The 57,671-nt window shown below is 46.4% G+C and carries 58 protein-coding genes, 2 pseudogenes and 1 other annotated feature (1 of these 61 cut by a window edge); of the genes and pseudogenes, 14 read left to right on the forward strand and 46 right to left on the reverse strand.

Annotated features, from left to right (window positions below):
* Positions 1 to 253: 253 nt before the first annotated feature.
* From MHH48_RS28150 to leuB, 3 genes are all read right to left on the reverse strand, one after another.
* Positions 254 to 661 (reverse strand): hypothetical protein, encoded by a 408-nt coding sequence (locus MHH48_RS28150; RefSeq protein ID WP_015737147.1) that lies wholly within the window; start codon positions 659 to 661, stop codon positions 254 to 256.
* A gap of 282 nt (positions 662 to 943) precedes the next feature.
* Positions 944 to 1,483 carry a peroxiredoxin gene (locus MHH48_RS28155; protein ID WP_009593058.1) on the reverse strand — a complete coding sequence of 180 codons (540 nt, stop codon included), beginning with the start codon at positions 1,481 to 1,483 and terminating at the stop codon, positions 944 to 946.
* Positions 1,484 to 1,657: 174 nt separating this feature from the next.
* Positions 1,658 to 2,734: a 3-isopropylmalate dehydrogenase gene (gene leuB / locus MHH48_RS28160; protein WP_076324535.1), complete on the reverse strand. Its 1,077-nt coding sequence runs from the start codon at positions 2,732 to 2,734 to the stop codon at positions 1,658 to 1,660.
* Between the two features lie 251 nt (positions 2,735 to 2,985).
* Here leuB and MHH48_RS28165 point away from each other — a divergent pair, with 251 nt between their 5' ends.
* Positions 2,986 to 3,183: a hypothetical protein gene (locus tag MHH48_RS28165; RefSeq protein ID WP_144023495.1), complete on the forward strand. Its 198-nt coding sequence runs from the start codon at positions 2,986 to 2,988 to the stop codon at positions 3,181 to 3,183.
* Between the two features lie 599 nt (positions 3,184 to 3,782).
* Here MHH48_RS28165 and MHH48_RS28170 read toward each other — a convergent pair.
* Positions 3,783 to 4,553 (reverse strand): hypothetical protein, encoded by a 771-nt coding sequence (locus MHH48_RS28170; RefSeq protein ID WP_076324536.1) that lies wholly within the window; start codon positions 4,551 to 4,553, stop codon positions 3,783 to 3,785.
* A 135-nt stretch (positions 4,554 to 4,688) separates the two neighbouring features.
* Here MHH48_RS28170 and MHH48_RS28175 point away from each other — a divergent pair, with 135 nt between their 5' ends.
* Positions 4,689 to 5,669 (forward strand): aldo/keto reductase, encoded by a 981-nt coding sequence (locus tag MHH48_RS28175; RefSeq protein ID WP_076324537.1) that lies wholly within the window; start codon positions 4,689 to 4,691, stop codon positions 5,667 to 5,669.
* 253 nt (positions 5,670 to 5,922) lie between these two features.
* Here the strand turns inward: MHH48_RS28175 and MHH48_RS28180 are convergent, their stop codons facing one another.
* From MHH48_RS28180 to ilvB, 4 genes are all read right to left on the reverse strand, one after another.
* On the reverse strand, positions 5,923 to 7,461 hold the full coding sequence (locus MHH48_RS28180; RefSeq protein ID WP_076324538.1) for a 2-isopropylmalate synthase: 1,539 nt from the start codon (positions 7,459 to 7,461) through the stop codon (positions 5,923 to 5,925).
* 167 nt (positions 7,462 to 7,628) lie between these two features.
* Positions 7,629 to 8,621, reverse strand: a complete 993-nt coding sequence (ilvC, locus tag MHH48_RS28185) for a ketol-acid reductoisomerase (RefSeq protein ID WP_009589347.1) — start codon at positions 8,619 to 8,621, stop codon at positions 7,629 to 7,631.
* A gap of 165 nt (positions 8,622 to 8,786) precedes the next feature.
* Entirely contained in the window at positions 8,787 to 9,272 is a 486-nt protein-coding gene (gene ilvN, locus MHH48_RS28190) for an acetolactate synthase small subunit (protein WP_071222673.1), read from the reverse strand.
* Position 9,273: 1 nt separating this feature from the next.
* Positions 9,274 to 11,016: a biosynthetic-type acetolactate synthase large subunit gene (gene ilvB, locus MHH48_RS28195; protein WP_076324539.1), complete on the reverse strand. Its 1,743-nt coding sequence runs from the start codon at positions 11,014 to 11,016 to the stop codon at positions 9,274 to 9,276.
* A 598-nt stretch (positions 11,017 to 11,614) separates the two neighbouring features.
* Between ilvB and MHH48_RS28200 the strand changes: the two genes are divergently transcribed.
* The gene (locus MHH48_RS28200; protein WP_076324540.1) at positions 11,615 to 12,064 is read left to right on the forward strand and encodes a GNAT family N-acetyltransferase; all 450 of its coding nucleotides are present in this window, start codon (positions 11,615 to 11,617) and stop codon (positions 12,062 to 12,064) included.
* Here MHH48_RS28200 and MHH48_RS28205 read toward each other — a convergent pair whose 3' ends face one another.
* The 6 genes from MHH48_RS28205 to MHH48_RS28230 form a co-directional block, all read right to left on the reverse strand.
* Positions 12,065 to 12,385 (reverse strand): hypothetical protein, encoded by a 321-nt coding sequence (locus MHH48_RS28205; RefSeq protein WP_076324541.1) that lies wholly within the window; start codon positions 12,383 to 12,385, stop codon positions 12,065 to 12,067.
* A gap of 203 nt (positions 12,386 to 12,588) precedes the next feature.
* Positions 12,589 to 12,948: a 50S ribosomal protein L20 gene (rplT, locus tag MHH48_RS28210; protein ID WP_006212255.1), complete on the reverse strand. Its 360-nt coding sequence runs from the start codon at positions 12,946 to 12,948 to the stop codon at positions 12,589 to 12,591.
* A gap of 30 nt (positions 12,949 to 12,978) precedes the next feature.
* On the reverse strand, positions 12,979 to 13,179 hold the full coding sequence (gene rpmI, locus MHH48_RS28215) for a 50S ribosomal protein L35 (protein WP_007127239.1): 201 nt from the start codon (positions 13,177 to 13,179) through the stop codon (positions 12,979 to 12,981).
* 26 nt (positions 13,180 to 13,205) lie between these two features.
* Positions 13,206 to 13,700 carry a translation initiation factor IF-3 gene (gene infC / locus MHH48_RS28220; RefSeq protein ID WP_114149316.1) on the reverse strand — a complete coding sequence of 165 codons (495 nt, stop codon included), beginning with the start codon at positions 13,698 to 13,700 and terminating at the stop codon, positions 13,206 to 13,208.
* 53 nt (positions 13,701 to 13,753) lie between these two features.
* Positions 13,754 to 13,900 (reverse strand) — a sequence feature (ribosomal protein L20 leader region).
* A 78-nt stretch (positions 13,901 to 13,978) separates the two neighbouring features.
* Complete coding sequence (locus MHH48_RS28225) at positions 13,979 to 15,217, reverse strand: glycosyltransferase family 2 protein (RefSeq protein ID WP_076324543.1); 1,239 nt, start codon at positions 15,215 to 15,217, stop codon at positions 13,979 to 13,981.
* 272 nt (positions 15,218 to 15,489) lie between these two features.
* The gene (locus tag MHH48_RS28230; RefSeq protein WP_179090685.1) at positions 15,490 to 15,654 is read right to left on the reverse strand and encodes a hypothetical protein; all 165 of its coding nucleotides are present in this window, start codon (positions 15,652 to 15,654) and stop codon (positions 15,490 to 15,492) included.
* Between the two features lie 230 nt (positions 15,655 to 15,884).
* Here MHH48_RS28230 and MHH48_RS28235 point away from each other — a divergent pair, with 230 nt between their 5' ends.
* Complete coding sequence (locus tag MHH48_RS28235; RefSeq protein ID WP_076324544.1) at positions 15,885 to 17,012, forward strand: glycosyltransferase; 1,128 nt, start codon at positions 15,885 to 15,887, stop codon at positions 17,010 to 17,012.
* A gap of 117 nt (positions 17,013 to 17,129) precedes the next feature.
* On the opposite strand, the gene trmB is transcribed toward MHH48_RS28235, so the two are convergent.
* Both trmB and MHH48_RS28245 read right to left on the reverse strand, forming a co-directional pair.
* A complete protein-coding gene (gene trmB / locus MHH48_RS28240) occupies positions 17,130 to 17,843 on the reverse strand; it encodes a tRNA (guanosine(46)-N7)-methyltransferase TrmB (protein ID WP_076324545.1) in 714 nt (237 codons plus the stop codon).
* A gap of 190 nt (positions 17,844 to 18,033) precedes the next feature.
* Entirely contained in the window at positions 18,034 to 18,216 is a 183-nt protein-coding gene (locus MHH48_RS28245) for a hypothetical protein (RefSeq protein ID WP_076324546.1), read from the reverse strand.
* Positions 18,217 to 18,523: 307 nt separating this feature from the next.
* On the opposite strand from MHH48_RS28245, the gene MHH48_RS28250 reads away from it, so the two are divergent.
* The 4 genes from MHH48_RS28250 (at position 18,524) to MHH48_RS28265 (ending at position 22,135) form a co-directional block, all read left to right on the forward strand.
* Positions 18,524 to 19,477: a TIGR01212 family radical SAM protein gene (locus MHH48_RS28250; RefSeq protein ID WP_076324547.1), complete on the forward strand. Its 954-nt coding sequence runs from the start codon at positions 18,524 to 18,526 to the stop codon at positions 19,475 to 19,477.
* On the forward strand, positions 19,477 to 20,067 hold the full coding sequence (locus MHH48_RS28255; RefSeq protein ID WP_076324548.1) for a class I SAM-dependent methyltransferase: 591 nt from the start codon (positions 19,477 to 19,479) through the stop codon (positions 20,065 to 20,067). The genes MHH48_RS28250 and MHH48_RS28255 overlap by 1 nt, the downstream gene beginning before the upstream one ends.
* A 73-nt stretch (positions 20,068 to 20,140) precedes the next feature.
* A complete protein-coding gene (locus MHH48_RS28260; RefSeq protein WP_076324549.1) occupies positions 20,141 to 21,109 on the forward strand; it encodes a type I phosphomannose isomerase catalytic subunit in 969 nt (322 codons plus the stop codon).
* A gap of 57 nt (positions 21,110 to 21,166) precedes the next feature.
* Positions 21,167 to 22,135 (forward strand): alpha/beta fold hydrolase, encoded by a 969-nt coding sequence (locus MHH48_RS28265; RefSeq protein WP_179090694.1) that lies wholly within the window; start codon positions 21,167 to 21,169, stop codon positions 22,133 to 22,135.
* A 187-nt stretch (positions 22,136 to 22,322) separates the two neighbouring features.
* On the opposite strand, the gene MHH48_RS28270 is transcribed toward MHH48_RS28265, so the two are convergent.
* From MHH48_RS28270 to recQ, 3 genes are all read right to left on the reverse strand, one after another.
* Entirely contained in the window at positions 22,323 to 22,499 is a 177-nt protein-coding gene (locus tag MHH48_RS28270; RefSeq protein ID WP_179090686.1) for a hypothetical protein, read from the reverse strand.
* Positions 22,500 to 22,724: 225 nt separating this feature from the next.
* Entirely contained in the window at positions 22,725 to 24,497 is a 1,773-nt protein-coding gene (locus MHH48_RS28275) for a B12-binding domain-containing radical SAM protein (protein ID WP_076324551.1), read from the reverse strand.
* A gap of 110 nt (positions 24,498 to 24,607) precedes the next feature.
* A complete protein-coding gene (gene recQ / locus MHH48_RS28280; RefSeq protein WP_076324552.1) occupies positions 24,608 to 26,488 on the reverse strand; it encodes a DNA helicase RecQ in 1,881 nt (626 codons plus the stop codon).
* Between the two features lie 187 nt (positions 26,489 to 26,675).
* Here recQ and MHH48_RS28285 point away from each other — a divergent pair, with 187 nt between their 5' ends.
* The 4 genes from MHH48_RS28285 to speD all read left to right on the forward strand — a co-directional run bounded on the left by MHH48_RS28285 (position 26,676) and on the right by speD (position 29,541).
* Positions 26,676 to 27,461 carry an AraC family transcriptional regulator gene (locus tag MHH48_RS28285; protein WP_076324892.1) on the forward strand — a complete coding sequence of 262 codons (786 nt, stop codon included), beginning with the start codon at positions 26,676 to 26,678 and terminating at the stop codon, positions 27,459 to 27,461.
* A gap of 90 nt (positions 27,462 to 27,551) precedes the next feature.
* Positions 27,552 to 28,013 (forward strand): SRPBCC domain-containing protein, encoded by a 462-nt coding sequence (locus MHH48_RS28290; RefSeq protein ID WP_076324553.1) that lies wholly within the window; start codon positions 27,552 to 27,554, stop codon positions 28,011 to 28,013.
* 32 nt (positions 28,014 to 28,045) lie between these two features.
* Positions 28,046 to 28,408: a VOC family protein gene (locus tag MHH48_RS28295; protein WP_076324554.1), complete on the forward strand. Its 363-nt coding sequence runs from the start codon at positions 28,046 to 28,048 to the stop codon at positions 28,406 to 28,408.
* Between the two features lie 317 nt (positions 28,409 to 28,725).
* A complete protein-coding gene (speD, locus tag MHH48_RS28300) occupies positions 28,726 to 29,541 on the forward strand; it encodes an adenosylmethionine decarboxylase (RefSeq protein WP_076324555.1) in 816 nt (271 codons plus the stop codon).
* Positions 29,542 to 29,687: 146 nt separating this feature from the next.
* On the opposite strand, the gene MHH48_RS28305 is transcribed toward speD, so the two are convergent.
* The 3 genes from MHH48_RS28305 to MHH48_RS28315 all read right to left on the reverse strand — a co-directional run bounded on the left by MHH48_RS28305 (position 29,688) and on the right by MHH48_RS28315 (position 32,061).
* Positions 29,688 to 30,368, reverse strand: coding sequence for a hypothetical protein (locus MHH48_RS28305; RefSeq protein ID WP_076324556.1), 681 nt, complete (start codon positions 30,366 to 30,368; stop codon positions 29,688 to 29,690).
* 256 nt (positions 30,369 to 30,624) lie between these two features.
* On the reverse strand, positions 30,625 to 31,431 hold the full coding sequence (locus MHH48_RS28310; protein ID WP_076324557.1) for an MBL fold metallo-hydrolase: 807 nt from the start codon (positions 31,429 to 31,431) through the stop codon (positions 30,625 to 30,627).
* A 24-nt stretch (positions 31,432 to 31,455) separates the two neighbouring features.
* On the reverse strand, positions 31,456 to 32,061 hold the full coding sequence (locus tag MHH48_RS28315) for a winged helix-turn-helix domain-containing protein (RefSeq protein ID WP_076324558.1): 606 nt from the start codon (positions 32,059 to 32,061) through the stop codon (positions 31,456 to 31,458).
* Positions 32,062 to 32,370: 309 nt separating this feature from the next.
* Here MHH48_RS28315 and MHH48_RS28320 point away from each other — a divergent pair, with 309 nt between their 5' ends.
* A complete protein-coding gene (locus MHH48_RS28320) occupies positions 32,371 to 32,886 on the forward strand; it encodes a hypothetical protein (RefSeq protein ID WP_076324559.1) in 516 nt (171 codons plus the stop codon).
* Between the two features lie 81 nt (positions 32,887 to 32,967).
* Here the strand turns inward: MHH48_RS28320 and MHH48_RS28325 are convergent, their stop codons facing one another.
* Complete coding sequence (locus MHH48_RS28325) at positions 32,968 to 33,825, reverse strand: VOC family protein (RefSeq protein ID WP_076324560.1); 858 nt, start codon at positions 33,823 to 33,825, stop codon at positions 32,968 to 32,970.
* Positions 33,826 to 34,050: 225 nt separating this feature from the next.
* Complete coding sequence (locus MHH48_RS28330) at positions 34,051 to 34,494, reverse strand: Rrf2 family transcriptional regulator (protein WP_076324561.1); 444 nt, start codon at positions 34,492 to 34,494, stop codon at positions 34,051 to 34,053.
* A 441-nt stretch (positions 34,495 to 34,935) separates the two neighbouring features.
* Between MHH48_RS28330 and MHH48_RS28335 the strand changes: the two genes are divergently transcribed.
* Positions 34,936 to 35,817 carry an LCP family protein gene (locus MHH48_RS28335; RefSeq protein WP_256720717.1) on the forward strand — a complete coding sequence of 294 codons (882 nt, stop codon included), beginning with the start codon at positions 34,936 to 34,938 and terminating at the stop codon, positions 35,815 to 35,817.
* Positions 35,818 to 35,953: 136 nt separating this feature from the next.
* Here the strand turns inward: MHH48_RS28335 and MHH48_RS28340 are convergent, their stop codons facing one another.
* The 22 genes and pseudogenes from MHH48_RS28340 to MHH48_RS28445 all read right to left on the reverse strand — a co-directional run.
* A complete protein-coding gene (locus MHH48_RS28340; protein ID WP_164817510.1) occupies positions 35,954 to 36,118 on the reverse strand; it encodes a hypothetical protein in 165 nt (54 codons plus the stop codon).
* 115 nt (positions 36,119 to 36,233) lie between these two features.
* Positions 36,234 to 37,154 carry an AEC family transporter gene (locus MHH48_RS28345; protein WP_076324562.1) on the reverse strand — a complete coding sequence of 307 codons (921 nt, stop codon included), beginning with the start codon at positions 37,152 to 37,154 and terminating at the stop codon, positions 36,234 to 36,236.
* Between the two features lie 110 nt (positions 37,155 to 37,264).
* Entirely contained in the window at positions 37,265 to 40,420 is a 3,156-nt protein-coding gene (locus MHH48_RS28350) for an ATP-binding protein (protein ID WP_083659768.1), read from the reverse strand.
* Positions 40,421 to 40,554: 134 nt separating this feature from the next.
* Complete coding sequence (locus MHH48_RS28355) at positions 40,555 to 41,046, reverse strand: hypothetical protein (RefSeq protein WP_076324563.1); 492 nt, start codon at positions 41,044 to 41,046, stop codon at positions 40,555 to 40,557.
* Between the two features lie 169 nt (positions 41,047 to 41,215).
* Complete coding sequence (locus MHH48_RS28360; RefSeq protein ID WP_076324564.1) at positions 41,216 to 42,373, reverse strand: response regulator; 1,158 nt, start codon at positions 42,371 to 42,373, stop codon at positions 41,216 to 41,218.
* Between the two features lie 631 nt (positions 42,374 to 43,004).
* Complete coding sequence (locus MHH48_RS28365; protein ID WP_076324565.1) at positions 43,005 to 43,490, reverse strand: hypothetical protein; 486 nt, start codon at positions 43,488 to 43,490, stop codon at positions 43,005 to 43,007.
* Positions 43,490 to 43,612 carry a hypothetical protein gene (locus tag MHH48_RS28370; protein WP_256720718.1) on the reverse strand — a complete coding sequence of 41 codons (123 nt, stop codon included), beginning with the start codon at positions 43,610 to 43,612 and terminating at the stop codon, positions 43,490 to 43,492. The genes MHH48_RS28365 and MHH48_RS28370 overlap by 1 nt, the downstream gene beginning before the upstream one ends.
* A gap of 50 nt (positions 43,613 to 43,662) precedes the next feature.
* Positions 43,663 to 44,496, reverse strand: a complete 834-nt coding sequence (locus MHH48_RS28375; RefSeq protein WP_076324566.1) for a hypothetical protein — start codon at positions 44,494 to 44,496, stop codon at positions 43,663 to 43,665.
* Positions 44,487 to 44,987 carry a hypothetical protein gene (locus MHH48_RS28380; RefSeq protein WP_076324567.1) on the reverse strand — a complete coding sequence of 167 codons (501 nt, stop codon included), beginning with the start codon at positions 44,985 to 44,987 and terminating at the stop codon, positions 44,487 to 44,489. Before MHH48_RS28380 ends, MHH48_RS28375 begins: the two co-directional genes overlap by 10 nt.
* A gap of 556 nt (positions 44,988 to 45,543) precedes the next feature.
* The gene (locus MHH48_RS28385; protein ID WP_076324569.1) at positions 45,544 to 46,149 is read right to left on the reverse strand and encodes a pentapeptide repeat-containing protein; all 606 of its coding nucleotides are present in this window, start codon (positions 46,147 to 46,149) and stop codon (positions 45,544 to 45,546) included.
* 189 nt (positions 46,150 to 46,338) lie between these two features.
* Positions 46,339 to 46,656 carry a hypothetical protein gene (locus tag MHH48_RS28390; protein ID WP_076324570.1) on the reverse strand — a complete coding sequence of 106 codons (318 nt, stop codon included), beginning with the start codon at positions 46,654 to 46,656 and terminating at the stop codon, positions 46,339 to 46,341.
* A 922-nt stretch (positions 46,657 to 47,578) separates the two neighbouring features.
* Positions 47,579 to 48,106, reverse strand: coding sequence for a hypothetical protein (locus MHH48_RS28395; protein WP_076324571.1), 528 nt, complete (start codon positions 48,104 to 48,106; stop codon positions 47,579 to 47,581).
* A 36-nt stretch (positions 48,107 to 48,142) separates the two neighbouring features.
* Positions 48,143 to 48,556 (reverse strand): hypothetical protein, encoded by a 414-nt coding sequence (locus MHH48_RS28400; RefSeq protein ID WP_076324572.1) that lies wholly within the window; start codon positions 48,554 to 48,556, stop codon positions 48,143 to 48,145.
* A gap of 552 nt (positions 48,557 to 49,108) precedes the next feature.
* A complete protein-coding gene (locus tag MHH48_RS28405; RefSeq protein WP_076324573.1) occupies positions 49,109 to 49,597 on the reverse strand; it encodes a hypothetical protein in 489 nt (162 codons plus the stop codon).
* Positions 49,598 to 49,610: 13 nt separating this feature from the next.
* Positions 49,611 to 51,134: an IS110 family transposase gene (locus MHH48_RS28410; RefSeq protein ID WP_076324574.1), complete on the reverse strand. Its 1,524-nt coding sequence runs from the start codon at positions 51,132 to 51,134 to the stop codon at positions 49,611 to 49,613.
* Positions 51,135 to 51,263: 129 nt separating this feature from the next.
* Positions 51,264 to 51,702, reverse strand: a pseudogene (locus tag MHH48_RS28415) (recombinase family protein); the annotation flags it as partial.
* A gap of 66 nt (positions 51,703 to 51,768) precedes the next feature.
* A pseudogene (locus MHH48_RS28420) lies at positions 51,769 to 52,008 on the reverse strand (EndoU domain-containing protein); the annotation flags it as partial.
* A gap of 281 nt (positions 52,009 to 52,289) precedes the next feature.
* Positions 52,290 to 52,652, reverse strand: a complete 363-nt coding sequence (locus MHH48_RS28425; protein ID WP_076324576.1) for an Imm3 family immunity protein — start codon at positions 52,650 to 52,652, stop codon at positions 52,290 to 52,292.
* Between the two features lie 15 nt (positions 52,653 to 52,667).
* A complete protein-coding gene (locus MHH48_RS28430; protein ID WP_076324577.1) occupies positions 52,668 to 55,799 on the reverse strand; it encodes a deaminase domain-containing protein in 3,132 nt (1,043 codons plus the stop codon).
* Positions 55,800 to 55,825: 26 nt separating this feature from the next.
* On the reverse strand, positions 55,826 to 56,548 hold the full coding sequence (locus MHH48_RS28435) for a DUF4280 domain-containing protein (protein ID WP_076324578.1): 723 nt from the start codon (positions 56,546 to 56,548) through the stop codon (positions 55,826 to 55,828).
* 7 nt (positions 56,549 to 56,555) lie between these two features.
* On the reverse strand, positions 56,556 to 57,074 hold the full coding sequence (locus MHH48_RS28440) for a hypothetical protein (RefSeq protein ID WP_076324579.1): 519 nt from the start codon (positions 57,072 to 57,074) through the stop codon (positions 56,556 to 56,558).
* A gap of 5 nt (positions 57,075 to 57,079) precedes the next feature.
* Positions 57,080 to 57,671, reverse strand: the 3' portion of a protein-coding gene (locus tag MHH48_RS28445; protein WP_076324580.1) for a pentapeptide repeat-containing protein. It continues 545 nt past the right edge of the window; 592 of the gene's 1,137 nt are visible here — the last part of the coding sequence; its start codon lies beyond the right edge, outside the window — the gene reads right to left on this strand; its stop codon occupies positions 57,080 to 57,082.

Consider the following 57,671-nt stretch of genomic DNA (forward strand, 5'->3'; position numbering starts at 1 on the left):
TCCGCCTTTGAATCAGAAGCAGCCCGAATCTGCTTCCTTCCATGATAGTCATCGAGACAAAGAAACGTCAATCAGAAATCCTGTCGAAAAATGGGAAATTGCATAAAAATACCATCCTTAGTTCTTATGTATTTCTGTTTATGTATTGTATCTAACCCCTATTCCCAAACAACTAAAATAAATATTACCCCCTTTGATTCCATTTGAAACATTAAAAAAGCCCCGAATATTCACGAGGCTTTATTAATTCCTGTTAAGGTTGCTTCTGGAGCCGGAGCCTGCGCTGACTCATCACGGCAAGTCGTCTTTTCAGTTCGCCCTGCCACTTCTCATCCTCCATCCATTTGGCAACCACCAGGAGATCTAACGACATATCAATCTGACTCTGAACCACCGTTAGCGGATCCTCCGACTCCCGGTTGACAACATTCTCAAAAATCGCGTCCTCATCTTCCATCACATAATCCTGAAAATCCACCTGGGATGCTCCGTCACCATGGGCATATTCGGCTAATATTTCATACTCATTCTCAACCCGATGGTGTACTTCGACGCGATGGCAGACCGGACAAGACAGCAGGGGAACATTATGTACTTGAGTGCGATAATGCTTCAGTGTACCCTTTGTACCCATCATACTAGCCCCACAGCAAAAACTCATATCGTTCACCCTCCTTTTGTGGATTCTCAACCGTTTCAAAATATTGTATTCGCTTTCACTCCCGCTAATTCCTTCATGAAAAAAACCTCGATTAAAAATTTAGGCACGATTCCCTATGCTTAAGTCTGTAAGCCTATATATTTATTATATATCAACGCAAGAGCGGTTCTCTAAACAAGAGTCTTCCCCGATTTCATCCAATAAAAACAGAGGTGAAAAAACCCCCATTACCTGCACATAATGTCAGATAATGAGGGTTGCCTTAACTTTAACGAAATGGAATTACAGGTTGCTGTCGCCTGGTTTCCAGTTCATCGCGCACAATCCGCCGGATTGAAGTGCTTGGAGAACGCGAAGCGTTTCTTCTACACTGCGGCCTACGTCGTTATGGTTAACAACTTGATATTTCAATTCGCCTTCTGGATCGATGATGTACAAGCCGCGCAGAGCAACGCCTTCTTCTTCGATCAGAACACCATAGTCTCTTGCTACATTTTTGGTGATGTCGGAAGCCAGTGGGAAGTTCAATGCTCCCAGACCATTAGCTTCTTTAGCTGTGTTGATCCAAGCTTTGTGGCTGTGGATAGAGTCAACACTTACACCCAGAATTTCAGTATCCAATGCTTTGAACTGATCGTAAGCATCGCTGAGAGCCGTGATTTCAGTTGGACATACAAAAGTGAAATCAAGCGGATAGAAGAAGAATACGAGCCATTTGCCGCGGTAGTCGGACAGGCTTACTTTACCAAAATCTTTACCGTCTCCTGATACAGTTTCCATTGTAAAATCAGGAGCCGCTTTACCAACCAAACGTTCTGCCATGATTGAATTCCTCCTTAACATATGTAAGAAAATACGAGTATTTTCTACATGCTATGTTCCTATGAACATTTAATAGAAATGTTATCATTGAGGCTAATCAAAGTCAAGATTGTAAAGGTTACTTTATTATAATTATTATAAATAAGGAGTTTCTTTGAACGAATGCTTCTTCTATTAACGGATAGCCGCGGCGATCAAATCGCCCATTTCTGTCGTGCTGAGCGCCTTGCTCTTATCCACGGCAATGTCAGCTGTCCGATGTCCGGCATCAAGCACCTCGGCAACAGCACGTTCAATTGCGTCTGCCGCATCCTCGTAGCCGAACGTGAGGCGGTACATCAGCGCGACGGAAAGAATCGTTGCAATTGGGTTTGCCAAGCCTTGACCGGCAATGTCCGGTGCCGAACCGTGTACCGGCTCGTACAGACCGAAAGCTCCTTCACCCATGGATGCGGATGCCAGCATACCGATGGAACCTGTCAGCATCGCTGCTTCATCGCTTAGAATATCGCCGAACATGTTCTCGGTTACGATCACGTCAAAGCTGGACGGACGACGCAGCAACTGCATCGCGCAATTGTCTACCAGCACATGCTCCAGCTCCACATCCGGATATTCAGGAGCGATGCGGTTTACGGTTTCACGCCACAAGCGGGACGTTTCCAGCACGTTCGCTTTATCAACAGAAGCCAGCTTCTTCCGGCGCTTCTGTGCAATCTCGAAGGCTTGATGAACGATGCGCTCTACCTCCGCCGTGTTGTATACACAGGTATCTACCGCTTCTTCCCCACCAGCACCTTCGCGTCTGAACTTCTCGCCGAAGTATATGCCTCCTGTCAGCTCACGAACGACCATCAAGTCGGTACCTTCGAGAACTTCAGGCTTCAATGTGGACGCATCTTTCAAGCAGTCGAAAATGACAGCCGGACGCAGGTTGGAGAACAAGCCAAGCTCTTTACGGATGCCAAGCAATCCGGTTTCCGGACGAAGCTCCTTCGAATTGTTGTCCCATTTCGGTCCGCCCACCGCACCCAGCAATACAGCATCAGCACTTTTACATACATTCAGCGTTTCTTCTGGCAGCGGCGTCCCTTTCTCATCAATGGCAATACCGCCAAACAGCGCGTGTTCCGTCGTAAATGAATATCCGAACACCTCTTCGGTACGTTTAATGATCTTCTCCGCTTCCGCCACTACTTCAGGGCCGATGCCGTCTCCGGCAATTACCGCGATTTTTTTCGTTTCTGCCATTCTTCGTCACTCCTTATTTATATATACACTGGTCGTATTTAATCATCTAGTTACTGTTGTAACATACTTTCCCCTCGATTGACCAAGATATAGAAACTATGAACTTAATTCGTTTTGCCTATAAGTAGGGGGAATGTGATCAGAGAGATGCGCTTTGGTGGTGGAGCGCTTTTGAGCTGGAGCTGCTTTCGGGGAGTTCCTCGGGGGAAGTCCTGAGAGAAGGCTATGAGAGAAGGTCATGAGCGAAAGTCGTGAGCGAAAGTCATGAGGAGAGGTTTCTGATGGCCGTTGCTTCGTGGTCAGGCCTGGTGTGGGGGCTCCGAGTACGTATCGTTCCTCCAATCGCTGTTGTCGCCGAATTTCTGGATTGTATTTTAGGGGTTGAAATTCGGCTCCAAAGGCGACCGCTTCGCTTTTCCGGAATCGATTCGTCCTCTCCGCTGCTTTGAAGTTAATGGATTGGCGTGCCTCCGGAGAAGAGCACATCTCCCTGACCACAAGGGTGGTGGGAGGTAGAAGAGCCGCCCTATGCATAAAGCATGGGGCGCATCTTGGAGGGACTTGGTTACTCCTAGGCTTTCCTTTTGCTGCGTGTTTCTTGTTCCTACCACTTGCCTTTACTCATGCTTCTTGCTTCTTTAAAATTCACGTTCCCCCACGCCATTAGGTGCTTTATGCGAGAGCGGTTTTTGCAAGACTTAGAAGACTTAATCTGGGAGGCTCCGAGTACGTATCGTTCCTCCAATCGCTGTTGTCGTCGAATTTCTGGATTGTATTTTAGGGGTTGAAATTCGGCTCCAAAGGCGACCGCTTCGCTTTTCCGGAATCGATTCGTCCTCTCCGCTGTTTCGAAGCTAACGGATTAGCAGGCCACTGGAGATGAGCATATCTCCCTGACCACAAGGGTGGTGGGAGGTCGTAAGAGCCGCCCTATGCATAAAGCATGGGGCGGCTCTTGAAATTACCACGTTCTCCTGCTACTACTTTTCATCCTCCACCCATCTCCCGCTTCTGCCTTTGGGCGAACTCCAGGAAGAGAGAAGGAATATTACAAGTCGGCTTGTTGGAACAACTCGTGAAGATCAGGTACCTGAATGGGGTGCTTCTTCTGGTAATCGTTGAACAGTCTTTCCTGAAGCTCGTAATAACTGTCCATGCCCTTCATACTCTCGTCCGACAAGATGCTCTGGATGAATTTGCTGTTGTAGAGCGAGGTTTCATAGGCTTCATATAGCTCATCACTGTTCCAAAAATCTTCTTCCGTTTTACCCGAAATGCGGATACGGTTCTCCATGATATAACGAATCAACTGGTCATGCTCGTTATTCGGGTCAGCTTCATCCAGCGCTGTTTTCTGAAAATCGATGGCTTTTCTGACTTCTTCAGAAGATACGATAACACCCGACTGTTTGGCATAGTTAACCATTAGCTGTGTAGTAACCATATCCTGCAGCAATGCGGCATCGGAGGGCAACTCTTTAGGTTGATTCAGGACATAAATTAATTCTCTATTTTTCTTGGCAAATACATATTCGCCCAGCGATATTTTCACGTCTTCATTCTCTAAAACCCAAGTAGAACCTGAATAATTCTGGAGTTTGTCTTGAAGTTCTTTCACGGAGTCAAAGGTTTCCCGAATGATCTGTTTGTTATTTTCCGATAACGATATGGACTGAAGGTCCGGCGGCTTTGTGATGGGCCCGGCGGAATCAACAAAACTTGTGTTTTGGAGTTGTGCCGGAGTACAAGCGCTAATCAACAGTGTTAAGGTCAATAAAGCATACAATAAAAATTTTCTAAAAAAAATGGTTCGATCCATCTTAGCTCCCCTCTTGAAACAGTCATCATTATAATTAACGTTACCCCACGCCGTTAGTTACATTTTTCTGCCAATACGCTACAATAGGGGTGAATTTGTCTTATACCCTAAACGACCAAGGAGTGATCATTGATTATGCAGTACACTGCTCTAGGTAAATCCGGTATGAAAGTAAGTCGTTTATGTCTGGGGACGATGAATTTCGGTCCTGCCACGGATGAAAAGGAAGCCTTCCGCATCATGGATGCAGCGCTTGACGCCGGCGTCAACTTCTTCGACACGGCCAATGTCTACGGCTGGGGCGAGAACTCCGGGCTGACTGAAACCATTATCGGACGCTGGTTTAATCAAGGCGGGGGCCGCCGCGAGAAAGTCGTTCTGGCTACCAAATTCTACGGCTCCATGAGTGATCCTCTCGATGGCCCCAACAACGAAGCCGGACTATCAAGCTATAAACTGCGCCGTCATCTGGAAGCATCGCTAAAGCGTCTGCAAACAGATCATATCGAGCTGTACCAAATGCATCACGTGGATCCCTCTGTCACATGGGACGAGCTATGGGGAGCTTTTGAGGTTGCGGTTCATCAAGGAAAAATCGGATATGTCGGATCCAGCAACTTTGCGGGCTGGCAGATTGCGGTTGCACAAGCCGCAGCTCAGAGCCGGCACTTCCTTGGCTTGGTTTCCGAGCAGCATAAATACAGTCTAACTTGTCGATTGCCGGAACTCGAAGTGCTTCCCGCTTCACAAAAGCTCGGACTCGGCGTCATTCCATGGAGCCCGCTGGACGGTGGACTGCTGGGACGCAATGCGCTTAAGAAAATAGAAGGCACACGCAGCGGAGGCAATGCGGAACGCGTGGAGAAGCATCGCTCGCAGCTGGAACAGTTCGCGGCACTCTGCCAGGAGCTGGGCGAACCGCAGGACAATGTCGCCCTTGCCTGGGTACTTAAGAACCCGTCGGTTACGGGGCCGATTATCGGACCGCGCACGCTGGAGCAATTCGAAAGCTCCCTGCGCTCGCTTGAGATTGAACTCGATGAAGCCGTGATGAAACGTCTGGATGAAATCTTCCCGGGTCCGGGCGGCGCGGCTCCGCAGGCCTACGCCTGGTAAGATTGGGCTTTTCGCTTCGATGCCCGAAACGCTGTCTTATCTCGTTGATCAGCTGCATCAAGCCGGTATCGGCGCACTGCAATGAGGCGTTAAGAGCTCGGTGCAAGTGTTTTGATACCAGCATTACACGTCTGGCCAACAGTTTAATAAAACAATTAAAAGAGGAGCCGCTTTAACAGCGGCCCCTCTTTTTCATGGTATGCTCCTTCAGCGCTCACACTGCGATCAGAGCTCCCATCACGCCAAGTATGGATTACAGCGTAGCGCGCTCGCGCTGGCTGAACGTTTTGCGTTTCTCGATCAGGACGTTAACCGCATCCACGTAAGCTCGTGCACTCGCCTCCAAAATGTCCGTGCTCAAGCCGCGGCCTTGTGCTGCCACGTCGTTCTGCGACAGCACCACATGCACCTCGCCTTGAGCATCCTTGCCATGCGTAACCGACTTGATGGAATAATCCGCAAGCGTAACCTCTTCTCCGGTCACCTTGTCGATCGCGTTATAGATCGCGTCCACGGAACCGTTGCCTTCGGCCTCTCCCTCAATCGTCTGCTCCGCAGTCGCAATACGAACCCGCGCCGTCGGCGTAGATTCATTGCCGTAAGCAACAAAGATTGTTTCCAGCTTGAACACTTCCGGCGTATCGATCAGTTTCTCTTCCAGCAGAGCCAGCAGATCCTCATCGGATACTTCCTTCTTCTTGTCGGCCAGCACTTTGAATTTGGCGAATGCATCATTCACCTGTTCTTCGCTCAGCTCATAACCCAGATCCAGCAGCTTCTCCCGGAAAGCATGGCGGCCGGAGTGTTTGCCTAACACCAGCTTGCTTTCTTTGAGCCCGATGGACTCCGGCGTCATAATTTCGTAGGTCGTCTTCTCTTTCAGCATGCCGTCCTGATGAATGCCCGATTCATGAGCGAATGCGTTCGCGCCGACAATCGCTTTGTTGCCCGGTACAACCATACCGGTCAGCTTGCTTACAAGGCGGCTCGTGCGGGCGATTTCCGTCAGTACCAGCCCCGTCTTCGCTCCGAAAAACTCGGAACGCGTCTCCAGCGCCATCGCAATTTCCTCAATCGCGGTGTTACCTGCACGTTCACCGATTCCGTTGATCGTTCCTTCGATCTGATCGGCCCCGTTCAGAATGGCGGCAAGGGTGTTCGCCGTCGCCATGCCCAGATCGTTATGGCAATGCGCGCTCAGCTGCACCTTCTCGATGTCCGGAACATTTTCCTTCAAGTATTTGAAGATGGCCCCGTACTCCGAAGGATTCAAATAACCCACGGTATCCGGAATGTTCACGACATTGGCTCCTTCGCGCACAGCCATGCCGACAACCTCGGCCATGAAATCCAGCTCCGTCCGGCCGGCATCCTCCAGGGAAAACTCCACTTTGGAAAAGTATTTCTTTGCATAACGGATCGAGGCCTGCGCCGTTTCCAGCACCTGCTGCTTCTCCATCCGCAGCTTAAACTTGCGGTGAATCGGGGAAGTGGCCAGGAACACATGAATGCAAGGATCCTGTGCTCCCTGAAGCGCTTCGCGAACCGCATCGATGTCACTCTCTCTGGAGCGTGACAATCCAATGACCGTGACGTCCTTAACCGCGCGTGCCACTGCGTTCACAGCAGCAAGGTCACCGGGTGACGCCGCTGGAAACCCTGCTTCCATGCGGTCGATTTTCAACTTTTCAAGTTGAAGGGCAATTTCCACCTTTTCCCGAGTGTTCAAATTCACGCCAGGAGATTGTTCTCCATCTCTCAGCGTTGTATCAAAGACATAAATCTTTCGCATGTCGGCACCTCCTTGAAGTTTATCGCTTGACGTAAACATCCGGCGGCAGGTTGACTTAATCCCCTGCCGCCGGCTGCTTAATCTAACGGGTCCCGTGCAGCAGCATCATCCATCTCATGCTTGACTGCTCTATACCCGGAAGAATTCCTTATGAATTCTATATATTCTTATTTCTTGATCCAATGCATCATTTCACGAAGCTCGGCACCAACCACTTCAATCGGATGCTCGGACTCGTTGCGGCGGGTAGCGGTCAGGAACGCGCGTCCCGATTGGTTCTCAAGAATAAAGTCGCGAGCGAATTTACCTTGTTGAATATCGGAAAGGACTTCTTTCATTGCCTTCTTCGTATCTTCGGTCACCACACGCGGGCCTGTTACATAATCGCCGTACTCCGCCGTGTTACTGATGGAGTCGCGCATGCTTGCAAGACCACCCTCATAGATCATGTCTACGATCAGTTTCAGTTCATGCAGACACTCGAAGTATGCCATTTCCGGAGCGTATCCAGCTTCAGTCAACGTTTCGAAACCGGCTTTAACCAATGCGGATACACCGCCGCACAATACCGCTTGCTCACCAAACAAGTCTGTTTCGGTTTCTTCGCGGAAGGAAGTTTCGATAACGCCTGCACGAGTACAACCAATACCTTTGGCATAAGCAAGACCGATCGCCTTAGCTTGTCCAGTTGCATCTTTCTCGATTGCGATCAATCCAGGTACGCCAAAGCCTTCAACATACGTACGACGAACCATGTGGCCCGGGGATTTAGGTGCAACCAGAAGGACGTCGTTGTCTTTAGGAGCTACGATTTGACCAAAATGAACGTTGAAACCGTGGGAGAACATCAGTGCCGCGCCTTTTTTCAGGTTTGGCTCGATATCGTTCTTGTACACCGCTGCTTGCGTTTCGTCCGGCATCAGGATTTGTACTACATCTGCACGGCTAACGGCTTCGGCTACAGGAAGTACTTCGAAACCATCGTTTTTCGCTTTGTCAAACGACTTACCTTCACGAAGGCCAATGACAACCTGAAGTCCGCTGTCGCGCAGGTTTTGCGCTTGCGCATGACCTTGGCTTCCATAACCGATAACCGCGATCGTTTTGTCTTTCAACACGCTGAGTTCTGCATCTTGTTCATAATAAGTAGTAATTGCCATTTGTATAAGTCCTCCTTTGATTTTAAAGACCCTTCATGATGAGCGGGTATCTCAATAGACCGATCCCTTTTCCGATCTGCTGAGACACCCGCTCATGTCATGCAGGTGTCTAACGCTTATATTGCAATAACTTTGTCATCCGGATAAAAGAAAAACGTAAAATCATTACGCATTACCGCGAATCATCGCGGTAACCCCGGTACGGGAAAGCTCCTGGATGCCATACGGCTTAAGCAGCTCGATCATAGCATCGATTTTGACGGTATCGCCAACCACCTGAACCATCAGGTTTGCTGTCCCGATATCCACGACGGATGCACGGAAAGTCTCGACAACGCCCATAATTTCCGGTCTGGCCGATGGCTCGGCTTTTACTTTAATCAGGGCGAGCTCTCTGGCTACCATCGGTTTCGAGCTCAGGTTGATAACTTTAATGACATCGATCAGCTTGTAAAGCTGCTTCTCCACCTGCTCCAGCGTTGTTTCATCACCGGTGGTTACGATAACCATCCGGGACAAACCGGATTCCTCCGACTGTCCCACGGTAATACTCTCGATGTTAAAGCCCCTGCGTCCGAATAACCCCGATACGCGCTGCAGGACACCCGGCTGGTCGTTCACTAGTACGGCAATGGTATGTTTTGTACTCATCTTACGCATCCCCCATCAGCATTTGATCGATTGTCGACCCTTGCGTCACCATCGGATACACGTTCTCGCCTTTCTCTACAACGAATTCAACGAGGACGGGTCCCGGTGTTTCCATCGCTTCGGCCCAAGCACGCTGTGCTTCTTCTTTCGTAGTGGCACGAAGTCCTTTGACACCGTAGGCTTCAGCCAGCTTGACGAAATCAGGGCTGCCTGCCAGATCGATGTGGCTGTAACGGTTATCGTAAATCAGCTCCTGCCATTGACGAACCATGCCGAGCACCTGGTTGTTGATAACAACGATTTTTACCGGAATGTTGTTGATGGCACAGATGGCAAGTTCTTGCGAACACATCTGCATACCGCCATCCCCGTTGATCGAAATGACCAGGCGATCCGGATGCGCCATCTGGGCACCAATCGCGGACGGGAATCCGAATCCCATCGTTCCGAGACCGCCGGAGGTGATCCAGGAACGCGGCTGGTTGAACTTGTAATACTGAGCGGACCACATTTGGTGCTGACCAACGTCAGTCGTTACAATCGCTTCACCCTTCGTGGTGTCGTTCAGCATTTCGATAACCCATTGCGGCTTCAGCACCGTATCCGAATCGACGTAACGGTATGGGTATTCAGCTTTCCATTTTCTAATCTGATCTCTCCAAGCATCTGCTTTCGCTGCGTATGGAACGAGCGGATTCAGCATCTCAAACACGGTCTTCACGTCTCCGACAATCGGGATATCGGTTGGGACGTTCTTGCCGATCTCAGCCGGATCGATGTCGATATGAACAATCTTCGCATGTGGCGCAAATCCGTTGAGCTTACCTGTAACCCTGTCATCGAATCTTGCCCCGATGTTGATCAGCAGGTCCGACTGCTGAATACCATGGTTCGATGTGTAGGTTCCGTGCATGCCCGGCATTCCTGTCCACAAGTCATGACCGCTCGGGAAAGCACCCAGACCGAGGAGCGTTGTCGTGATCGGAATCCCCGACTTGTTCACGAATTCGTACAGCCCTTCATGAGCTCCGGAGTAAATCACCCCGCCGCCAGCAATAATCATCGGACGCTCAGCTTCCTCAATCGCGCGGGCCAGCTTATCCAACTGAAGTTTGTTTGGTACCGTCCGAGGATTATATCCTCTCAGTTGAATTCGTTCTTCCGGCTGGAACAGCGTCGTTGCCGCGGATACATCCTTCGGAATATCGATCAGCACCGGACCTTTGCGGCCGGTTGAAGCGATATGGAAGGCTTCGTGGATCACCCTTGGCAGATCCTTTACATCTCTTACCAGATAGCTGTGTTTCGTAATCGGCATCGTGATGCCCGTAATGTCCGCTTCCTGGAAAGCGTCCGTACCGATCAGGGTTGTTGCAACGTTACCGGTTATAACAACGAGCGGAACGGAATCCATATAAGCTGTTGCGATACCGGTCACAAGGTTCGTTGCCCCCGGTCCTGAAGTCGCTATGCACACACCGACTTTGCCGCTTGCGCGAGCGTAACCGTCAGCCGCATGAATGGCGCCTTGTTCGTGACGGGTCAAGACGTGATTAAAGTCCTCAAAACCATACATGGCATCGTAGATGTACAGGACCGCTCCGCCCGGATACCCGAAGACGCATTCGACACCTTCGAGCAGAAGACTCCGAAGCAAGATTTCCGATCCGGTAATCACTTCAGGCTTCAACCATTTCTCTCGTAATTGTTCTGTAGACCGCACTTCTGGAGTTTGCGCGCTCATCAGTCATCCTCCTCTCAAATATTGGCACTCTTCATTCAAGCAACAAAAAAACCTTCCGTCGCCACACCCGGAGTATCTCCGTGTGAGGGACGAAAGGTTTAGCTTCCGTGGTACCACCCATGTTTGCCCTACACTTCGCAGTGTAAAGCCTCAGCAGGTATGAAGAACATAATGAACACAGCTCTTCAATATCTGCAGTCCGTAACGTGGACTAAGACGATTCCCCCTAATAAACGCTGTTACGACTTAATGCGATAAAGTCATTGCGTAGCATCTTTCAGGGAAACAGCTCCGAGGTGAGCTCGTATAAAAGGGGTTTTGGTGGTGGTTTCAGCTGATCCATCCACTCTCTGAGCAAAAGAGCCCTTTAAACTTCGTCCTCATCATTGCCGATTGGATATATTCGTTAAAATGTTTAGAAACATTATATGATTCATTCATTCCAGAAGTCAACACATTTATTTTACTTCCGATGAAAGGTTTTCATTCACAACTGGAGCAATCCCTTCGTTTCCTTAATGCAAAACACGCTCTTAAACCCTGCTACATATGATAAATGGAGCTATCCTTAATCGCGGTGAAGGGAGGAAACAACACGATGATCCGCTATCGAAAACCGGAGCAGGATGATCCGATGATTCTACAACTCATTGAGTCCCAACTCGTCCCGCTTTCCCATATGACAAAAAAAGAGCTGGACGTCATCCGTAAGGATATTCCCTCTCGATTACGACGCGGCGTGACCCTTGTTGCTTCGCCTCAGGATAACGATAAAATCATTGCCTTTGTCCACTTTATGATGCACGGCGAACTGCTGTATATCGATATGCTGGCCGTCGCATCCACCGCACAGCGAAAACGGTGGGGTGTCCGATTGATGGAACATGCCGAACGTTTCGCTGTATCCCGCGGATGCAAACGTGCCAAGGTCATGGTGGACATTGGCAACCATACCGGCCTAAACTTTTACCGAAAGCTTGGCTACACGGTAACCAGAATCATCGAACCCAGTCGATGTTTTGAGCTGGAAAAGATTTGGTTCCTCTAATTACCAGAAGAAGCCCGGGCCGAAGCCTGGTCCGAAGCCCGGGCCAAAACCACCAACCCCTGGACCGAAGCCTGGACCAAATCCTGGACCAAAACCACCAAACCCAAATGGAGCTGTACCTATCGCAAGCAGATCAAACAATGCAAGCGGAACAATCGCCTTGATTTTCACCTTTTTACCCTTAGTTGCCTGTTCCACAAAAAGGCGGTTGCCGGATACACGTACCAGCTTGCCTGTCACCATAGTCCCGTCTTTCTTATACGCTACGATCTGTTTGCCCACATATGATTTCACCTTTGCCTTACTGACAGGTTTGTGCATAAGATCCCTCCTCAGGTAATATACAAGTCATTCTATTCCGGAAGGAGTTCCCTTGCTTGTTTCATGGCCCTCACTACGACTAAAGATCGGTGAACCGCTCCACGATGCGGAGCACAGAGCTTACGATTCCTATGTGTGACGGACAGGAGCACAAAATAAAAAAACCGCCGTAATATTACGGTGGTTTCTTCATACACGTATAATTAAGCGTTCACTTTTTCTTTAGCTACAGTAGCCAAAGAATTGAACGCGTTCAGATCATTAACAGCCAAATCAGCCAGCATTTTACGGTTAATGTCCACGCCAGCAAGCTTCAGACCATGCATCAATTTGCTGTAAGACAGACCATTTTGACGAGCAGCCGCGTTGATACGAACGATCCACAATTTACGGAAATTACGTTTCGTATTGCGACGATCCCGGTATGCATAAACGAGGGATTTCATAACCTGCTCGTTAGCTGTTTTAAAAATGCGGTGTTTGGAACCGAAATAACCTTTCGCAAGCTTCAATACTTTTTTATGTCGACGACGAACGACAAATCCGCCTTTAACTCGTGCCATATCAAAAGACCTCCCAATAATTGTTGTTTACTATTTCAAGTTAGCCAGACCTTGCTTCAAACGTTTAACATCTCCAGGCGCCATAACTGGGCTATTGGACAATACGCGCTTCGCACGCTTGGATTTGTGGGAAAGCAAGTGGTTTTTGTAAGCTTTATAACGTTTAACTTTACCAGTACCAGTAATTTTGAAGCGGCCTTTCAGGCTGCTATGTGTTTTCATTTTAGGCATTGTAGTACTTCCTCCTCTAATTTCTCTTAGGCTTTTGGAGCCAAAATCATAATCATGCTGCGGCCTTCCAATTTCGGTTGACGTTCAATGACGCAGAGATCCGCCACTTCCACCTTCACGCGCTCCAAAATCTTCTGACCAATGCTAGCATGGGTGATTTCACGACCACGGAAACGCACAGAGCATTTCACTTTATCGCCGTCTTTCAAAAACTTAACGACATTGCGAAGCTTGGTTTGATAATCATGCTCCTCAATGTTGGCTCGGAACCATACTTCTTTGATATCCACAATTTTCTGGTTCTTACGTGCTTCCTTCTCTTTCTTCTGCTGCTCATAGCGGAATTTACCGTAGTCCATGATGCGGCATACCGGCGGTTTCGCCTGAGGGGCCACGTTCACCAGATCCAGATTGAGATCAATTGCCATTTGCAGTGCTTCACGAATCGGCTTGATCCCGATTTGTTCACCTTCGGCACCAACCAAACGTACTTCCTTGGCCCGAATCTCGTCATTGATCATATGTTCCTTACTGATAGTCCTCCACCTCCAAATTACTTGTTGTTCCTGTTTGCAAAAAAAATAAAGGGATGACGGGTTAATCACCGACATCCCTATTTGATACTCATCTCACAAATGAAGTTGAATCCATTCATTGATTTCGTGATCAAACCAGCCAACACATGTCGGTCAGGTGAGAAGCGGCGCTTCTGCTTGCAATCAGATATTCTGTTTAACAGACTAGGATAGTATAACAGGTCATCCTATCTTCTGTCAACACAGATGGAATAAAAATTGGATTAGCCTTGTTTGCTTTGAACTTCTTCAAGGCGCACAACCCGGGTATGCTCCGTATGGCTCCACTGCTTGTTGTTCTGCGTGAAGAACGCATATACCGTGATAGGATACCACGACAGCAGGTAAATCGGGAACAGCACCAGATACAAGTACACCTTCTTGTACTTCACCTTCTCCAGAATCATCGCTATCATGAACGTGAACACATTCGCCGCGATCGCCGTAAAGCTCAGCCACAGCGGTAAGTAACCGTATAGATTCGCGATATTCGGACCATCGAAGAATGAGGTGTCAACCCAGATGATGGCCGTCAACAAGAAAGTCAACAGCACAATGTAAACGTTGACCCCGTACAATGCCAAGTCCAGCTTCACGAGGCTTCGTTCTTTAATGGCACGCCACAGCAGCGGGAAGAAATAACGGCGGGCAACCGTAAAATGACCCTGCATCCAGCGCAGACGTTGTCTGGCCGAAGCCTTAAACGTAAGCGGCTTTTCGTCAAATACTTTCGCGTCATAGTTGAACTTCGGATACACACCGCGCATAACGCTGCGCATAGTGAACTCCAAATCCTCGACCAGACTGGTTGCGCCCCAGCCGATCTCCTTCAGGAGATTGGTCTCAAAGCACATTCCCGTACCGCCGAGAAAGTTCGCCATGTTCAGATTGCTGCGGGAAAGCTGCCACAAGCGGTTGATATACCAGTAAGACACCCCATAAGAGGCAGTGATCCAGGAATCCTCAGGGTTCTTGGTATCGATATATCCCTGGATAACTCTTGCTCCAGAGCAAAGATCATTATTCATTTCGTTCAGGAAATTCGGATCCGCCAGATTATCCGCGTCAAACATGACGACCGCATCATACTGGCGCGGCATTGCCCAGAGCTCTTTCAGCATCCATTCGATGGCATAACCTTTGCCTCGAAGATTCTGATTCGTACGCACGCATGCGTTCATCCCGTGGGCACGGACGATCTCTGCTGTACGATCTGTACAATTGTCGCAGATAACAAATACGTCGTACAGATGTTTCGGATAATCAAGCTGTTTCAGGTTCTCCATTAATGCACCGACAACCTGCTCTTCGTTGTGCGCAGCAACTAACACTGCAAATGATTTATTGGGTTTGAAATGTTGTTTCTTTTTTCTTTTGACCAGACCAAACAAAGAGAATACGAACTGGTACACACCCACCGCGGCCAAGAATAGTTGGAGCGCGATAAAGATGGCGTCTGTCATGATTCTCCGTTACCCCCTTTTTATAACCCGAGAATGTTTGTTATTTTTTTCTCTCTAAGTTTTTCGCTTTTTTTGTTGTTGCTATGACCCTGTGACTTGTGTCTGTCCTTCTTGTAGCCTCGGTGCCGCGGGGCAACTTCGCACGTCATACACGATTTTCCACACTTTTGAATCTTTTGTCAAAACCGTGGAATGCTCTAATTTACGGAAAAACTTCGTAAAAGAGCTCAGCTTGCAATCCAGTTTGCCAGCAAGCTTCGTTTCAAACGGCTTTAGTTCTTATTTTCATCCGTTTCCTTGCTTTTTATTTCTCTTGGCTGCCCATTTTTTCTTTTTTGACTTGTCCGCCAATAAATAAACGCAACAAACACCCAAAAAGTTTTTGTTTTTTTACATGCTCTTTCTCTAATAAACTTTTTGATGTCCGTTTGAATCATTGTAGCGGCATCTCCTACTCAAGTCAAAAGACCACGGACCCTGATTTTCTACAAAATGCGCGTCGCTGACCAACTCCTTAAGTAGCAAGGCGTCAGCGAGAATCTTGCCGAATAAAGCTTGCGTTTCCAGGACCAAAGTCCCCTAAACGCAAGTGGGGAATGGTTGATTTCTTTTCCCAAAGTCGATATGTTAAAGTTAAAGAATAACGCTGCAGAACGGGTGAAAAGTAGTGGCTAAAAAAAGAGTCTTGCTGTTATCTGAAGGGTTCGGTGCAGGCCATACACAGGCCGCTCATGCACTCTCCAGCAGCCTGCGCCAGTTATCGCCTAGCGTACAGACCAAAGTTCTCGAGCTCGGGAGCTTCTTGAACCCTAAAATCGCTCCACTGATCATTTCGGCCTACAGAAAGACGATCACAACTCGCCCGAGATTAGTCGGGTACATGTATCGCCATCAAAAGTCCTTTAACCGCTTTACGGCTTTAGCACTTCACCGAATGTTCTATACAAGCACCAAAAATGTGGTCAGGCAGCTCAAACCCGACATCATTGTGTGTACCCACTTCATACCAAGTGCGGTTATCTCGCGTTTGAAGCGGCTGGGCATTGATGTGCCTCTGTGTACCGTTATAACCGATTATGATGCTCACGATACATGGATTAGTCCCGAGGTCGACCGATATTTCGTGTCCACGCCGGAAGTGAAGCGAAAGCTGCTCAATCGCGGGGTGTCCCAAGCCAAAATTCAGGTCACCGGCATTCCAATCCATCCCGACTTCTGGACGCATCCGAGCAAGAAGGAAATCAGAGAACGGTTTAATCTGTCCGACATGCCCACTGTGCTTGTGATGGGCGGAGGCTGGGGCATCATGAATGACGAAGTTGTGCATGAATTCCTAACCAGATGGCGCGAAGAAGTCCAGATTATATTTTGCCTCGGCAATAACGACAAGGGACGCGAGGGGCTGGGGAACAACCCTCGGTTCCAGCATCCGAACATCCGGATTTTGGGCTTTACGCGCGAGATCGACAAGCTCATGGAGGTGTCGGATCTGCTCGTTACGAAGCCTGGCGGCATGACATGCACCGAAGGCCTGGCCAAAGGAATCCCGATGCTGTTCCATCAGCCACTTCCGGGGCAGGAAGAAGAGAACTGCCAGTACTTCACGGCGCAGGGATTGGGTGAGCCTATCCACTCGCTGGAGGTTATTGGAAACTGGATGAACAAACTGCTTCATCAATATGACGTAATCCAACAGCAACGGGCGCAAAATTTGCGAGACATCGAACGCTTCCATCCGATGCAAAGCGCACGCAGCATCATCGACATGCTGGAAAACGAAAAGGTGTACTCCTAAAGAGGGAGCACACCTTTTTTTACGCCGTTTTCTGTAAACATGTCATCGCAATTGATAGATTTCCTACTATTATAATAGTTGCAAACGCTATCATAGAAAAGACTCTACGTAAAGGCATTATTTACCGTATTTTTCAAGGCGATTCTTTTGGTAGGAAGCAAGTGCTTCCTCGCCGATAATAGCCTCGCAGCGATGAATCTGCATACCTTGACCGACGAATTTCGTCTCGTATTCTGTCATGACGTGCTCTTCGTTCAGCCCGTCGCGATGCAGATCCAGCGAAATATTCGTCATTTGCAAGCCATAATCGGCAAATGCATTCAGAGAGAACTCAAACAGCGTGACCGAATCGGTCTTGAAATGAATTTCCCCGCGCTCGTTCAGGATTTGGGAATACTTGTCCAGAAAACGAGGATGCGTCAACCGACGGCGGGCATGCTTGGATTTTGGCCACGGATCGCTGAAGTTCAAATATAAACGTTCGATCTCGCCGGGTTCAAAAACCTGCTCGACGTTCTCGATATTAAACAGCGCCAGCTTCAGATTCGGCGGCGTATCGATACCGTCCTGAGCCCAAGCATTGCGCCCCTTCTCGCTAGCGCGGCGAATCAGCTCGTCGTACATGTCCACTCCGATAAAATTCACATTCTGATGCTTGTAACTCATCTGGCTTATGAATTGACCTTTGCCCATGCCGAATTCAACATGGATCGGAAGGTCATTGCCAAATAATGAAGCCCATTTCCCTCTATATTGACCGGGGTCCAAAACGACCAGGTCTTCCTGCTGCTCCAGATTTTCCCGTATACCTTTTCTTCCGCGTAAACGCATGTCATACCTCCGAAAATTTCCAAGTAAATTAGAATGATATCCCCATACTGCATTTATTGTGACGAAGTTAATCCCAAAAGTAAAGAGCCCCATAGAAAAAGGAACCTATGCTTTGCTTAACGCAAAGGCTTTAGGTTCCTCTTTCTTATATTTGGAATTGGGGTTCCGCGATAGTTAAACTGTGAATAGTCTACCTTTCTTCCGATGTAAAATCAAACGTCTTCTCAAAGGCAGCCCGAATCTTGCGACGTGCCGAAGCCTTCACATCCTGGTTGGAGTTAAACTCCACGCCGGTAAGGGCTAAAGCTTCGTTCGGGGTAAGCTCCACAGCGATTTTGTCTTTACTGTCATTCTTTACTGTCGATGAATTCATTCGTAATCACCTCACGGTATTATTGTATCCATGACGTCACACAAATATGAATCCTATCCGATATATACCCATGCCAAAATTGCTTGAATCATATTTTTATTTTTCTACTTTAAATATACCAATTATATGCAATTCATTCAAGTAACAACATCTTAATTAGGCTTGAAGACCTGTATATAACGCAAAGCTTTATTTTTTGTTACAATGGACATATCTGCTTTAGTAAAAGGCAAGTAAAAACATGTATACTTTGAGGCACAGCTATACCTGTCTCTATTCATCATATGCGGCTATAAAAGGAGCACACATGAGTACATCACTTAGACCCGCCCCAACGTTATGGGGCGACAAACGATTTCATACATGGAATTACGAGATGCGCAGCCAGTTCCAGGAAAAAGTATTCAAGGTTATGCTGGATGCGGGCTTTACATGTCCGAACCGCGACGGCACGATTGCCAAGGGCGGGTGCACCTTCTGCAGCGCTCGCGGCTCCGGTGATTTTGCCGGACGACGGCGGGATGATCTTGTTACCCAGTTCAACACCATCCGTGACCGGCAGCACCAGAAATGGCCGAGCGCCAAATACATCGGTTATTTCCAAGCCTATACCAATACGTATGCTCCGGTTGAAGAGCTTCGGGAATACTATGAAGTCATTCTGCAGCAGCCGGGTGTTGTCGGTTTATCGATCGCTACTCGCCCTGATTGCCTTCCTGACGACGTCGTGGAATACTTGGCGGAGCTGAATGAGCGAACCTATCTCTGGGTGGAAATGGGCCTGCAAACGATCCATGATTCCACCTCCGAGCTCATCAACCGGGCCCATGATACCGAATGTTATCTGGAAGCGGTCGAAAAGCTGCGCAAGCATAACATTCGTGTCTGCACACACATCATTTATGGCCTTCCCCAAGAGGACCATGACATGATGCTCGCCACCGGCCGAGCGGTCTCCAAGATGGATGTGCAGGGAATCAAGATCCACCTGCTGCACCTCATGCGCAAGACGCCGATGGTGAAGCAATATGAGGCTGGGCTGCTACGGTTCCTGGAGCAGGACGAATACATCAGCCTTATAGCAGACAGTCTGGAGCTCTTGCCTCCAGAGATGATTGTTCATCGTCTGACCGGAGACGCTCCCCGGGATCTCTTGATCGGGCCGACGTGGAGTCTCAAAAAATGGGAAGTGCTTAACGGCATTGACGCCGAACTCAAGCGCCGGGATACATGGCAGGGTAAGTTGTGGGGGGGATCCTGATGGGCTTCCTCTCGGTTTTGAGTTTTGCCCACAAACTTGTGTCCGAAAGGCTGCGGCCTGTAGACATTGCGCTGGATGCGACGGCCGGAACCGGGGCCGATACGCTGTATCTAGCCAAATGCATAGGATCCAAGGGCAAGGTGTACGCTTTTGATATTCAGGAACAAGCACTACAGCTGACTCGTGATAGGCTGGATAAGGAACCGCCAGGCACCCTTGCAGAGATTGCCCTTCACCACCAGAGCCATGCGCTTATGGGAGAATGCGTACCTGAGCGCGAGCATGGCCGTATAGGTGCGATCATGTTCAATCTAGGCTACCTTCCGGCAGATTCATCAGATAAACGGATCATGACGGAAACCGCCAGCACGCTAACGGCTCTGGAGGCTGCCATCGAGTTGCTTCGCCCCGGCGGCATTATCACCATCGTGCTGTATCCAGGCCACAAGGGCGGCGATGCCGAAGCAGACGCCGTGCAGGCCTGGGCGGCGGAATTACCCCAGCACAAAGTGCAAACGATATTATATCGAGGTCTTCAGCGATCCGAAGCACCATATCTCATTGCACTGGAACGGAAGAAGCCGATATGATATAAGTTCTAGGAGAGGTACCGCACTTACATCCATAGAATATTCCAAACATGATGAAAGGTAGATGATTACAATGACAAAACCATATCCATTGTTGTTCCAACCCGAATTTAAAGAACGTGTGTGGGGTGGCCGTGCCCTGGAGCAATTCGGCTTGGACATTCCGGAAGGACATATCGGAGAAGGCTGGATGATCGCCGACCATCCGAACGGTACAACCAGCATTGTGAACGGTGAACTTGCCGGCCGCGGCCTGGATCAGGTTCGTGAGCAATTTGGACGGGAGTGGTTTGGCAGCAAAGGATTCTCCGAAGTTAACGGACGTTTTCCTCTGCTGATCAAGCTGCTTGACTGTAATGACAACCTCTCGGTCCAGGTCCATCCAACCGATGACTATGAGGGGCTTCCGAAAGGCGAGCTGGGCAAGACTGAAATGTGGTATGTGCTGGATGCGAAGCCGGACGCCAAAATCATATACGGTCTGAAAGAAGGCGTTAGCCGCGAAACTTTGAAAGAAGCTATGGAAAGCGGCAAGGTTATGGACCAGCTGCAAGAAGTGTCCGTAAAAGCCGGAGATACATTCTACATACCTGCCGGTACGGTACATGCGCTGTGTGCGGGCGTTGTAGTAGCGGAAATTCAGCAAAATTCGGATACAACCTACCGGATTTTCGATTATAATCGACCAGGCCTTGACGGTAAGCCGCGTGAGCTTCATATTGAAGACTCCTTGAACGTGACGGCCTATGAAGGATCGGGCGCAACCACCATGAGCACGGAAGGAACCGCGCCTGGAGAATGGCTTGAGCTTGCCAAATCTCCCTATTTTGTAGTCGAAAAAGGCGTTGTTAACGGTACCTGGTCCTTGTCCACTTCCGCGGAAAGCTTCACAATCGTGGTGGTATGCGATGGTCAAGGAACCCTCAGCTGGGATAACGGCTCCATTGATTACACGTCCGGACAATGCTTCCTGCTGCCAGCTAACCTGGGTGCATATACACTGGATGGGCAATCTACGGTTCTTCGTTCATATCTTCCTTAAACAGGGTATAAATAATTGAGATACACCATTCGTTTTTGTGGAGGTGTTAAGCCTGTGATGCAAACCGACACGTTTACGATGCTGAATGCGCAGGGCATGCATGTTTTTGTATATCAATGGTTGCCGGAGCAGAACCATCCCATTCGTGCCATCGTGCAAATTGCGCATGGTATGTGCGAAACCGGCAAGCGGTACGAGGAGCTTGCCGAGTTGCTGACAGGGTACGGCTACGCCGTGTATTGCAACGACCATCGGGGGCATGGACAAACGTCGGGCCTTACGCTTCTCGGCGATCCCGGGGAAAACGGATTCGAAGGGATGATTGAAGACCAGCTACTTCTTGCTTCCGAACTCAAGAAGCGCCATGCCGGTGTTCCGCATTATTTGATGGGACACAGCATGGGCTCCTTTTTGACGCAAAAGATCATGTGTTCGAACGGTGAATTATTCGACGGATTCATACTGTCAGGAACCAATGGTCCACAGGGACTGCTGACATTCGGTATGAGCTTGGCAGCTGCACAAATGCGCTTGCAAGGAGACACGCACCGGAGTCTGATGCTGAACGCCATGGTGTTCGGCCCTTACAGCAAAGGTTTCGGCCCTATTCGCACGCCGTTCGATTGGTTATCCCGGGATGAAGCGGAAGTCGATAAGTATATCAACGACCCCTACTGCGGCAAGGTATGCAGCGCTCGTTTCTTCCGTGATTTCTTTAAGCTGCTGTCCCAGATCCATAAACCGCAATTGATGGAATGCCTTCTAAAGGATAAGCCGGTTTATATTTTCTCGGGCGAGGATGATCCGGTTGGACACCGCGGTAAAGGCGTGCGGCGGTTGATCGAATTATACCGGAAACATGGCATTCAGGATCTTGAATACCGTTTGTATCCCGGCGGCCGCCACGAGATGCTGCATGAAATCAACCGGGATGAAGTAGCGACACATGTTCTCGACTGGCTCGAACGGCATACATCGGGATCGCATGGGTCAGAGACACCGCAAGAGTCGGAACGGGTTATGTAAAAGAATGATGCAGGACGAATTAAAAAGGGGGCGTCTCAAGGTCAACTGACCTGGGACGCCCCCTTTGTCTGTTTTTTTATAACGCTGCGCGTACGAAGCATTCATTCCAATCGCTGGTGCCCCCAATTAATCCGGCCAGCTCCGTCAAGTAAGTTACACTGCTTATGGGACAGGACAGCCCAATCCCTTACTCTTCCTCGTTCGGCGTACGGTCGATGATCAGCTGCGTGACCTCGGTGTACTCGCCATGCGCCACATCATCCTCTGTAGCCTCTTCGCGCAGTTCGTCATTGGTTTCCATACCCGGTGCGACGGTGGGCTCGTCGTGCGTATCGTGTTCTTGCCCCTTCTGTTTCCCGTTCATAAATATCCCCTCCTCATCGGTTGATGCGATTAGAATACCGATACCAAGGGGGTTTTATTCCATGACGCCCAGGATACCGTCCGTTACGATAACGGGCGGCATGATCACAGTCTCATCCTATCAGTCCCTACCAACCCCTAATCCCTAGAAGAAAGGTAATTTGCCAAAACAATGGCCAAGACGCTCGCATCAAGTCCCAGTAAGGGGTTGTCCGTCGCTTCCCTACTATGCCTGCTGCGCTAACTCCACAGGCATCGTGTAGTACTGCGGCTGCCCTGTTTCGTTCTGCTGGTACAATACCAGCAGCATCGTTGCATGGTCCGCGTTATCCGGGAATCCGGTGCCACCCTGGATGGCATCGCTGAGGTTAAATGGCAGCACCTCGATCATCGCATGTTTCTGCAGATCGCGCTCCGTGATCCCCAGATCGGCAAAACCGTCGGATAGGGCCGCAGGTTCCTCAACGATTTTGCGAACATTGGCGGTCCACTGCGCTTTATCCTGAGTATGATCCCACCATATTTTCCGCGGTTTATATTTATGGCCCAGGAAATAATCAAACTTCATGAGACCGGAGACAACGTTCATATGCGGGGTCTTCCGATCTTCAAGGAAAGCCGTTAAACGCGTGAACAGGTCCTCAAGCTGATGGCCGATTTTTTGCCAGCCCTGTCCTTCCCAGTAGTCGCCAAACTCTTGAAAGAAATCAAACGGCGACGTAAATTCATGCTTCATCAAATAATTCAGGGTATGGTCCATCCGGTGCGCATTCCAATACTTCTCCAGCACATCCTCCAGTCTCTTCAATCGAACGATATCCGAGAACGGAAGCACGTCGCTGCCCAGAATCTCATACGGAGCATGATCCATATAGGTGTAGTTGTACTTGTCCGCATCGATCCGCAGCCCGGTTCCCCGCAGCATCTTCAGGAAGCCTAACTGCAGCTCCTCCGGTCCAAGCGCAAATACGTCGTTAAACGTTTTGCGGAACGTATCGTAATCCTCTTCCGGAAGACCTGCGATCAAATCCAAATGCTGGTCGATCTTGCGGCTGTCCTTGATCATTGTCACCGTGCGTGACAGCTTGGTAAAATTCTGGCGACGCTTCACCAGCTCATTTGTCGGATCGTTGGTCGACTGCACTCCAATTTCAAACCGGAAAATGCCGGGAGGCGCATTTTTCGCCAAATAATCCAGCACTTCGGGACGCATGATATCTGCCGTGATCTCAAACTGGAATACGCAGCCGCCATGGTTCTCAATCAGAAACTCGAACATTTCAAGCGCGTAATCCCGCTTAATGTTGAAGGTCCGGTCTACGAACTTGATCAATTTCGCTCCGTTCTCGATCAGGTACAGAATATCCGCCTTGGTCCGTTCAATATCGTAATAGCGAACCCCCACCTCAATGCTCGACAGGCAGAACTGGCAGCTGAAGGGACAGCCCCGGCTGGTCTCAAAATAGACAACCCGCTTCCCGAGATGCGGGATATCCTCCGGAAAACGATGCGGGGAAGGCAGCTCCGCCAGAATGCTCTTCGGTCTTCCAGGATTCACAATGATTTCATCCTGCTTGCGGTAAGCCACGCCATAGACGAAATGATACTTTCGGTCCCCTTCAATCGTTTGCAGCAAATGGTGGAAGGTCTCCTCGCCTTCACCCATGACGATAAAGTCGACATTGTGCAGCCGTTTCATCCAATATTCCGTATCGTAGGATACTTCAGGTCCGCCCAGTATGATCGTGACCTCCGGCATAATCTTCTTTACGATATCGATCACTTTAATCGTTTCTTCGATATTCCATATATAACAGGAGAATCCGATCACATCCGGCTTGCGCTGGAACAGGTCGGAGACGATATTCATCACGGGGTCCTTAATCGTGTACTCCGTCAATTCGATATCGAAATCCTTCTCGCTGTATGCCTTCAGGCAGCGAATGGCCAAGGAGGTATGAATGTACTTGGCATTCAAGGTTGATAGTATGACTTTCATGGTAGGATCCACTTTCCTTCTAAAATAATATAAGTTTTTGTTACTGTTACCGGACGGATTATCTTAAGCAACCAAGCGGCAAAATGGCTTCTGCCTGCTACGCCGGCTTATCATTCATAGTCATACAAGTCGTCGCCGTCACTCGATGTGCCTTGACCATTCAGGAAGAATTCCAGGAACGGACGGCCGTATTTACGGAATTTCACTTCGCCGACCCCTTTGACATTCAGCATCTCATCCTCGCTCTGCGGGCAAACCACACTCATCTCACGCAAAGTTGCGTCATTAAAAATGATGTAGGACGGCACATGCTCTTTGCTTGCCAGCTCACGCCGAATCAAGCGCAGCTGCTCGAACACCGTCTCGTTGACGGCTGACGGCGAATAATCGCGGCGACTGCCGCTGCGCTGGCTGCCTGCGGCTTTGGAAGGGCGCGGAACACGCTGCATGACTTCGCGCTGACCTTTTAACACATCGGCCGCCTCGCTTTGCAGCTTCACGACAGGGTATTGGCCTTCCGTCAACGCCAGGAACCCTTCCGAGATGAGCACATTGATCGTCTCGGATATCTCCTTCTCGGTCCGATTCGCCATCACGCCATAGGTTGGAAGGCGATCAAAACCGTACTCCAGTACTTTTTTGGCCCTTGAGCCCTTCAGCACGGAAGCGACCATGGACACGCCAAAGCGTTCGCGCATCCGGTGGATGCAGGAGAAGATTTTCTGCGCATCTACCGTGATATCGACAAGCTCCCGATCATCCGTGCAGGAGCTGCACGTACCGCAGGACTTATCTTCGTGCTCTTCCCCAAAATAATCCAGCATCGCGCTGCGCAGGCACCTTGTGGTGTAGCAGTAATCAATCATCTGCTGCAGCTTCCGGTAGTCGTTCTGCTTGCGCTCGCCCTCCTGGGGATTCTGTTCGATCAGAAACTTCTGCGTCATAATATCCTGGGCGCTGAACAGCAGTATGCACTGGCTGGGCTCTCCGTCACGCCCGGCACGACCCGCTTCCTGCACGTAAGACTCCATATTTTTTGGCATATTGTAATGGATGACATACCGGACGTTGGATTTATCGATTCCCATGCCAAATGCGTTCGTTGCAACAATAACGCGAATATCGTCATACAGGAAGGCCTCTTGGCTCTCCGCTCGCTCCGCATCACTCATGCCGGCATGGTATCGACCCGCAAGGAGCCCCTTGGCTTGAAGGCGTTGGCATAAATCATCCACCTCTTTACGAGTGGCGGCATAGATGATGCCCGGCTGGTGGGTATGCGAGGCCGCATAGTCCAGCACGAACTCCCGCTTGTTCTCACCGCGAAGCACCGACATCTCCAGATTGTCGCGTCCAAGGCCCGTCACGAACACCTGCGGCTGCTCCAGTCGAAGCAAGCGCTGCATGTCCTCCATAACTTCAGGCGTGGCCGTGGCCGTAAAGGCCGCTACAATCGGACGGTTCGGGAGTCCTTTAACAAAAGGAGCCACCGAGAGATAGCTCGTCCGGAAATCATGCCCCCACTGGGATACGCAGTGAGCTTCATCGACAGCCACAATCGAAATATCGAGACCCGCCATCTCCTCCCGGAACCAATCCAGTTCAAGCCGTTCCGGGGCGACATATAACAGCTTCAGTTCTCCGCGCTTGGCCGCACGTATGCGCTCGTTCACTTCCTTGCCGCTGAGCGTGCTGTTGATATAGGCAGCGGCCACACCCGCTGTCGTAAGTGCATCCACCTGATCCTTCATTAAGGAGATCAAAGGCGATACAACCAACGTCAGACCCGGACATAGGAGGGCCGGGATCTGATAACAGATCGATTTGCCTCCACCCGTCGGCATAATTCCGAGCGTGTCCTGACCTGCTAGAAGACTGGCGACAATTTTTTTCTGACCCTCCCGAAAATCAGGATAGCCGTAATATTTCTGCAGATAATCCCGTGCTGTATCCATATTCATCGATTCTCTATCATTTGTTTCCACATTCATGGATAAAAACTCCTTAATTCACCTTGGTTTTCCATTTCGAAAAGCCCTCATCCTTTAAGTTTAACGGCCTTTCCATGAATGGGCAACCAAATCGGGGAAGGAAATTGCATTGGGCGAGGAGAACTTCATAAATGTGGAAAAAGGGTTGCGATCATGTAGAGCCCAAAAAATGAAGTTGGTGATCCTAATGAATGACGCACATACCGAAGCCGTAAATCAAACTATTCAATATATGAAGAAGCATCTGGACGAGCCTATGACTACCGAGCAGCTCGCTGGTCTAGTGGGATATAGTCCCTTCCATTTCTCCAGAGTATTCAAACGAGTAACCGGCATATCGCTCCGGCAATACCTGTCCGCGCTCCGGGTTGAAGCCGGCAAAATCGAGCTCCTTCAAAGTCCTTCCCTGCTCGTGAAAATCGGAATGAGCATCGGTTTGGCAAGTCCCGGCACCTTCAATACCCGCTTTAAGCAGTTTGTCGGCCTGTCTCCGAAAAAGTTCCGCACCACCACGGAGTCCCTGCATCGTTACGTGAATCAATATGAGCACAAGCCATTAACCTGGACAGAGGAAGAAAGGCATGCTCTGCCCCGGATTCATTGCCGGATCGAAGCTCCCGAGAGGTTTCGCGGCATGATTTACGTCGGTCTGTTCCCAAGACCCGTACCCGATCAGAAGCCCGTAACCGGTACGGCCGTCAACCTCAAGAACCGGACCTGCACGTTAACCGGCATCCCGGCCGGTACGTATTATGTGCTGGCAGCGGGCATCCCCTGGAGCCTCAATCCGCGGGATTATTTTCTGCTGAGCAAATCCTTGCGAGGCAAGATGGAGGATCCTGTCCATATCGACGAAGGAACCGATCTCGCCGTGAAGATTACCTTGCGCGAGCCTCTGCCCTATGACCCGCCGATTGTTGTGAATCTGCCTCTGCTCTTGTTTGAGAAGGATCGGAATAACAGCGCAAGGTAGAAGAATTTTCGAATCGCCTATCCATTTATAATGGAACTGCAAGAAGCGTTATCCCAAAAGCAATGAGCGCTATATGATGGAGGATTAAACATGACCATTATTCAAGAAACCGTGATTCAGGCCGATGTGCAGCTCCTCTGGCGAGCATGGACGGAGTCTGCGAGGATAACCGAGTGGTTTGCGCCGGCTGCGGAAATTGAACCGAAGACGGGCGGAAAGTTTGAGCTTTATTTTAACCCCGCCAATCGTGAATCGATGTGTACCGCAGGCTGTAACATTTTGCAGTATGATGAGCCGCGTACCCTCGTGTTTGAGTGGAAAGGACCTGATCCCTTTGCGGAAACGATGAATCAGGGGGAGTTGACCGTGGTCAAGGTGTCTTTTTGGCCTGAACAGGACGGCTGTACAAGAATCACCTTGGAGCATACGGGCTGGAAGGATACCGAAGCGTCACTGCAAGCCCGGGAATGGCATGTGGATGCATGGAAAGGCATGCTGACCAGCTTAAAATCCAGCATTGAATCCGGTGAAGGCATTCTATGCTGCCAGTAAGACAAGCGATAAACTAGAGGAGAGTATGACCTATGCCAAATCTTTGTGTTTTATCAATCAATGTCAGCGATATGGCTCAAGCCACGCGATTTTATTGTGACATTCTGGGATTTGAAGTTTCCGAGGTTTATGATGATCAGATCATCAGTTTGAAACATGAGGGCATGTCCCTTATTCTGCAAAAATGCGATCGACCTACGAAAACCGATTACCCGCATGAAGCCCAGGTTATTATCGGACTCGAGACGGCTGATGTAAGCGCAGCGATCGCGAACTACAAATCGCAGGACGTGGAGGTCATCTTTGATACCCCGCAGCCGTGCCCTCCCGGTCTATACAGCGCGATCCGGGACCCTTTTGGCAATGTGATCGAACTACTGGAGTTCACAGAGTAATCGTCCGTTTGGAAGAATCATGGTTTATCGGCAATACGAAGTGAAGTCCATTTAAACGCTCGAAGGATACGCTGCATGTAGCAGGTGTCCTTCTCATATGAAGGTCAGCCGGAGAACCTGGTTGGCCTTTTTGGAGTTTTTGAGCTGCCGAAACTTGTCTCTACCATTCCTGAACCGTCTGTTATTATTGAACCCGATGCGGGTAAGAACATATTAATGTTAACGCAGAAGACGACGCGTGGGCAGATTAGGAATCGCCGGTTTCGGAAATAATAGGAACTCGAACTGATATATTAATGACACAAGGGGAAATTCATATGGATATGACACCAGAACAACGCGTTACCCTGCATGGGTTCAACAACCTGACGAAATCGCTCAGCTTTAATATGTACGATGTCTGCTATACGAAGACCCGAGAAGAACGGGAAGCATACTTGGAATATATTGATGAACAATATAACGCAGATCGACTCACGAAAATATTGAGCCATGTGGCCGAAATCATCGGAGCGCATGTCCTGAACATTGCCAAGCAGGATTATATCCCGCAAGGCGCCAGCGTAACAGTGCTTGTATCCGAGGGCCCTGTCGTGGAGGTTCCGGAGGAATCCTATGACGAATCGCCGGGGCCGCTGCCGGATAACGTCATCCTGCAGCTCGACAAGAGCCACATTACCGTTCATACGTATCCGGAATTCCATCCGGATGAGGGAATCAGCACCTTCCGGGCCGATATCGACGTGTCGACCTGCGGGGAGATTTCACCGCTTAAAGCCCTAAATTACCTAATCCACTCTTTTGATACGGATATTATGACAATCGACTATAAAATTCGGGGCTTCACTAGGGACATTCACGGACACAAGCTGTTTATCGACCATGAGATCAGCTCCATTCAGAACTATATTCCGGACGAAGCCAAGGATCTATTCGATATGATTGACGTCAACGTATACAAGGAAAACATTTTCCACACGAAGTGCAAGCTGAAGCAGTTTGACCTGGACAATTATCTGTTCGGTTACACGAAGGATAAGTTGTCCGATGCCGAGCAGCAGGAAATCACCGAGCGCATCAAACTGGAGATGGACGAAATTTATTACGGTAAAAACATGGACCGCAGTTACTGATAATGGGCTCCAGATGTGATGTCACCAACATTTGCCTCTATACAGGAAACACGAATGAATCAAAACCAGGCTGGGCTCATAGGAGCCCGGCCTGGTTTGCAACTTCTATCGCTTCGTCCCGGTTTTGATCTGCGAAAGTTGAATTATTAATTGTTAAAATCTCTATAGTATTCTACGGCTTTAGGTTTTTTCGTTCCAGTTATTGTTTGTGTTGAAACCAAATCATTAACTCTTCCAAGATATGCGCTACCTAAATATTCGTCATAAACATCATAAGTTTTTACAACAGTACTATATTGGTCATAATTAACTGCACCGTAATAATCTCGTGTAGTGTAATTACCTTCTGGGCCAGTATATTCTACGGTTTTTGACCAAGTATTTGAAAATGATCCAGAAGCACCACCTGTTAATTCAATGTTAATTAATGATTTGATTGTTGCTGAAACAGATCCAGAGTATTGAACGCTCGCACTAACAGATTTAGAATCAGATATTGTTTTTTTTACTCCCTTAGGAACACTAATTAAAAATATATCTTTTTCTCTTGGCCCAATATTATACGCTGTGATAGTATTTTTTGCTACTTCAGAGAATGAAGATCTATAGACACGTCTGTCTCCAGCAAAAGGGGTAGTCTGATTAAGTTTAGTCTCATCAATAAATTCAATTCTAGCATGTGGTTGACCTTCAGGTGTAGCAACTACAATTTCCTCTGACCATTGTGGTTCTTGTTCAGTAGATTCTTCTGCCGATACTATTGAAGTAAAAACAGCAAAGATTAATACGCATGATAAAATAGATGATAGTAGACTTTTTTTCTTCATAAAAACTCACATCCTTTATAATTATTTTGGTTCTATTGTATAATATTTCTATAACTAATAAGTTTTCCCTTCTTGTTTTTATGATGATTTATATTAAAATATTATTGGCACAACTCCAAACGTAGTGCTTGAAATGTCATTTAGCTTGTGAATGTGGCCAAAAATATAGAAAAACACCTGTACATTCCGTAAAAAGCCGCCGGCCAGATCCAGATTACTTCTGATCTGCAGGCGGCTTTTTCTTATAACGGTACTATTAAAATTGAACCGAAAATCCGTTGAACCGGTGAATGCCCGTCCCAAATCGGACAAGGTCTTTTTCCCGCAGCTCTTGCACGGCTTCTTTCACCACGGACAGCAATGCCGGATCCAGCCCAAGCGTATTGTGAGAACCGTAGATTCGCTTTACACCATCGATATTCGCGATCCGCTCCAGCGAGTTTACGAGATCCTCCGGACTTGTCGTTGGATAAAAAGCATATACCGGCGTTTCATCATACAACAAATCCCCTGTGAACAAATAACCTCGGTTTATATCAAATACCGCAATATGTCCGGGAGAATGGCCCGGTGTGTGGTAAATGACCAAGCTCCGCCCGCCCAGCTCGATGACGTCTGTATCCCGGAGAATACCGGCCGGCAGGCCCTGATAAGGGGTATAGGTTGCCGGATCGAAGGAAGACGGTACAGGTCTCGTGATATCGCGTGATATGTCCTTGCGGATTTGTTCAATGGAAAGCTTCTTAATCCCGCTAACGAGCCAGTCCTCCTCTGCCTCATGTACATAAATCTCCCCGTACTGCCCATGACTGCCGATATGATCTGCGTGAACATGCGTGGTTAGCACCATAATAGGTAAATCCGTCAGCTGATCCGTCATCCGCCTCATGTTGTCGATGCCAAGTCCCGTATCGATCAATGCAGCTCGCTCGCTTCCTATCAACAGAAACGAATGCACCTTCTCCCAATGTCCGTATTCGCTGATCGCAAATGTGGTCTCATCCAGCTGCGATACGGTAAACCATGCATCATCGATAACGACGTTGTATTGATTATTCTCCATATGTAATTACTCCCCCATCAAGGATTATCGAATGGTGATATCCTCCTGATCATCTTGAAATGCGATCAACGACATATAGTACTTCTTCTCTTCTGTGGACAAAGGCGCACTGCCTGTTTCGGCTATCTCCATCGTGAAGTGTTTATTCATGAGCTGCTTGAACTCGTCCACAAAGGCATGGAAGCTCTCCTTCGTTGCGTGAAAGCGGTAGGTTCCTGCAATGTTTTTTCGATGTTGTTCGCTCGCGCTGTCCAAGGTAAAAGAAGAAGCCGGTGCGCTCTCAATTTTCGTTCGAGTAACATCGAGTGTCTCCATAAATACCTGTCTGGACGTTTCTACCAAATCCAGGCTTGGCAGCAAATGATCTTCCGGTATGAAGCGGCTTGCGACGGCGCGATAGTATTTCTGCACGATACCGTTCTTCTCTTCCTTCCGGACCACATGAATGATGCCGTGCTTCTCCAGCTCTTTCAGATGAAAGTAAATATTGTTCCGCGTAATGTCCAGTATCTCGGCTAGCTGCTGTCCAGTGTAGGCATCCTTCACGAGATTCATCAGTATTTTGGTACGCAGGGGATCGGCAATCGCTTTGAGCTGCTCATGGGTTTTAATTCTATAGACACCTGTCATTTTTATTTTAACACCTCCATATATTTTACCGGTAAAATTATTTTTACTGTTGTGTCAGATTTCATCCTATCATGACTTCTATCCGTGGGTCAATCATGCTGCTCCTACGATTTTACGGTTATACCCAAACCAGAAACCAAGTACGAGTCAACGATGATACGATTAGGCAATACTATTATAGAATGAATGAAATCACCCTGAGAGGTCCCGGCTTATAACACAAACAAGCATGTTCTCCTTAAACAGCTGAATTATGATATATTATCCACAATCGTACTACGACATTATGATGTTCAAAGGATGTGCCTCATGTTTGACCCGACGATATTCGAAAATTTAAAGGTTAGCATCGAGAATGCGGTCTATGACCTCGACAACCTCGATGAAATCATTCGCGTTACCGATCGGAAGGATCTCCTGGATATGGCGACGCTGTCCAGAAGTTTTAGCCTCCGGTTCGAGCTGGCTACGCCATCCACAACTTCGGCCGAAATTTGCCTGGAGACCGGGCTTCGGGATTTGGCGGCCGAGATCTTGGAAATTCCGGAAGGTCAGCCAGCCTGCGAGCTGAAGCTCCGCTTTCATATAAACATCGCTGATGCTTCCATAGCGTGTCCGGCGATCGCCCAGATCATGAAAGAGATATGGAATCCGGAGCTTACGCCGCTGCAAACGATACGGTACACCTACAGCGATGATCCGGTACCGCTTCACAACACGATCGAGCTGCGCTTTCCCCGCAGGATCAACGAAGAACAGATGGGAGATATCCCGAATATCTTGGAGTTCATGCTTCGTACGCTGGGAGAATTAGACCGGTTATAGCCCCCAGATAAAGATTACGGTGATATCTAGTAAAGAAGCCTGCCCGCTATCATAGCGGACAGGCTTCTTCGACTTATATTATTAAGCAACAACCAACCGGATCCAGATGTCCGAAGGATCTTGAACGGCCCAGACGCCATCGCGCTGTTCCAGACGCAGCCCCGCCTCACGGATACGGCCGGTTACCGTCTCAAGCTCCTCTTGGCTCGGAAGCTCAATCGTATAATCTTCCATACCCGCAGCGCTCCGTGGAGTGTTCGGCACACCGAGTCCTGCCCAAACATTGAGCCCGATATGATGATGGTATCCTCCTGCGGATATAAACAACGCAGCCCCGCCATAGTGGGCTGTCAGCTCAAAACCCAGAACATCGCAATAAAATACGCGGGCATCATGCAGATTAGATACGTGGAAATGCACATGCCCGATAACCGTCTCTTCGGGAAGTCCATACCATTCCTTGTCCTCCTTGGAGAGAGCCAGCAGTCCCTCTACATCAACAGGATCTGTGGTCATCACATATTCCCCTTTGGCATCACGCTTCCAGGTATCCCTTGGTCGGTCAGCATAAATCTCGATGCCGTTTCCGTCCGGATCATTAATGTACAATGCTTCGCTGACCAGATGATCTCCTTGGCCGACAGGAATGTTATGCGCGATCAGGTTGGCAAGCGCAAGCCCGAGGGATTCCCGATTTGGAACCAGGATCGCAAAATGGTATAGACCTGCCGTCCGGGTCTGCGGTCTTACCAGATCTTGAATCTCCTCTATAATCAGCAGCGGCTGCTTGCCGTCTGCCGTCAATTCGGCAACGCGGCCATGCTGGCGAAGCATTTTCAAACCAACGACTTCTGTATAAAAGCGTACAGATTGTGCCAGATTACTGATCCGCAGAGAGACCGGCCCGAGCTTTGTGGATGGATGTATAATGGCAGTCATATTCTCACTCCTTAGAATGTTGTTGTTTGTTTTTTTCATAAAATATATTCAGGTCTACGACAGGCTAAACTTGTAATCAAATCAGTTACATCTTACTTGTAATCATTATAGTTACAGGACATCCTTATTGTCAAATCCAGTAATTTACAAATAGATCGAAAAGCCGCCAACGGTTAACCAAAAGAAAACGCCCATCCTGCATAGGATCGGGCGTGTGATTTTCGCTTATTCACTTGATGTTCCATTCGCAGAGGCATAAATTTTCCGGACGATTTCTTCCAGACTCACCTCATGCAGTGTGTTCTCCATGGCCTTCTGGGCGGCTGAAAAAACCGGGATGATCGCCGTTTGAATATGTTTGCCAACAGGACATTTCGCGTCTGAATTCTCATGAATGCCAAACAGGGAATCCTCCTGCACGACATGAACGGCATGATAAATGTCAAGCAGCGTAATCTCGGACGGATGCTTTGCCAGCTTCGCTCCCGCTACGCCAGGCTTAACCTCGACCAGACCCGCTTTGCTCAGCATGCCTACAATACGCCGGATAACCACCGGATTCGTGTTCACACTCTCCGCGATATAATCTGAGGTGCTGACGCCAGCCTTATTCATCTCCAGCACGGAAAGAATATGAATGGCCACTGCAAATCGGCTGCTTATGTTCATGTGACCCCTCCTGACGGACCAAATCTTCAGATGACTAGCATGTAACCATCATAGTTACATTAACCCCTAAAGTCAACGATGAAGCCGCCGTCCCATAAGCCAAAATCAGGTGTTACATATACAAATTTCTAAAGAATTATGGAATTTAATGGAATTTAATGTAATTTTATGTTGATTTTCCTGAGTTTTTCACTATAATTATCACAACATGCATTGGTAAATTCACCCTATTTAAACATATTCCAGCATCCCTACATGATCCCAAAACATTCAAGGAGGAAATCCATGGATCCCAGCCAAAATCGAAACGAAACGTATTCTATTAGGCGTCCTCGAAAACCTAAACGCCGTATCAAGCTCAAAAAATGGATAGGAATATCCTTAACTATACTGATTCTCTTAAGCGGACTAGGCTATATTTTCAGAAAGGAATTGTCCTGGATGGCGTTTCATGTTTTTTTCGCGAAAGATATCAAAGATACACTAGACCGCTCCTACAAACCCGTGGGTCCTGATTCGCCCGACCCTGTTGTGGAGGCGACGAAGCCGTTCTCGGTTTTGCTTCTGGGCGTTGATCAACGCGAGGACGAGCCTGCCCGTTCCGACACAATCATCTACTCTGTCATCCGACCTGACCTTAATAAAATATTGCTCGTCTCCATTCCCAGGGATACATACACCGAAGTCATCGGCAGGGGAGTCACCTCCAGAATCAACTCAGCTTACGCCCACGGCGGCGCGAAAATGGCCATTGATACGGTTGAGCATCTGTTTCAGCACCCTGTCGATTATTATGCAGCCATCAATTTCTACGGATTAACGGATATCGTCAATGCATTGGATGGAATTAAACTCCCCATCGATAAAGTTATCGAGAACAAAAGCGCCAATCATATCAAACTGCGGATCGAGCCAAACAAGCCGATTTACGATGGAACGGAGGCATTAAATTATGTCAGGTACCGGGAAGATTCGGATTTCAACCGCACCATGCGCCAGCGCATATTCCTCAGTGCCTTAATGGATCGGGTATTTGAACTGAAAAATATAACCAAAATCCCGGAGTTGATTCGTATCGGTGGCAGCAATCTTACGATGGACTTAAACTCCGATTTCATTCTCAATCTGGGCGAAAACCTATTTTTTAACGACTCCCCACCTACGTTTGAGAATTACATGCTGAAGGGAAAAGATTTAGTGATCCGCGGCGATTACTTTTATGATCCGGACGATTCGGACATCCGGTATATTCAGGAACTGCTTGCCAACTGGTCTGATGAAGAGACCAAACTAGAGGATTTAATGATCCCAGGTGCGAAGTAAAGCTGATTGCTCGAGGTTAGGTGAATCGCCTGACTAGAAGGTGAAGCTTGATATGAAATAAGCCGATCTATGCTAAAAAACCTCTCTTTCGCGTACCACGAAAGGGAGGCTTTTTAACGAATACCATCTGCTCCTTCTAGAACATCGGAAACACGTATTTGATAAGAAAATACAAAAATCCAAAGAAAATAATCAGATAAGCCACATACTTAATCAACGTAGATGCTACCCTGCTGGAGTCGTTACGCTCCTCGATATTGCGGGTCTCGATCTCCACGTCTCGGTCACGCTGCCTGCTCATGGTCTCCACCTCCATCCGATTCTTTAGTTGCAGATGATGGTATCTCTTGACGCTTACTACTCTTTACACACACGTCTTGAGATTGAACCAATCTTCAGGTCAGAAGATGGCAAGCTTAGAAAAAGCCGATCATGGCAGGCAGAACGATAAAGGAAGCCAGCGTGGTCCACAGAATGCACCTGGATACCAGCTTGGGTGCGGCATCGTATTGTTCAGCAAGGATTACCGCATTCACGGCTGCAGGCATCGCCGACAATATCAGGATAACCGCAAACAATGTTCCCTCAATGGATAAAATCGTGAGCAAGCCCCAAGCCACCAATGAGCCCACCAGCATTCGCATCGCCATGCCCGACCAGAATCCACGCTTTGAGACGGCAGAAGCTCCGCCCTCCCGAACCCCAACCATCTGGGCGCCCAGTATAACCAGAGCCAGAGGCGCATAAGCCGCGGACAGCATGGAGACGCCGGTATTCAACCCGTCTGGAAGCTGAAAGTCCGTCAACCGGAAGAGGACGGCGAGTGCCGCCGCATAGACCGAGGGGAGGGTAAATACCGATTTGATCGCCTTCACAGCCGAAAAATGAGATCTCGCTGCCAGGTACACCCCTAATGTATTCATAATGATAATCTGCACGATGACATATACCGATGCTTTATCCAGCCCTGCTTGCCCGAATGCAAGCAGGACGAGAGGAAGCCCGTAATTCACGCTGTTGGTAAAAATCGTGGTCAAGGCGAGGCCCGATTTCTCTGTCTGGGACAAGCCCAGCATTTTACCGGCAAAGGCACTCAGCGCCCAAAGGGCGATCACATTCAACAGGCAAAACGCAACCGTTACCGTGACCTCATTCGAGGTAATCGATGCCTTCTCCAGCGTCTCGAAGATCAGAGCCGGGCTCAGCACATATAAAGAAAGGGCGGAAAGACCTTTGGTTTCAATGCCCTTGAACCGCTTGAGCAGGGCTCCGCCGATGACGGGCAGCGATATAGGTAGGAAAACGCTATAAATCGTAGCTAAGAAAGAAGAGATCATGAGGTCCACCTTTATGCAAAGTAAAATATCATTATCTCTACATCCTAACCCATACCTCAAGCATTCGTCCAAGATTTAAAGACTATAGATCTAATAGGCACAGGCTTTCATTATGCCATCTTCCTGATGACAAACGACACGGTAGTTCCTCTGCCCCTTGTGCTGTCAATCATGAGCCCTTGCCCATAGACTTGCTTCAAACGCCGATCCGTGTTCATCAGGCCGACTCCCTTGCCGGTACGCTGTCCGCTTCCCAGCATCAAGCGGAGCTTCTCGGGATCCATCCCGGCACCATCATCCGCAATGATGACCTTGGCGGCGGATTCAGCTTCACTTACGATGCGAATCGTTACGGTCCCTCCCTGGGTTCGAGCCAATACTCCGTGAACGACCGCATTCTCCACAATCGTCTGCATGGTCAAAGGGGGAAGCTTCCACTGCTGAACAGCAACTTCCTCGGAAATATGCCAACGGACACGCAGCCGTTCCCCAAACCGCTCCCCTTCGATATACAGGTATGAGCGAACCAAGCCCAGCTCCTGCTCCAGCGGGATAAAACGTTCCAAATTGCTGATATCATAGCTGGCTCTCAGATAGTGGCTGAATTCTCCGATCAGCGCAACCATTCGGGAAGGGTCAATCTCACTAAGTGAAGCGATCGAATTTAAGGTATTGTGCAAAAAATGCGGCTGAATTTGAGCCTGGAGCCAAGCTGCCTCCATATGCAGCCGTTCCTTGATGGAGCGCTTCAGCTCAAGCAGTGCGCGTACCCTTGTTTTTAATTCCAGATGGTCCACCGGTTTTATTAAACAATCGTTAGCTCCGGAAATGAAGCCCATATGAATATCCTCAGGCCGGTTTCTTGCGGTCAGCAGAAGAATCGGAAGCTCCGATATCATATACCTCTGCCGAATCGTCCTGGACAATTCATATCCTGACATCTGGGGCATCATCACATCAGATATGATGAGATCCCATTCTCCCTGCTCCAATAATTGAAGGGCTTCCTCAGCCCGGGTAACAGTCACGATCTGATACCCTTCGTCTTCAAGCAAATGATGGATAACTTTTAGATTAACCGGATCGTCATCTACGATGAGCAGCCTGCCATCGGTTTGACGAGAACGCTTCTTAGTCTCGGATTCGGCCTCATCCTGTTCGTGTTTATCTGACATGTTAGATAGCCTCTCCTTCTCTTTCTCTGAATTTGAAGCCGAGGAGCTGGCCATAAACTCCTGTTTATCCGTATCCTCCTGCCTCTTCATATCATCCACTTTCAGCGTGAACGTAAAGGAACTCCCCTGTCCCGGAGCGGATGACACCGAGAGCTCCCCTCCATGCAGCTCAACCAGCTGCTTGCAGATGCTGAGTCCAAGCCCCAACCCGCCTCCCGCTGTGGCAAAGCTGGAGTCTCCCTGCTCGTAGGGGAGGAATATCCGTCTTAATGTCTCTTCGTCCATGCCTATCCCCGTATCAAGAACGTGAACGCAAGCCCTTCCATCAACAACGTTGGCAGTCACCGCGATTCGGCCTGACTCCGTATATTTGATTGCATTATGAATCAGATTAAATACAATCTGAATCAAACGGCCTTCATCTGCCCATACCTTGGGAAAGTCATCCTCGATCTCGCATACAAGCTCGATTCGCTTGCCCTCCGCCATCGGACGGAGCATATCCAGCACGCCTTGAGCAGTCGAACCGAGATGGACGCTCTGCACATTCAGCCGGATCCGCTTCTCCTTCAATAAGGAAACATCCAGCAAGTCATCCAACAATAGCGACATCCGCCTACCAATGCCGGTAATCAGCTCCAGGTGGCCACGATCCTCTTGTTGAAGCAAACTCCCCTTGCGTTCCAGCAGCGTTTGCGCCATGTTAATCATCCCGTGCAGCGGATTTCGCAGTTCATGGGACGTATTTGCCAGAAATTCATCCTTCATCTTGTCTGCCTGCTTCAGCTGCTCTGCCTGTTCCCTCAGCACGACAGCGTTTCGGGTAAACCGGATAAACCAGAAGGAAGCAAATCCGAGAAACGCAACGATCAGATCAATCGGGTAATACGGCAGTTCCTTAAAATACCGGAACCTTAAAATTCCGCTTACGATAATGTTGCAGGAAACGGCAACCGCCGACAGCAAGATAAATATGGCCGCTTCCGTCCGTTCACTGACCGCCTTCCTGGCAATCGAAGGCAGGAACAGCACGGAACTTATGAATACGAATGATAAATAAGTAGAGAGATGTACCGTCAGATGAAACGGAAGCAGCAAATAGGCGACGGCATACGAAACCACAAGGATCGTATAGGCCCGGTAAAATCCTTCTTTGATTCTCGGCCGGAGCAAATGCTTGGTACACAGAATCAAACATAATGATATCGCCACATAAGCAACAACCTTAATCTTTACTGACCATTCGAAACTAATAGCAGGCTGCCAAACGAGCAGGAGTTTATCGTCGTCAACCAGCGTGGCCAGCAGCGTAAACAGGATAAGAGCCGCAAAATAAAAGAGGCCTTTGCTCCGATAGCCGATTAGATACAAGATTAAGACATACATGACATGAAGAAATAGCACAATGCAGACCAGCAGCTGCATGTTCTCCGAGAACGCTTTCCCCTTCATCACCGCTTCTGCTGTCCCGAATTTGATCGGCAGCTTGATCCCGCCTGAATCAGCATATTGATAATTGCTCACTTCCAGGATGATATTCAGCTCATTCCCGGCAGCCGGAGGGATGAATTCGAAATGGGGTACGTTTCTTGCCACATGGGTCTCCGGCGTATCGGAGGGGTGTCCAGATTCGTACAATAACTCACCATTGACGTACAAACGATAGGCTGTACGAATATCGGTGATCCAGAGGCCGTAAGTTACGTTACGCTCCGGTACGAGCAGCTTGAGACGATAAGTTCCGAAGCCCATTTGGTTCCCGTTCTCGTTTACGCCTTCCCATGGATCGGGAACCTGTATCCAGCGCGGATCGGCGGCAGGCTGCCGCTCCCCTTGAGACACTCTATCCGGGCCTATCCATTGTTTCGGATAAAAGGCCCATTCCCCGTTCAGCGCAACCGTATTGCGGTCATCCGCCTGCCAATCCCGAAGATCCAGCACGCCTTGCTGAAACGGAACTTCCTCAGGGATCATGATGATTTTAAAATACGCCAGCCGCACGGAGAGTAAGATGACAATAAACAGAAAAGTAATCCCCAGCAGTCTTCTGCCGGAGATTGGTTTCGATTTCTCGTTGGAATAAGTCGACAATCATAACAGTCCCTTATAACATATTGTAAAAAATCAACAACACTGCATAACTGTCCATTATTTTACATCGTTACGGAGCCGTTGTCTGTTCCTTTTCCATAAAGCCCAATAAATAAGCAGATCTGGTCAGGCCGCTATACAAACGATAATGTCTTGCCTGGGCGCTGCAGCGGCTGGTCCGGACATAATTCCGTAGCGGATACATACTTCACCGTATAGTAAGAGTAGAATCTTTTTCTCCCGGATGCTTCATAGATCCACGAAAAAAAGTCAAAAATCGAATCATCCACCCATTTTCCGTTGTACTCGATCAACGACCGCAAATAAGGGATTTGGAGTTTCACTCCCCCGTCCCACATAAAAATAAATGTGTTAACCTCGGCATTTTTTTGCAACAAAAAATGAACGGTACGCTCATCCAGCAAGTACTTTTCCTGACCACACAGAAATACCGGACCCTCATCAGTAGCAACGATGCCAATCCGCTTGCCGTTGAAGTGAACATAGAAACCTCTGCAATGCTGGAGGTCCTTCTCCGCATCAAGCTCGATCTCCCGAAACGTTCCAAGCTCCAATCCCATGGCCTTATGCAGCGAAGATTCCTTAAATTTCCGAATGAATTTCATAACCGAATCATGTACCTCCCGATTGTTGTGGTTCACACACAGTATAGGAGGCCGTCCTCTACAATTTCTGAACAACAGCAGGGAACGATAAAATTGGCCAACAAGATACAAAAAATCACCGGTCGAACAACCGGTGATTTCATATCGAATGCGGGTTTGGCTATTTCATCTATTTCATATTGGTGACCTGGATTCCATTGCTCCATTCGTCGTACCATTTCACAATGTAAGGACTTGGCTCCTCGCCCATCTCATCTTCTAACACCTGACACAGAAGACTGAATTGACGGTGCACCTGGGCCGGATTATCCTGCAAAGCATATATTTTCATCAACGAAAAATAAGCCTTTTCCTCCAGGTGATGCTGCCGTTGGATCGAGAAGTAGCATAATATGGCTTCATCGATGCGTTCCTGATCCACATACCAATCCGCCATGGATAAAGAAACGCTAAGCCACAACTCCTTCAGCCTTTGACGCTCTCCTTCTGCCCACCAGTAGTCATATTCCTGCAGGTAGTCCCCCGTATACAACTTCATCATTTCAATATGTCGCTCAATCAATTCAGCCGACACGGAAGGATTTAACTTGAACCAATTTTCCCACTCCTCAATGTCCAGCTCCACGCCTTCCATATTCAGCACGTAGCCTTCTGTCGTGTTGGTGATTTGGAAGCGGGTATCATAAGGCTCCAATGTTTTTCGGATATGATAAATAGCCGTGTACAGCTGGGGATAGGCTTTATCCATGTCAAACTCCGGCCATAACATATCGATCAATGCTGATTTTCGTACAAGCTGTCCTCTATGCTGGAGCAGATAAATGAATATCTCCTGAGCCCGGGTTGTCCGCCAATGAAGCAGCGCGAATTGTCCCTGTTCATTCGGCTGCTCGATCATAACCTGGCGGAACATCGTCATTCGAATGTTTCGATTGGACTCCATGACCTCTTCCGGTCTGGACGCAATGCGGCTTCGCAAACGCTCCATCGTTTTGGCGACTCGATCAAGCTGGACAGGTTTAACAATATAGTCTACGGCATTCAATTCAAAGGCAGTGACTGCATATTCGTGATACCCCGTCACAAATACAATACAGAGATGAGGCTTCTGTTCAAGCAATTGCTCTGCCAGCTCAATGCCGTTCAATTCCGGCAAGCTAATATCCAAAAACACGATGTCAACGTCCCTCGTAAGAATTTCGTCTCGTCCTTCAAAGGGATTCGAATATGTACCTATTACATCTATAGACATGGTATCCAGTTTTAACAGCTGACGTTCTAAATACTTCAAGGCCAACGGTTCGTCATCTACGAGAATTACCTTCATTCATATTACTCCTCGGATTGGAAAAATACGGTCACATTTAACTATATTGATTCCTTCGCATTGTTGCAACAAACTAAAGCATGTTTTAAAAAAATCTCAACTTTCGCAGCTTAACAAGCTTCACCGGCAAACCACAGGCAATATGTACGATACTGATCGTAACTGTACTCTATTTAACGCTTCGCTATGGGTTGACTTATAGGCCTTATTCCTAAGTGATAGTATCCAAACCTAATCAATTTTTTTCCTATTAAATAATTCCCTACTCTTTTCTTTCAGGATGCTCTTTTACGTATTTCTCACTATATAGTACTACATAACTCAAAAACTCATTATAATTATTGTCCCCAATGTAGTATTCTTCCCAAGGTTCATAGTAGGTAGAAAATTGAAGTGCGGGAAAGCAAAGATAACAAAAAACAGATCAATCATGGTGGTATTTGACCATAATCAACCTGTTTGATGTAACGGAATAGTGATATTTAGGTTATAAAATTAAAGCATTTGATGTGCGTACAACAGAAATGGAAAAATCTTTATACGGGTATTACATGGGTTAGATCTGTTATTGGTTGAATGATGGGCTCATTCGGCACTGGAGTAGTCTCACCAATCATTCAAGTAAGTTCTCTTACAAATCTATGGGATTCTTATAGCACCATTCATTATTATAGGGTCTATTTGATATTCTTTCTATATCATCCAAGGTGTAAAACCAATTTCCTTCTATCCATAGTTTGATTTCTGGATATCGCTTTAAAATTTCACAGGATAAAACCAATGTTATTTTTTCATTGTTATATACTTCATCAATAATTGCAATATTAAAAAAGTCAATTTCTTCATCATACCAAGAAAAAGAATGATATTGGTATTTATACGGCTCGTCATATAAATCTACCAAAACATCATTTGTAGGTGCTTCATATATGTCTGTTCGTTTAGCTAAAGCAATTTCTACAGAAACATGTTTTACTATGCTTTCACTTTGAGAATTATTTGAAATAGGACTCATGTAAAAATTATTTTCTATACAAATGTTTTTAACATCTTCAATAAGTTTTGTTAATTCAATTTTGCTATTTGCTAGGACTAAAAAATATGCTGATGTCCCCATTACTTAAGCACACTCCCTAATTCTTCTAATGAATTTACAATAGTTACACCTTGACTCTTAGCAAATTCTATTTTTTCTAAATCAAATTTATTTAGAGTTTTCAATGGTTCATCAATATACAAGATAACCTCTTTAGACTCATAGTTTAAAAAATCTATGTTATTAGGATTTGCTAACTTTTATCCAGAGTTAAGTTTTTCACTTCTACTCCAAACCCGGTAACTTCAGTTTTTTGTTGAACAAATTTCCCTACCTTACCTTCAACAGCTTTTCCTGCATTAGAACTATTTTCAGCACTTTCAATTGCATTTGGTATATTTTTAGGATTCTGTTCAACCCATTTAATAGTATTACTCGATGGATTTGTAAATTCAACTTCTATCCCCTTATTAGTTTTAATTTTTATTGGTTCATTGAATTTAGGAACCTCCGGCCCCTTCCCTATCTTAACACCCATCTTATCAAGCAAGCCAGGCATGTCATCAATCTTATTAATTACCTTGCCGTGCTTGATGATTACCGGATTGCCGGCTGCATCCACGATTCCACCAATTTTATTGATCCCCTTCACCAAATCATCAAAATTACTAGCTTGTTGGGCTAGTTCTAGTACTTCATCGGAATACTTCAGGTTTTTGAGTGCTCCAACAAGAGTAAACAGTGAGACGGAGTTCAGAAGCGTTTCGCCGGTATGCCCCCAGCTCCATTTCCAGTGCGTAAAGTTATGGAACAGGTCGCGCAGATCTCCCGGCAGGTCAAGTCCCGATAATTCTAAAAGCACGTTTGCTCCAATGCCTAGCCCAGTAGCTTCCTCCGCATAGTTCCCTTTAATAACGAAATCTACGCTTTTTTCGTTATATTCCCGGTTCTTCTCCTGCTTGTCCATTCCATAGTTCGCTTGCCGCCATTTCTCATATTGCTTGTTGATTTCTATGGCTTCTTTAGTGGTTAGGCTAACTGGCAAGTCTTGATCCAGCACATACTTCATAAAATAATTCAGCAACAAATCCCTATCATCCGCCGTAATTCGGGTTCATCCGACTTGAACACGGGTTGCGTACGCAGCCGCATTTCCTCGTATTCGGCAAGAAGGGCTGCCACGGCGTCCTGAGACATAACTTGGATATCCTTTGGATTTTCGGGACTTTCCAGCGTGATCTTATCGGACACTATATCAATGCTTTGGTCCGCTTCACTCATCATCAGGGTGCTGCCCTCACACAGGAGCGCCACTGTTTTGCCGGCCGATAGGTGCACATTTACCCCTTCGCTCGCAATCGTCTCCTCTGCCCCGACAAAGTCCAGGTTGATTCGGATGTTCTTGGCCGTCAGATCCAAACTCCCCTTACCTGTGACCAAAATTCCGCTACCCTCAACCAATGTAATTTGCGCTGCGCCGCCGGTCGCATGCAGCTTCACCTGATGATCGCCCATCAATAATGATTTGTTTCCCGGTGAAAACCATTGCTTGCTTCGAGTAATGGTTTCCTCCGTCATCGCCTTTCCGGGATTTCGGGTTTTGGCAGGATCGGAAAGTACCAGTTGATTATAGAATTGACTGTCACTCCATGGTATTCAACAGCGATTTTATCGATGGAAAGTTCTACGTTGTTCATGTCTCCCCCATCCGGCAAAACTTTTGACGGATTTACCGCTTGTATAATAGGAATGAGAGAATCGGTGGCTAGCCTTTCACACATGACCTTCCCATTGTTATTGTTCATTTTCTCCTGACAGTATAAATAGTCGGGCTATACCCCAAATTAGTTGTTACGTTTTCGACAAGATAACAATCGGACTATCTATAAAAAGAGTTGTGATTAATTTAAAAATAGTGTGAGTAAAAGAAGATAACAAAAAACAGATCAATCATGGTGGTATATGACCATAATCAACCTGTTTGATGTAACGGGATGGTGATATTTAGGTTATAAAATTAAAGCATTTGATGTGCGCACAAACAGAAATTGAGAAACCTTTATACGGGTATTACATGGGTTAGATGTGTTATTGGTTGAATGCTGGGTTCATTCAGCACTGGTAGCCAATCCACTTAACCATTTACTTCACATTTTTCTAACATCCATTCCCTTGCTTTTTCTGATTCCAACAATATTGGTTTCTCCGATGTACCAATATTTATACTCTCAATAAAGGCTTCTTCTATACCTTTAATATTTTTTAATGTTACCCCGTTTAACAATGTTTCTTTAAATGTCGATACACTTATATCTACATTTTCTAGTCTTGCCCAACTAAAATCCGTTAAGTAAAACGATACATTAATCAAATTACAATCTACTAAATATGCATCTCTAAATATTGCTTCCCAACAATCACCTTTACTAAATCTACTGTTTTTAATGACGCTATTGGAAAAATTTGTATATCTAAGATCTGATTTATAAAAATCGCATTTATCTAAATATGCATTTTTAAATGTTGACGAGCCTAATAATGATGTGTAAAAATCGATATTTTCCAGTTTGAGATCATCAAAAGTACACTCTATTAAATATGCTTGTTCAAGCAATATATCGGATAAATCAAAACTTCTTAAGTCCACTTCATCTAACTTTAACATTTCACCTTCTTTACCAATTGTCTCAACCCACTTTTTATGCAAATCAAACATACTAAGAATATTTCTTTCTTCCATTTTCTCACTCCTTAAGGGTACCACAATATTCTATCTGCTATTCCTGCTTCATCAATTGCTTCATCAGTTGTTCAATATGCTCAGGCACCATTTTTTTTGTATCAATAATTACGTTATTTCCTTTAGCAAATTCTTCGTGTATCTTTTGCATACCATTTTTAACAGAAAAAGCACCCTTTTTGGGACTTGTTATAGGTACCCGTACCTACCGCTTGGATATGGTCCAAAACTTTTCACGTCCCATTTTAAGCCTGTAGTGGTATCAATAAACTCTGCTCCCTTTTCTGCTTGAGGATCACGTATTATTCTTCCTAAATCACCTCTTGCTTCTAATGCTAATCCAACATCTCTTTCATTTATATTTTTAGGTTCTATTTTCCCACCACTTGAAGGATCTCGGGCTAAATCATCCAATTCTTTTTGATTTCCTCCAGTATAAGTACCTTTATCCGTCCCCTCAAATGGTCCTCGTGAGCTTATTTTCTTTTTCTCTATAGCTTCAAGCAATTCCTTCTCTATCTTCAGATACTCATCAAACTTGGACGATGCTCTTGCAGCCGCACTCGCCTCAACATTAGCTTTAACCCTAGCACGTAATTCAGATTTCCACCTACGCGAGTCTTAGGTGTAGATATCTGGTCAATTCCATTCATATACTTGGTGTTAGCTGCTGTTTCTCTCCCTTTAAGCAACGTTTTACCAAGTATCGCTAGATCCACCGCTCTAGAATTACCCCTGTCACATCCAGAATTCACCAATTAATCCCTGAGAAGCTTGTGTCTGATACTACCCCGTCATATAAATCCCGCAGCTTCATGGTACTTACACCGATCTGTGCGACGCCCCAAGCTCCGATGGCTACGGCTAATAATTACAACGAGCCACATGCAGTGATAGAGGCACCTACCACAGCTACGGCACCAAACATTAATTTGAGTTCCGTCATCAATTTTTGCTGTTTAATTACAAGCTCCTCAAAGGCAAACTATCTCAAAAGATGCTTTGCCTTTTCATCCTCCCTATCAGGGCGGTGCATTCTACAGTTGCGTAGCATTTTCAAAAACCCGTAAGAAAACGAACATAACAAAAACAGATCAATCATGGTGGAATCTGACCATAATCGACCTGTTCAATGCAACGGAATAGCGTTATTTAGGTTACGGAATTAAAGCACCCATGTGCGTACAAACAAAATGGCAACATCTTTATACGGGCATTATATGGGTAAAGACTTCTATTTAATGATTAGTGAGTGAATTCGGCACGGGGTGGGCTTTTTAAACAGCCGCCGCTTGATGTTTGTATTGTTTGGAATTTGACGACGAATAAAAAGATGCCAGAACACGGTGGTTAACTCGCATTATGGCGTTGATGGTGTTCCTGAATGAAGTAGCTTTCAAACTGAACAATAACTAGTAATTCAAAAAAATCATTGAGAAATTGTCTCATTCCAGTCTTTATCGAGTTTATCCAACGTACTATCGCTAATATCTTCAATTTCAACCGTACTCATTTCTGTAGATACAATCCTAGCCCGAGCAGCCCATCCATAAACTAATTCACCATTGTGATATCTAACCCTCCCTCCTCTATTGAAAAATTTTATAAGCGGGTCATATAGATTTTGGAATGTAAGCGCAATTGATTCATTCTCGCCAGATAAATATGCCCATTCTAAGTAACTTTTACAGGCTGATTTGACCAGCGACTCATCTTTAATTTCGTTTAATTCCTCACGGTAATTATAAATATCAATTGGTAACTTTATACCACACATATCTGCAGCACTAAAAATCGCTAATCTCTTCCCAGGTTCTTGATTAATAAAATCATAAAATTGAGAGGCTCTCCTTAGGAACTCATATAGCAATACTCCGTGTGAAGTTCTATTTGGTTCTTCTTTTTCCCAATTAATACTTCTAATTATAGTTCTAGCATCTTCAAATAACTGATTCAATTAGACTTCCTCCTGTAATAAACATAGCATATTATTCTATAATAAAGTCTCGTCAGGTGAAAACTCTGGGAAATCTTTAGGTGGGGGAGGAGCAAGATCATGAGCCCCTTGAATAGGGGGCCTTCCAGTTAACCCTTCTTTTGGATTCCATGATTCAATTTTACGATATGGTATTCCATCTTGCATCAACTTACTTTCCGCTAGTTCATGGTCTGCTAATTGCCTAAACCAAGCTTTCTCATTAGGTGCTAATTCCCCTTTGAGTGCCTTTTCCCATCCATAAGCAATGTGCATATCTGGATGAAAATAACCTGTATAATAATACTTTCCAGAAACAGTATCCGGCATATTAACATGTTCTGTTAAAAAAAGATGCTTCTTTAGTTCAATAGCTTCATCCAAACTAAGACCAGTATTTTTGGAGAAAACTTCAAGTTCATTCATATCCAACCCTGATCCTCTTAACCTATCATATGTCTTCTGAGCTAGTTTTTCCTGTTAAACAATAGGTTCAAATTTTATAGGGTCTCCTCTAGGTTCAATTGGTTTAATATGTGGAACTTCACCTGCCCCCTCAAACGATCCACTTGAGCCTGTTTTCTTTTTCTTTTTCTTTTTCTTTTTCTTTAAAGCTTCATATAATTCCTTCTCTTTCTTGAAGTATAAATCTCTCTTATCTTTAGAAGCTCTTCTAGTAGTCGAGTATTACATGGGTTAAATGTGTTATCGGTTGAATGATGAGTTCATTCGGCACTGGGTGGGGTATTTTGAACAGCCGCCGCTTGTAAGATTGAATCGTTTGGATAATGAAGGCGGATAAAAAAGAAACCACAACACGGCTGCTAGCTCGCATTGTGGCGTTATTGGGTATATGGTTTTATGGCTGACTACATAGAATTATTGACAGTTCAGAATTATCATCCAACTCTTGACAATTCCGATATATTCTCAATAGTTCATAGTATGCCTTTCAAATTATTTGAATTTTTCGTTATTCAAAGACTAAAGGTCTTTAATGTCAATCGGTTCTTTTTCCAAAAACCTAGTATACCATTCATTCAAAGGGAAATGAGCAACATTTGTTATATCTAATGCAAGCGGTTTAATAGAAAATGAGCCACCTCTTTCAAAAACTTTTATTAAGAGTTCATAAATATTTAAGTATTTATGGACAACTGGTGATTTGTCTGCATACTTAGCTAGCTGTAAATAATACTCAAATATTCTTTGTGTATATAAATTTTTATTTAAAAACTCTACTGCTTCTGAACTACAGTACATTGAAATCTCTATTTCATCCTCAACGTCACCAAGCAATTTCGCTATATTTGTAAAAGCTGGTGGTAGGGGTTTTAGCTGTTCCTCTTTAAAAAAAAGAGCTAATCTTCTTAAAAACTCATAACCTAATTTATAATCTTCATCAGTCGAAGTTGTTCCTATATTATCCCAATGTATATTATTTATTTTTAATTTCGCACTCTCAAGATACACTTCGTTCACCTCATTAGTATTCGATATCTTTATCAAAATATTTATTGAAATCCTTAGAAGCATCATAATCAGGAAACGGTGGAGGGTTGGGATCTGTTACATCTGCTTTATCATGTGCATTTTTCTCTGGAACAACATCAAATGTATCTTTTTCTGCATTCCATGTTGAACTATCCCTTAATGGCATACCTCCATCCATATATTCTTTTTCTTTAATCTCATGATTTGCTAGTTTCTTAAACCATTCCTTTTCTGCATCATTAAGTTCTCCCTTTTGTGCCTTTTGCCATGCATGTGCAATATCAGGATCAGCTTGAAAATATAATTCTTCGTAGGGTTTACCACGAACAGATAACTGTTTAGTATCTAAGAATAAGTGCCTTTTCATGACGCATATAAGGGCTTGCTTCTTTGTCTTTCCTTCTGCTAGCTTCCGTTGGTAATACTCGTAGAATACAGGATTACGTTGCTTCTTGTTTTCGCCTTTAGCTACTTGAATTTGTTGAACGGCTAGGTTGTGGAAAATGGTGTTCAGCACACGGTTTCCTTGTCCGCTAGCTTGGTCTTTTCCTATGCCGCCCGAACTAAAACGGATAGGAGCGATTCCTGCAAAACGGGCTAGCTTATCAGCGTTGGAGAAACGGCGGATATCTCCGATTTCGGCAATCAGTTCCGCCGCTGTAACAGTGCTAATTCCGTCCATTGAATCTAGCTTGTAATCTGTCCCAGACAGTACCTGACGTAGCTGTGCTTCCGTCTCTTTAATCAGTTCTCTGCTCCGCTTCATGTCCTGTACCATATTTACAACAAGAAAGTCTCTTGATGCTTGGTAGTTCCGCTTCGTCTCCCCGTCTTTCTTCACCAGTTCCAAGATTTCCTCTGCTTTACGGGTAGAACAGATGTTATGGCTAGCTTTACGGAGATAAACTGCTAGTTCCTCCGCCCCCACCGATTCCAACTGATACGGAGCAGGGTACTTCTCCCAAAAGGCTAGAGCCGCCTTCCCGTCAATGTCGCAGAAAAACTTCTTGTAGGACGGATAATGATAGCTTAACTGTTGATGAAGTTGGTTCTTGAGCGTTGCGGCATGTTTGACGATAGAATTCCTTCTTGCCACCAGTTGCCCGATAGTCCAGTAAATGTCCTGCGGATTCGCATCCGGCAAATCATCAAGCCTAGCAAACAGAACCTTCGCAATGCAAAACGCATCCCAACTGTCGCTCTTTTGGATCGTTGCATTACTCATACGTTCATTGTAGGACAGAGCGGAATTGACTTCCTTGACGATTTGCTTTTTCTCGACAAGGTGAACGGCTAATGCTCTGCCGTTGCCGCCCGTATCCTCTAATCCATAGACAGGGGTCATCCCTTTTGGCGTATGTTTCTTGACGAACTTCATCAAGTCGTCAAATGCCGATGGCTGATTCTCGATTTGAATTTCACCCAGTCGCTCATGCCAACAGTTAATGATAACCGCTGTATGATGGGCTTTATGCAGGTCTAAACCAACGTAGACATGACGCATTTTGTAGTGCATAAAAGAAATCACCCCTGTGTACGGATTGTTAGTTGTCGTGATGGGTAAAGAATGGGGGCAACCTCAGTTCAAACCGTTAACCTTTCGGTTCGCAACGGGACGCAAGGCTCTCCAATCAATACTTGTCCACAGTATGGCTTCATGTAAGCCATCAGCTTCTATATTTCCATAGCGGTATGTTCCACTTGATTTGCACTTTCGTAAACAGTCTTCCTTGCCCAGTTTTAAATCCTTCCTCATTCATAGCTTCGACAATTTGGGTCAATGACCATGCCGGATGTTCTTCCTTTAGCTGAAATACTCTGCGGACGGTTAAGGCTTGTCTTTCATCCACTTGGATGTACTTCTGACCTTTCTTTGCCTTGTAGCCAAAGGCGGCTCTCCCTCCGGCATAGCCGCCCTGCTCTGCCTTCTTATAACGCCCCCTGCCAAGCTTGAGGGCGATTTCGAGCCGTTGATACTGGTCAAGCAGTTCCATCAAGCCGTTAATCAGGAAATCATTCGGGTCTTTCTTGTAGATGCTGTAGGTCGGCTATTCGATGCTCCGAACGTCCACCCCATGCTTCTTGAACATTAAAATGAACTCTATTTCCATCCCCTTACTTGTTACTCCCCTATAAACATTGTTTTTTACAACTTCTTTATTATAGAAAGCTTCATTTACGGCATCTATCACCTGTTGCGGTGTCCATTCCCTTGGAAAAAGTGTAGATTTAGGTTTCTTTGGTACTCCATTAATTTCAATATTGGCTCGATATACACCAAACTCATTAGGTGGATCAATATTACCGACGATTTTACCATTACTATTTGGCATTCCTTCATAATGAAATCCATTGGCCTTTCCATTTTTGAGTACTTCACCATCAAATATATGGTTTAATCCATTTTCTTTTGTCCCCTGTTTGAAATTTTCTGTGTTTTGTAGACTCTCAAGCCACTCCCATCAATCCCTGACTTATCTGTCCTTACATGCCATTCGTTTCATCCTCCTTTTATTTTGGGCACGCAAAAAAGCCCATTCCAACTTATATATTAAGCTGGAAAGAGCTTATAAAAGTTTATCAAGTGTTTGAATTGTTTAGTTTGTTGGTTGGTTGTACGATCTAGTTACTGGGGTTGCAATTGGGCTTACATAAAAATGTTGACAGCCCCTTACTTGATATTAGACTCAAACTCTATAATGATATTTTCCACTTTTTCTAAATGTGAAACTCTGTTGAATAATTCTGTATCATTTATCCCTTCTTCTTTCCAGTAATCCACTAATTTCTTATCGTTTATAATATTAAGTGCCTCTATCTTAATCTCATCTCTCAAACAATCGTGCTTTATACCTATCTCTGCTAGTAATACTGTAAACATCCACCTGACATCCTCATAGTCATCTGTTTGGTTTTCATACTCGTTGATTAACCTTGAAACAGCTTGAATTGAAGATAAACCATCGGATACAAACCTATCAAAATCATTTGGAACATACTCCATTAATTCCTCGTAAGTAATTTTTTCAAACATTCAAGTCACCTTCCATTATCTTTTTAGCTCTTTAACAAAGTACACAAACACCTCAATATTAGGGTATTTCGCTTTAAATTGTTCGATTATCGGACTACAACTCGCACAAGGCTCACGGTCAGTGTATAAGTCAATCCTCCCTTTGCGCTGTTCAGGTTTCAATTTTTTTAGCTCGTTAGTAATATCATCCAGAATCTTAAATTCAGTATCCCATTTCCTTGGGTAAGCTCCTGCTCCATCGACGATGTCTTCAGGGTTTACATCACGTGGAGTATAGTTCCATTCGCTTTCGGGGTTCAATAAAGAATATCCTTTTGCATCCCCCGCATCACCAGCATCGTTAACTCGGCTACTGGATTTGAATTCACTTCTGAGTCCATCGATCTTAACTTCAGCTATACCAAAGTTACCGCTTTTACGAATTTCTTTTGGTAACTCTTTTCTTAATTCTTTACTTCTCCTTGCTAAATCTCCACCTATCCCTTTTGAATTTAAATCTACCTTTTCTAAAGTGTAGCTCCTAGATTTATTATTACCCGTCCCCTCAAATCCACTTGAGCTTGCTTTCTTTTTCTTTAAAGCTTCATATAATTCCTTCTCTTTCTTGAAATATAAATCTCTCTTATCTTTAGAAGCTTTTCTAATAGCTTTACTCTCTTCAACGGCTTGCCGAACTCGCATTGCCATTTCTTTCTGTCTTCTATCTTGCCCACGTTTAAAGCGAGTCTTAGGTTTAGAAACCTGGTCAGTCCCCTTCACATATCTAGCATTATAAGCTCCTTTGGCCCCTTTCAACAAACTTTTCCCAAGTATCGCTAGATCCACCGCTCCTAGCATTAACCCGGTCACATCCAGCATTTCCTGATTAATCCCGAAGAAGCTTGTGTCAGATACTATCCCATCATTTAAATCCTGCAGCTTCATGAAACCTACACCCATCTGTGCGACGCCCCAAACTCCGTTGGCTGCAGCTAATAAATATAACGAACCTCCTGCGGTGAAAAAGGCACCTACTACAGCTACCGCTCCAAACATTAAGTTGAATTCTGTCATCAATTTTTGCTGTTTAACCACGAGCTCCTCAAAGGTGAAACGTGAGAAATAGATATCCTCATCCGGGATTTTGCTAAGATAATCCGGTACCTGCGGAATCAACTCGTTTAATTGATGTTCCTCTCTTCGTTCCTCCCAACGATCCCCCCATTTTTCTATCGAGCCAGATAATGCTTTTGATACATTCACAAGCCCCTGTAAAGCCTCATTATGATTAGCCTGTTTCTCTATATGATCCTTCACAGCTTTCCATGGGGAGGTTGACTGTTTAGGCGGCGCCTTCTTGCCACTTCGTATGTCTACATAGTTTTGATAGAACTCCGCATATTCTTGCTGTTCTTGGGCTCTTTCCTTTTCTGACTTTCTCTTTGCCTTAGGTGGGGGTGGAATGAACTTTTCTTTATAGCGCCTCTGTAATTCATCTTCACCTAGGGATTTTAATGATTCTTTAGCGCTCTCTTTCGTTTTCGGATTTTGTACTCGAGCAACGGCATCGTTTGTAATTTTTTGTCGAACTTCTTCCGTCCAATGATAAGCCGGTACAGAAAATCCGCTAATGTATCTTCGATTTTCTTTTCTTTCTTTGTTCGCTACTTCTAATTCATGATCCGCATACAATTTCTCAAGCTCTTCATCCGTGAGCATATCCAGGAAGTCCATCTCGACCTTCTCGAGATTCACCTTCTTGCCTTTAATCCCTACATACTCCGGCCGGATTTCCATATAGTGATCCGTGTTCGTAAAGAAGGTAATCGTCTCGTTAGCTACGAGCTTGATATGCTCCGGCATATTTTGGCCGCCTAGCTCGATTTCATTAGATGCGACTACGAGAATCGATTCCGTAGCGCTTAATGAAATATCGTTCCCATCCAGCGTTAAACTGACGGTATTCTTCTCGAATAATACACCGTCTTCACCAAGTTCCATCTTCGCCGCTCCAGGCATATGGAATACTTTTGTCATCGGCTTCTGGAAGACGGTGCGCGATTTCATCTCTTCGTTTCTGCCCCGCACGGAATTGATCGCAATCGCCTTTTTCTCCGTTCCCTCAGGAAAATAAACTTTGATGCGCGCCCCTTTTTCCGGCATACAGTGAAAGATGTTATTGCCTTCCGGTGAGTACGGAAACCACCAATTCCCTCGTTCGTCATGATCGTGATCCATATCCAAATGCACCTTAACCATATTGTTGCCGCGTTTAATAACGCGTCCTTCCAAGGCAACTCCCTGAAGCGCACGATTCGTTCTTACCTTACGCCGAAGTGCCGCACGCTGCATCAGTACATATTCATAATAGATTAAACCCGACTCATAAGTAATAACGGATTCCGTAACCACCCACATCTGTCCCTTAAAAGAAACGTTGTCCCCCACCTGGCAGTACTGGTTCGTATGTACCCGGTAACTGACGAAGTCAGACTCCCCCAAGTCTGAGCTCGCATCCGAATTCGCTTGTATATCAAGAAAGTTCCCCCGATCTTTAATGATCGAATAATGATGGGATCGGATAACCTTCCCCCAAGAGAAATCAGGTACGCCAAAATAAACCCGGGGCGCATCCATGACGATATCAGGAAGGATGACCGTACCGATCCGCGATGCCAGCCTCTTTAAAAACTGCCAATTCGTCTCTTCATACTGAACAAGGAGCTGACCAATCGTCGCTTCGGGGGGCGTAGCTTCGTTCTGGGCATCCCCTCCGGGATACAGATTGGCAATCTGCCGAATCAAATCGGTATAAGTCAGGGACTTGTTCTGAAAGGAACGACTCTCTAAATGCCGATCCATTTCATAGGTTCGCGACAGGCCTTCTATGGTTACATGGGGAATACCATCTTCCATCTGAATATCGATATTGGAGATTCCACCTGCGAACAGGTACTCATTCCCCTGCCCGGCAGATTTACGAATAAGCAAGCTATCTCGGTATGTACCATTTCTTAAACATATATCGACTTGTTCCTCCGACATGGTCGTTGAAATATAACAACGGGTATGATCATTAAACTTGCGAACAATTCGAAAGCTGCGAACGGCTGAAAGTTCATATGGCAATTCAATTTGAAAACCGTCAATGTCACGCCATCTTTTCATCTTAACTGCCTCCTTCCTTAAGATCATTATCTTTCTAGAAATTCGGGAGGCGTTGGTTCCATTCCGTTAGTTAAGAGCTGAATCTTTCCCCCATACTTGCAAGTTAAGCATGATTTTGTGGTAAGAGCGGGGACTCCATCGATCATGACATTTGAACTTCCGTTATCCCACTCTACTCCATCCGATGGTTTGGCTAAACCCGCCATCATTGCTGCAAAATTAGGAACTCCGCTTATAGAAGTTAAGCTGCTATTATTCATGCCCATGGCATATCCCATTGGCGTTGGCTGTAAGTGAGGCATCAATTTAGGAACACATGGGAAAATTTTATGTTCTTCGCCGTATGGCAGCACTTTGGTATCGGGATCATAATTGTATATATAACTTGGTCCCGAATCTCCTGTCGCCACATGGGCAATTTTCATAGGATTTAGCGCGCTCCGGCAAAAGCCAAAAGAATAAAAGTTTCCATTCATTTCACCCTTAAGTTCCTCAATAGGAAATCCCATAAAGGTTTTTTCTTCCGAACTTGACGGCACACAGTCCTTCACGGTCATCATCTTATTGTCGTTAATATACACGCCATTTGGTTCAAGCTGATTCAATACTTCTTCATGGGTTCCCATCGTACAATACATGTAGGCTCCCCGTGCAACATAGGTTTCCCGCTTGCTTTCCGCCCTCCATGGAGCATTCATTATTTCACTTATGGTGCTTTGTTTTAGAAAGCTCGTATAAAGTTTATCCACTTCTCATTCACCTGCCATTAATAAGAATTCGTCTTACATTTAATCCATACAGGCTAGTCCGCAGCATCCCTTCCGCCACATCAAGTCGCACAACCAAGTAGGATTTGCGGTAAACATTCAGCTTGAACATGCTTAAACCCTCAATAAGCTTTTCATCTACCATAAAAAGATCTAGTTTTTCTATAACCTCAGCGTTCTTCTTGGCGTATTCCTGATCAGTACAAGGTACTTCCGCGAAATTGGGCAGATAATAATGCACCTGGCCATTACGCGCCATATCGATCACGATGACCTTCTTATGAGCTAATCCGTGCCCGTACCGATTGAGAATTTGATACACGTCCTCAGACACAAGTAAAACAGGCTTCTCCAAGATACATCCATATTCCAATGCCTTTGGCGAATCGATATATACAAACTCCTCGTCCTCGGCAAAATCATAGCCCTTCTTCATTTGCTCTGAACAAGTGATCAAACCGTCAAGGCTTCCTAGCCTACGATCCTGCTCCAGGATAAAATATTCCAATCTGCTCACTCCTCTACCCAAACGATAGATTGCCGCTGGCTCTCAGATAATGAGACTAGAGATTGATCACGTCTTAACATCGTGCTTCCCGTTAAATCTGCTCCGGTAAAATCGATCCCTTCCAGCAACGCCCCTCTAAAATCACCGGCTATGGCTGCATGTTGAAAACTCGCTGCTCTCAAATTAGCGCCTAGGAACTGGACACCATGAATGCCAAACATGAGTCCATAGTTTTCGTTCATAACGTCCCGGCCGCCAGTAATTTCGTCAAAACAGGCCCGCTCCAGGTTGCATTCACGGAAGGAAGCATCAAACATAACGCTGCCGTAAAAGTCAACTTCGGAACAATTACAAGCTTCGAATTTGCTGCTTAATAAATAGCTGCCCTGCAGATGACTGCCTGAAAGCTTGACCTTCTCAAGTCTCGTGAAGTTGAGTTGAATCCCCTCATAATTGCCATTAGAAATATCCACATCCGCGATATGCTCATAGACGTATTCATGGTCCAGCTTTTTATCTAACCACTGTTTACAGGCGGTCGATGATTTTTGTCGGCTGTTGCAGCAGTATACAGATTCGCTTATTTCCATATCTCCG

Source organism: Paenibacillus sp. FSL F4-0100, assembly GCF_037993005.1.
Classification (GTDB): domain Bacteria; phylum Bacillota; class Bacilli; order Paenibacillales; family Paenibacillaceae; genus Paenibacillus_AQ.

Excerpts from the sequence above, each read along its gene's own strand:
- MHH48_RS28205 (WP_076324541.1), bottom strand. The coding sequence starts at position 12,385 with ATGCACAAACCTGTCAGTAAGGCAAAGGTGAAATCATATGTGGGCAAA.
- MHH48_RS28315 (WP_076324558.1), bottom strand. The coding sequence starts at position 32,061 with ATGACAGGTGTCTATAGAATTAAAACCCATGAGCAGCTCAAAGCGATT.
- MHH48_RS28180 (WP_076324538.1), bottom strand. The coding sequence starts at position 7,461 with ATGCGAAAGATTTATGTCTTTGATACAACGCTGAGAGATGGAGAACAA.
- MHH48_RS28275 (WP_076324551.1), bottom strand. The coding sequence starts at position 24,497 with ATGAAAGTCATACTATCAACCTTGAATGCCAAGTACATTCATACCTCC.
- ilvN (WP_071222673.1), bottom strand. The coding sequence starts at position 9,272 with ATGAGTACAAAACATACCATTGCCGTACTAGTGAACGACCAGCCGGGT.
- MHH48_RS28340 (WP_164817510.1), bottom strand. The coding sequence starts at position 36,118 with ATGAGCAGGCAGCGTGACCGAGACGTGGAGATCGAGACCCGCAATATC.
- MHH48_RS28325 (WP_076324560.1), bottom strand. The coding sequence starts at position 33,825 with ATGACTGCCATTATACATCCATCCACAAAGCTCGGGCCGGTCTCTCTG.
- recQ (WP_076324552.1), bottom strand. The coding sequence starts at position 26,488 with ATGAATGTGGAAACAAATGATAGAGAATCGATGAATATGGATACAGCA.
- ilvB (WP_076324539.1), bottom strand. The coding sequence starts at position 11,016 with ATGAGCGCGCAAACTCCAGAAGTGCGGTCTACAGAACAATTACGAGAG.
- MHH48_RS28425 (WP_076324576.1), bottom strand. The coding sequence starts at position 52,652 with ATGTTTGAAAAAATTACTTACGAGGAATTAATGGAGTATGTTCCAAAT.
- trmB (WP_076324545.1), bottom strand. The coding sequence starts at position 17,843 with ATGCGTTTACGCGGAAGAAAAGGTATACGGGAAAATCTGGAGCAGCAG.
- MHH48_RS28345 (WP_076324562.1), bottom strand. The coding sequence starts at position 37,154 with ATGATCTCTTCTTTCTTAGCTACGATTTATAGCGTTTTCCTACCTATA.
- MHH48_RS28305 (WP_076324556.1), bottom strand. The coding sequence starts at position 30,368 with ATGAAGAAAAAAAGTCTACTATCATCTATTTTATCATGCGTATTAATC.
- MHH48_RS28230 (WP_179090685.1), bottom strand. The coding sequence starts at position 15,654 with ATGATTCAAACGGACATCAAAAAGTTTATTAGAGAAAGAGCATGTAAA.
- MHH48_RS28430 (WP_076324577.1), bottom strand. The coding sequence starts at position 55,799 with ATGAAAAGATGGCGTGACATTGACGGTTTTCAAATTGAATTGCCATAT.
- MHH48_RS28330 (WP_076324561.1), bottom strand. The coding sequence starts at position 34,494 with ATGAACATAAGCAGCCGATTTGCAGTGGCCATTCATATTCTTTCCGTG.
- MHH48_RS28175 (WP_076324537.1), top strand. The coding sequence starts at position 4,689 with ATGCAGTACACTGCTCTAGGTAAATCCGGTATGAAAGTAAGTCGTTTA.
- MHH48_RS28320 (WP_076324559.1), top strand. The coding sequence starts at position 32,371 with ATGTTTGACCCGACGATATTCGAAAATTTAAAGGTTAGCATCGAGAAT.
- MHH48_RS28360 (WP_076324564.1), bottom strand. The coding sequence starts at position 42,373 with ATGAAGGTAATTCTCGTAGATGACGAACCGTTGGCCTTGAAGTATTTA.
- leuB (WP_076324535.1), bottom strand. The coding sequence starts at position 2,734 with ATGGCAGAAACGAAAAAAATCGCGGTAATTGCCGGAGACGGCATCGGC.
- MHH48_RS28170 (WP_076324536.1), bottom strand. The coding sequence starts at position 4,553 with ATGGATCGAACCATTTTTTTTAGAAAATTTTTATTGTATGCTTTATTG.
- MHH48_RS28265 (WP_179090694.1), top strand. The coding sequence starts at position 21,167 with ATGCAAACCGACACGTTTACGATGCTGAATGCGCAGGGCATGCATGTT.
- rplT (WP_006212255.1), bottom strand. The coding sequence starts at position 12,948 with ATGGCACGAGTTAAAGGCGGATTTGTCGTTCGTCGTCGACATAAAAAA.
- MHH48_RS28250 (WP_076324547.1), top strand. The coding sequence starts at position 18,524 with ATGAGTACATCACTTAGACCCGCCCCAACGTTATGGGGCGACAAACGA.
- MHH48_RS28385 (WP_076324569.1), bottom strand. The coding sequence starts at position 46,149 with ATGGAAGAAAGAAATATTCTTAGTATGTTTGATTTGCATAAAAAGTGG.
- speD (WP_076324555.1), top strand. The coding sequence starts at position 28,726 with ATGGATATGACACCAGAACAACGCGTTACCCTGCATGGGTTCAACAAC.
- MHH48_RS28290 (WP_076324553.1), top strand. The coding sequence starts at position 27,552 with ATGACCATTATTCAAGAAACCGTGATTCAGGCCGATGTGCAGCTCCTC.
- MHH48_RS28295 (WP_076324554.1), top strand. The coding sequence starts at position 28,046 with ATGCCAAATCTTTGTGTTTTATCAATCAATGTCAGCGATATGGCTCAA.
- MHH48_RS28310 (WP_076324557.1), bottom strand. The coding sequence starts at position 31,431 with ATGGAGAATAATCAATACAACGTCGTTATCGATGATGCATGGTTTACC.
- infC (WP_114149316.1), bottom strand. The coding sequence starts at position 13,700 with ATGATCAATGACGAGATTCGGGCCAAGGAAGTACGTTTGGTTGGTGCC.
- MHH48_RS28410 (WP_076324574.1), bottom strand. The coding sequence starts at position 51,134 with ATGCACTACAAAATGCGTCATGTCTACGTTGGTTTAGACCTGCATAAA.
- MHH48_RS28260 (WP_076324549.1), top strand. The coding sequence starts at position 20,141 with ATGACAAAACCATATCCATTGTTGTTCCAACCCGAATTTAAAGAACGT.
- MHH48_RS28245 (WP_076324546.1), bottom strand. The coding sequence starts at position 18,216 with ATGAATTCATCGACAGTAAAGAATGACAGTAAAGACAAAATCGCTGTG.
- MHH48_RS28270 (WP_179090686.1), bottom strand. The coding sequence starts at position 22,499 with ATGAACGGGAAACAGAAGGGGCAAGAACACGATACGCACGACGAGCCC.
- MHH48_RS28255 (WP_076324548.1), top strand. The coding sequence starts at position 19,477 with ATGGGCTTCCTCTCGGTTTTGAGTTTTGCCCACAAACTTGTGTCCGAA.
- MHH48_RS28200 (WP_076324540.1), top strand. The coding sequence starts at position 11,615 with ATGATCCGCTATCGAAAACCGGAGCAGGATGATCCGATGATTCTACAA.
- MHH48_RS28225 (WP_076324543.1), bottom strand. The coding sequence starts at position 15,217 with ATGACAGACGCCATCTTTATCGCGCTCCAACTATTCTTGGCCGCGGTG.
- MHH48_RS28355 (WP_076324563.1), bottom strand. The coding sequence starts at position 41,046 with ATGAAATTCATTCGGAAATTTAAGGAATCTTCGCTGCATAAGGCCATG.
- ilvC (WP_009589347.1), bottom strand. The coding sequence starts at position 8,621 with ATGGCAATTACTACTTATTATGAACAAGATGCAGAACTCAGCGTGTTG.
- MHH48_RS28380 (WP_076324567.1), bottom strand. The coding sequence starts at position 44,987 with ATGACGGAGGAAACCATTACTCGAAGCAAGCAATGGTTTTCACCGGGA.
- MHH48_RS28150 (WP_015737147.1), bottom strand. The coding sequence starts at position 661 with ATGAGTTTTTGCTGTGGGGCTAGTATGATGGGTACAAAGGGTACACTG.
- MHH48_RS28365 (WP_076324565.1), bottom strand. The coding sequence starts at position 43,490 with ATGGGGACATCAGCATATTTTTTAGTCCTAGCAAATAGCAAAATTGAA.
- MHH48_RS28335 (WP_256720717.1), top strand. The coding sequence starts at position 34,936 with ATGGCGTTTCATGTTTTTTTCGCGAAAGATATCAAAGATACACTAGAC.
- MHH48_RS28285 (WP_076324892.1), top strand. The coding sequence starts at position 26,676 with ATGAATGACGCACATACCGAAGCCGTAAATCAAACTATTCAATATATG.
- rpmI (WP_007127239.1), bottom strand. The coding sequence starts at position 13,179 with ATGCCTAAAATGAAAACACATAGCAGCCTGAAAGGCCGCTTCAAAATT.
- MHH48_RS28155 (WP_009593058.1), bottom strand. The coding sequence starts at position 1,483 with ATGGCAGAACGTTTGGTTGGTAAAGCGGCTCCTGATTTTACAATGGAA.